Source organism: Streptomyces sp. NBC_00440, from assembly GCF_036014215.1.
Taxonomy (GTDB): Bacteria; Actinomycetota; Actinomycetes; order Streptomycetales; family Streptomycetaceae; genus Streptomyces.
Genome location: NZ_CP107921.1, coordinates 1,552,324 through 1,608,653, shown reverse-complemented (window position 1 = coordinate 1,608,653; position 56,330 = coordinate 1,552,324). Strand labels below are relative to the sequence as shown.

Sequence of the window (56,330 nt, the reverse complement as noted above, 5' to 3'; positions counted from 1 at the left end):
ATGAGCAGCGCCCCCGATGCGGCCTGCGCGAGCAGTGCGCGCGGCCTCCGTCGGCTCGGGCTTCGCATGGATCGCTCCTCGGGTGGGTTTTTGCGTGGACCGGCCGGGCTCAGACTCGGATGACCTGCGGTCCCAGCAGGGAGTAGCGGTGTGCCTCGGGCGCGGGCAGCAGGGTGCTGGTGACGATGGTTTCGAAGTCGGTGACATGGGCGAACCGGCAGAAGCTCGACGCACCGAACTTGGTGTGGTTCCCGGCGAACACCCGGCGCCTGGCGGCCCTGACCGCCTGCGCCTTGACCTCGCCGACCGCCGGGTCGGGGGTGGTCAGACCGTGTTCGCGGGAGATCCCGTTGGCACCGATGAAAGCCAGGTCGATGACGAACCCGGACAGCATCCGGGTCGTCCAGTGGTCGACCGTGGCCAGGGTGCCCGAGCGCAGCCGGCCGCCGAGCAGCAGGACCGTCGTGCGCTCGGCCAGCGCCAGTGCCCCCGCCGTCACCAGGGAGGCGGTGACCACGGTCAGCGGGCGGTCGTGCGGCAGGCATTCGGCGATCAGCTGCGGGGTGAACCCCTCGTCGATGAAGACCGTTTCGGCGTCGCCGAGCAGCTGGGCCGCCGCCTCGGCGATCCGCCGCTTCTCCGGTACGTGCATCGTCGTCCGGAAGTCCAGGGTGGTCTCGAAGCCCGCGCTCTCCACCGGGTAGGCGCCGCCGTGCGTCCGCCGCACCAGCCCGTGGTCCTCCAGCGCGCGCAGATCGCGGCGCACGGTCTCCTTGGCCACGCCCAGCCGTGCGGACAGCTCGGTGACATCGACCGAGCCCGCTTTCCGGGCGGACCGGACGATCTCCCTCCGGCGCTGCTCCGCGCTCACTGACACTGGACCTCCTCGGATTCGGCCGGCCGAGTGGGGCGCCGGCCGTGTGGAGATTTGTACAGCCGCCCCGCTGGTGTGAACAGGGCAGGAACGGGCCTGATCACGCCCGTTTCTGCCCGTTTCTATGAAGGGTGGCACTGCACCCACCTGGGGTGGCGTGCCCGTCCGGGCATGACAAAGGCCCGTCCGGCGTACGGACGGGCCCGTTCACTGCCCGGATACGGGCGTCCGCTGTGCGGTTGACCGGCGCGGGCCGGTCAGCGCGGCCAGATCGGCGGGTCGGTGAGGAACGGTCCGCCGAGGTGGGAGTGGGCCGGGTTCGCCGGGTCGAGCTCGCCCTGTTCGGCGATGAGCTCAGCCGCGTACGGCTCGGAGTCGTCCTGCGGCTCGTACCCCAGCGCCCGCGCCGACGAGAGGTCCCACCAGATACGGGTGTTGGCCGAAGAGCCGTAGACCACCGAGTGGCCGACGCCGTCGGCGGTCAGGGCCGCGTGGAAGAGCCGCGCGCCGTCCTGCGGGCTCATCCAGACGGAGAGCATCCGGACGGACGTCGGCTCGGCGAAGCAGGAGCCGATCCGGACGGACACCGTCTCCTGGCCGAACTTGTCCCAGTACAGCTGCGCCAGATCCTCCCCGAAGCACTTGGAGAGCCCGTAGTACGTGTCCGGCCTGCGCGGGGTGTCGACCGGGATCAACGTGCCCGGGGCGGCCGGCACCCGGCTCCCCGGGCTCGGGGTGTAGCCCACCGCGTGGTTGGACGAGGCGAAGACGATCCGTCCGGTGCCCGCCTCGCGGGCCGCCTCGTAGAGGTTGTACGTGCCCTCGATGTTGGCCCGGAGGATCTTGTCGAAGGACGATTCGAGGGAGATACCGGCGAGATGGATGACGGCGTCGACTCCCCGCACCGCCTCGCGCAGCGCCTCCTTGTCGGCCAGGTCCGCGGTGATCGCCGCGGGTTCGCCCTCGACCGGTACGGCATCGAAGAGGCGCAGCTCATAGCCGTACGCGGGCAACAGGCCCCGCATCAGGGTGCCGAGGCCTCCGGCGGCTCCGGTGAGCAGGATGGTGCGGGGAGCGGGCATGGGCGGGTCTCTCCTCGGTGAATCGGAACCGGCCGGCCGTGCGGGCGGGATGGACCGGCCGACCGCGACGACGGATGGGTCGCACAGCCATCGCATGTCTATGGGTGGATGACATTCACATGTATGGACAAGTGCAGGGACAAGCTATGAAGGCCCGGGAGCCCCGTCAAGTGCCGCGCGGGGGTGCGGATTCTGCTTCTGTGGTGGCGTTTCTCGTCTTGACCGCCCCGGCGCTGCTGGCTTAGCGTGGCAATGTTCAGAAATATAGACACTGATCAGAATTGTGCACGCGGAACTGTGCACGACTGGATGCCCCAGGGAGCGCCCGTGTCCTCAGCCCCGCTCGCCGGCCGACTTGATGGTCTGCTGTTCTTCCCCGTGACTCCGTACGGGCCGGACGGCGCCGTCGACCTCGATGCCTTCCGGGCGCATGTGCGCAGCGGCATCGACTCCGGCGCGGCCGCGGTCTTCGCCTGCTGCGGCACGGGTGAGTTCCACGCCCTCGGCCCGGAGGAGTTCGGCGCGGTCGTCGCCGCCGCGGTCGAGGTGAGCGCGGGCCGGGTGCCGGTCGTCGCCGGCGCCGGATACGGCACGGCGCTCGCCGTCCAGTTCGCGAGGACCGCGCAGGAGGCGGGCGCCGACGGGCTCCTCGCCATGCCGCCGTACCTCGTCACGGCGGGCCAGGACGGTCTGGTCCGCCACTACACGGCGCTCGCGGCGGCCACCACGCTCGACATCATCGTCTACCAGCGCGACAACGCGGTGTTCACGCCCGAGACGGTCGTGGCCCTCGCCCGGGTCGACGGGATCATCGGGCTCAAGGACGGGCACGGCGACCTCGACCTGATGCAGCGCATCATCAGCGCGGTCCGCACCGAGCTGCCCGGCCGGGACTTCCTCTACTTCAACGGGCTGCCCACCGCCGAACTCACCGCGCTCTCCTACCGCGCCATCGGCGTGACGCTCTACTCGTCAGCGGTCTTCTGCTTCGCCCCGGACATCGCGCTCGCCTTCTACCGCGCGCTGCGCTCCGGTGACGACGCGACGGTGAACCGGCTGCTCGACGCCTTCTACCGGCCGCTCGTCGAGCTGCGCAACCAGCGGCGCGGGTACGCGGTGTCGCTGATCAAGGCCGGGGTACGGCTCGGCGGGCTGGATGTCGGCGAGGTCCGCCCGCCGCTCGGTGAGCCCACCCCCGAGCACATCGCACAGCTCGCCGCCATCATCGAGCGGGGCCGCGCGGCACTGGCCGTCCCGGCGGGCGCGGGGGAGCGGGCGTGAAGACCTCGGCCTTCCTCTATCCCTGGGACGTCGTCGGCGACCCGCAAGCCCCGGCCCGCATCGCGGACCTCGGCGTCCAGCAGGTCACCCTCGCCTCCGCCTACCACTCGACCCGCGCCCTGACACCGCGTCACCCCCGGCACCGGATCGTCACCGCAGGACACGCGTCCGTCCTCTACCCGCTGTCCCCGGAGCGGTGGGCCGGGCGGGAGCTGCGCCCGTACGCGGCAGGGTCCTGGGCATCCACCCCCGACCCGTACGGAGAGGCCGCGGCAGCGCTGGCCGCCGCCGGCCTGGAAGTCCACACCTGGGTGGTCCTGGCGCACAACTCCCGCCTGGGCACCGAGCACCCCGGCACTTCGGTGGTCAACGCCTACGGGGACCGCTACCCCTGGGCGCCCTGTATCGCCCAGCCCGCCACCCGTGCCTACCTCACCGAGCTGGCCGCCGAGGCCGCGGTGCGTCCCGGGGCGCAGGGCACCGAACTGGAGTCGCTCGGCTGGTACGGCCTCGCCCATCTGCACGCCCACGACAAGATCGCCGGAGTGGGGCTCGGCGACGCGGGCCAGTACCTGATGTCGCTCTGCTTCTGCCCGGTCTGCGCGGAGGGGTACGGCGGACTCGGCCTGGACGCCGACCAGTTGAGCGCGGCCGTACGCCGGGCGCTGGAGCCGGGGTGGTCCACCGGATCCTCCGATGCGGGCAGCTCCGCGATCGAGAAGCTGCTCGGGGCCGGTACCGCCGCCGCCGTGCTCCAGTGGCGCACCCGGACCGCCCGGACGCTCCAGGAGCAGGCCGTCGCCGCAGTACGGGCCGCGGCGCCCTCCGGCTTCCAGGTGCTGCTGCACGCCGACCCGGCCGCCCACCACTGCGGGGCGAACGCGGGCGTCGACCCCGAGCACATCCTCGGCGTCGCCGACGGGGTGGTCGTGCCCTGCACCGGCGGTCCCAGCCTGCTGGCCCCCTTCGCCGTGCACCGCACGGACCGCACGGTGCTCGCGGCCAACCTCACCGTCGTCTCCGGCATGGGCGGCAGCCCGGCCACCCTGGCGCAGGACGCGGCCCGCGCCGCCGGGCTCGGAGCGACCGAACTGCGGCTGTACCACGCCGGACTGGCGTCCGACGCCGATCTCACGCTCGTACGGACCGCGCTGTCCTGACCTCCGGGCGCACCGGTCGCCCGGCCGGCAGAACGGGCTGGACAGGCGGGGGTCGGCGGCCGGTGCGGGGCGGGCGGGCACCGGCGGCCCCGGTAGCCCAGAGGGGTCGGCCGGGCACCGCGGGCGAGCAACCTCACAGGCCCCACCAGTCACCTGCGCAACATCTCCACAGGGGTGAACCTCGTTACCGGGCTATGACATAGCCGGCTTGACAGTCGCTGACATCACGCAAGTAGGTTCGATATGCACTGATGTTTTTCCTACATACCGGCGTCCCCACGCCGGAAGAAGGGACGCCCATGGGTTCCCACGCCCGCCCCAACCGGATCCACCGCACCGGAGTCCGGATCGCGATGGTCGCACTGGTCGGAGCCGCCCTGCCGCTCGCCGCCGGCGGCCTCGCCGAGGCGGCCACCCCCGGTGCCACGCACTCCGCCGACGACAACGGCGCGCAGGGCAGCGAGGCCACCACCCCGGCCGGCCAGAACCAGCACGTGCAGCAGCAGTCGCAGCCGGCGCAGCACGCCGTCAGGGCCGCCGACGCTCAGAACGCCCAGGACACGAAGGATCAGGCCGGTCCGCAGATCAGCGCCGATCACGCCTTCCTGCTGGATGCCCGCGACGGCAGCCAGGAGCGGGAGATGTGGGCCGGGGCCAAGGCCGACGAGAGCGTCCCGATGGCCAGCACCACCAAGATCATGACCGCCCTGGTGGTGCTCAAGCACCCCGAGTGGCTGAACCACCAGATCACGGTGAAGCAGGAATACCGGGACTACGTCCAGCAGGTCGGCGGCAGCACCGCCGACCTCCAGACCGGTGACACGCTGACCGTCGAGCAGCTGATGCACGCCATGCTGCTCCCGTCCGGTGACGACGCCGCGATGGCCCTGGCCGACAACCTCGGCTCCGGGGCCACCCAGGATGCCCGGATCGCGGACTTCGTGAGCCAGATGAACGCCGAGGCGCAGCAACTCGGCCTCACCGGCACACATTTCGACACCTTCGACGGCGTCTCGCACGGCAACAACCACAGCACCGCCCGCGATCTGGCCAAGCTCGGCCAGCGCGCGATGCTGCAGCCGGTGTTCGCCGACATCGTGAAGGAAAAGCAGTTCAAGACCGAGGCCCCGGCGGCCAACGGCCACACCCGGTACTACACCTGGAACACCACCAACGAGCTGCTGGGCACGTACGACGGTGCCCTGGGCGTCAAGACCGGAAGTGGCCCCGAGGACGGCTACTGCTTCGTCTTCGCCGCCAAGCGGGACAACCGCACCCTGGTCGGCGCGATCCTCAAGGACAAGGACGACGCCTCCCGCTTCGGCGACGCCACCAAGATGCTCGACTGGGGCTTCGCCCACTGAACTGAGCAGGCAGCGCCTCCGCCCCTACCGGCGGCGGCGCAGCCTCGCGTCCTCGATCGCGGGCGGTGCGGCCGCGTAGTTGTCCGCCGGGTCGAGGTCGGTTCCCGGCGGGACGATCTCGTCGATCCGGTCGAGGATCTCGTCCGACAGCTCGATGTCCGACAGTTCGGTACGGGGCAGCCGTGTGTGAGACAGCCCGGTGTGAGGCAGCCCGGTCCCGGCACCATGGAGAAGCCCGTCCAGCTGTTCCTGTGTACGGGGACCGATCAGGACCGTGGAGACCGCCGGATGCGCGCGTACGAAGGCGATCGCGAGCTGCGGCAGCGTCATCCCCGCCTCCTCCGCGAGCACCGTGAGCCGGGCGAGCGCCGCGGCCTTCAGCGCACCGGCCGGAGTGGACGTGTCGTAGTGCGACGGGAAGACGGACGACATCAGCCTGGCCCGGTGGGTGGCCGGGAGGTCCGCCCGCCCGGAGAGCCAGCCGCTGTTCAGCGGACTGAAGGTCAGCACACCCAGTCCGTGGCGGAGCGCGGTCGGGAGCACGGCGGCCTCCGGCCTGCGGGTGAAGATGGAGTACATGGGCTGCTCGGTCAGGAACCGGTGGGATCCGCGCCGCTCCGCCGTCCACTGCGCCTCGACCATCATCTCCGCAGGGAACATGGACGATCCGAACGCCCTGATCTTGCCTGCCTGTACGAGGTCGGACAGCGCGGCGAGCGTCTCGCCGGTCTCGGTCCGGTGGTCGGGCCGGTGGATCTGGTAGAGGTCGATGTAGTCGGTGCCGAGCCGGCGGAGGCTGTCCTCGACCGCGCGTACGATCCACCGCCGTGAGCCGCCCCGCTGGTTCGGGTCGTCGCCCATCGGCCGTCCGAACTTCGTCGCGATGACCAGGCCGTCCCTGCGGCCCTTGACGGCCTTGCCGACGATCTCCTCGGACTCGCCCCTGGAGTAGACGTCGGCCGTGTCGATGACATTGATCCCGGCGTCGAGCGCGCTGTGGATGATACGGATCGCGTCCCCGTGGTCCGCGTTGCCCAGACTCCCGAACATCATCGCGCCGAGCGCGATCTCGCTGACGGATATTCCGGTCGACCCGAGGGTCCTGCGCTTCATTACGTCATGCCTCCGGCGCTTCGCTTGCAGATTCCCCACCAGCCAACACGCCGCCCCCGCCCGTCCGGTAGACGAATCCTGCCGCCCGCTTGCACGATCCTGCCGACATTGCTCTAATCCCGCCATGACAGTCGCGCCAGTACCAGAGGGGGCAGCACCGGACGCGCCGGCACCGGATGCGGCAGCACCACCCGGATCCGCGGCGCGGACCGCGGAACTTCTCGGTGAGCTACGGACGCTGATCGTGCGCCACGCAGGCCGCGGCCCGCAGCTGAAGACGGAGATCCTGGACGGCGTGGCCATCACCTGCGCGTACCGTCCCACCCTCCCGGTGAGCGCGATGGCGGAACCGTCGCTCGCGGTCGTCGGCCAGGGCGTCAAGCGCACGATCCTGAACGGCGTGCCCCACGACTACCGGGCGGGGCAGTACCTCGTCGTGTCGGTCGACCTGCCGGTGACCGGTCAGGCGCTCGAAGCCGATGAGGACGAACCCTTCGTCGTCTTCAGCATGACGCTGGACCCGGCGGCGATCGCACCGCTGCTCCTGGAGACCGGCAACACCACGAAACCGCCCGCCTTCACGGGCCTCGCGGTCAGCGACGCGACGCCCGAACTGCTCGATCCGGTCGTCCGGCTGCTGCGCCTGCTGTGTCGCCCGGACGACCTCCGGGTGCTCGCACCCGGCATCGAACGGGAGATCCTGTGGCGTCTCATCACCGGTGACCAGGGCGCGCTGGTCCGCCAGATCGGCCTCGCCAACAGCAGCATCGCGCACATCTCCCGCACGATCCGCTGGATCCGCCGGCACTACGACGAACCGCTGCGCATCGCGGACCTCGCCGACCTGGCCGGTATGAGTCCGTCGGCCTTCCACCGGCACTTCCGCTCCGCGACCTCGATGACCCCGATCCAGTTCCAGAAGCAGATCCGGCTGCGGGAGGCGCGCGCCCTGCTCCTGACAGGACCGGTGGACGTCGCGGACATCGGCCACCGGGTGGGCTACGGGAGCCCGTCCCAGTTCAGCCGCGAGTACCGCAAGGCGTTCGGCGCCCCGCCAGGCCGGGACGCGGCCCGGCACGCGGAGCACGGCTGACGGACGCACGGCCGCCGGAACAGCGCACTCCCGACGAACTAGCCGCGCACCCCGTACACATGGGGGGTCGTGGTGGTGAGCGCGGCGAAGCCCAGCCGCTGGAGGATCGGGCGGCTGTCGTCGGACGCGTCGACCTGGAGGAGGCGGACGCCGCGTGCGGCGGCGATTCCCGCGCGGTGGGCGACCAGGGCGCGGTAGATGCCGCGACCACGCCAGGCCGGGGCCGTGCCGCCGCCCCAGAGACTGGCGAAGCCGGTGCCCGGACAGAACTCCATCCGCGCCGCGCAGACCGGTTCGTCACCGGCCATCGCCACCACCGCGGCCAGCGAATCCGGGTCATCGGTCAGCCGGTTCAGCACCTGCTGGTGGATCCGTGAACCGTCCTCGCCGAACGCCGCCTCGTGCGCGCGTGTCATGAGAGCCACCCCGGCCGCATCGGTCACGGGACGCAGCTCCACCCCTGCGGGCAGCCGCACCTCGGTCGGCAGCGACCGGACCTCGGCGACCATCAGGGTCTCCGGCGGCTCGGGTGTGAACCCGGCCGCCACGAGCCGGTCCGCCAGGTCGGCCGGGCGGTCGTGGGCGTACAGCTTCCACTCGAACTCGCGGTTCAGCGCGGTGAAATGCCGGACCTCCCCGGCGATCGCCGCATCGGCGGTGGCCGAGTCGAGCCCGGACCAGACGACACCGTTCCAGCTGTCGGCGTCCGGACCGGTCTGCCGCACGACGTCGCCGACACGTTCGACCACGCTGCCGGGGCCGTCCGGGGGAGCGTCCCGCCGCATCCGAAGGTCGAACTCCGCCCGTACCGCTTCGAGATCCATCCGGTCACTCAACAACGGGGCCCCACGGGCCGCAACCGGGTTTCTCCGCAACAGATCCGCAAAGTGCCTTGTGCAGTCCATGTGATGCGCGTAGACATCCAGTGACCTGCAGTTCACCAACAGAACCGGAGCAGACGCGTATGCCCTCCAGACTCGCCAGGATCTCCGCGTGTACGGTCGCCCTCGCCGCGGCCGGCAGCGCCCTCTACGGCATCGGCGTCGCCACCGCCGACAATTCAGTACCGCGGACGGACCGGGAGATCCCCAACGTCACCAAGGTCGAAGACAGCATCAACGCCTACTACGGCGGTACGGCGGACGCCTCGGGCGCCTACCAGGCCTCGCCGAAGAGCAACTACGCCAAGCAGGTCGAAGGCATCGAGGCGCGGGCGAAGCGGCAGATCGCCGGGGCCGCCCACCGCACCGGCCACGGCCGCAAGCCCGCCATCGTGCTGGACGTGGACGACACGACGCTGCTCACCTACGACTACGAGAAGAAGAACGGCTTCGCCTACAACGCAACCGCCTTCAACGACTACGTCCAGAGCGCGCGGTCGATCGCGGTCTTCGGGATGTCCGACGTCGTCAACTACGCCGCGAAGAAGGGCGTTACGGTCTTCTTCCTGACCGGACGTGACGAGACGCAGCGCACCGCTTCGGCCACCAACCTGACCCGGGCCGGATACCAGGTGCCCGTGGACAGGTCCCACTTCTACCTCAAGGACCCGAACGCGGCCCCGCCCTATCTGAGCTGCGGTACGCCGAAGTGGACCTGCACCACGGTCCAGTTCAAGGCCGGGACGAGGAAGCACATCGAGTCGCTCGGTTACGACATCGTCGCCAACTTCGGGGACCAGTACTCCGACCTCAGCGGCGGTTACGCCGACAAGACGTACAAGATCCCGAACCCGATGTACTTCCTGCCGTGACCGGACCGGTCCCGCGCTGACAGCCGCCGGGGGAGGGGCCGCTCCGTGCCCGCTCCTCCGGCGACGGGGAACGGACTCGCCTGCGCCGTCAGGGCGTCAGCTCGTCAGGTCGTTGGGGCTGGAGCCGCGCGCCGCGCCCTGACCGTCTCGTACCGCAGCGCCACGCCCGTCACGACCGCGCCGGTTCCCTCCCACAGCCCCACACCCAGGAACCCGGAGGGCGCGCGGCCGGACACGACGGCCGTGGTGAAGACCGCGAAGGTCAGCAGCCGGAACGGCACTGTCCAGCGGAAGAAGCCCTTCCAGTCGGCGGCGGCAGCCAGTACGTAGTACACGCCCATGTTCACCGCGGCCATCGAGGAGGCCGTGATGAAGGTCCGGGTGTAGTCGGACGCCGGGCGGCCGGCGGCGGGGGCGGCGAAGCCCATGGTCTTCAGCAGCGCGTCGGGGGAGATCAGACCCACGGCTCCCAGGACGGCGGCGAGCACGCCGAAGACGGCCATGGTCCAGCCGGACGGGGAACGGGGCAGTCGTATGACCATGGCGGCACCCTACGGCCCGGCGCGCCTGCCGGGGGCCGTAATGGATCAACGTAAAGGATCACCGGACTGGACGACCGGACTGGATGACCGGACTGGATGACCGAACGGGATCTCCGATCGGGACCACCGATCGGCTGTCACCGGCCGGCTACTTCAGCGCCGCCGCCATCATCTTCTGGGCGACAGGCCCCGCCAGGCCGTTGCCGCTCACCTCCGCACGGGCCGCGTCCGAGTCCTCGACGAGCACCGCGACAGCCACCTCCTTACCGGTCGACTTGTCCTTCGCGTACGACGTGAACCAGGCGTACGGCGCCTTGTCGTTGTTCACACCGTGCTGGGCCGTGCCGGTCTTGCCGCCCACCACGGCGCCGGGGACCTTCGCGCTCGAACCCGTGCCCTGCTCGACGACCGTCTGCATCGCACTCTGGAGCTGGGCCGCCGTGGACGACGAGACGATCCGCTTGCCCTGGTCCTTCCCGTAGGACTGGAGGGTGTTGCCGTCGCCGTCCGTCACCTTGGAGACCATGTGGGGGTCGGCCATCACCCCGTCGTTCGCCAGGGCGGACGTCACCATCGCCATCTGGAGCGGGGTGGCCGTCACATCGAACTGGCCGATGCCGCTCAGCGCCGTCTGTGCCTTGTCCATGTGCGAGGGGTAGTTGCTCGGCCAGGCGCGCACCGGCACGTCCTGCTTGGAGTCGTTGAAGCCGAACTTCTCCGCCATCGCCTTCACCTTGTCCTGGCCCAGGTCGTCGGCCACCTTGGCGAAGACGGTGTTGCAGGAGTATTCGAGGGCGGTGCGGAGCGTCGCGTTCTTGCAGGGGTCCGATGCGCTCTCGTTCGTGAGGTCCGTGGTCGTGCCCGGGAGCCGGTAAGGGTCGGGGCTGTCGGTCTTCTCGTCGATCGACGAGAAGAGCCCGTCCTCCAGCGCGGCCGACGCGACCACCAGCTTGAAGGTCGACCCCGGGGGCAGCGGCTGGCGCAGCGCCCGGTTGAGCATCGGCTGGTTCTTGTCGGTGGTCAGCTGCTTCCAGGCGTCGCCGTCCGTCGTACCGCTGATCTTCGACGGGTCGTAGGACGGCGTGGACACCATCCCCAGGATCTGGCCGGTCTTCGGATCGATGGCGACGGCGGCGCCCTTCTTGCTGCCGAGCGCTTCGTACCCCGCCTTCTGCACGGAGGGGTCGATGGTCGTCAGGACGTCACCGGGGGCGGTCTGCTTGCCGGTGAGCGCGTCGATCGGGTTCTTCAGCCGGCTGTCCGTCCCGTCGAGGACGTCGCTGTAGATCCCTTCGAGCTGCGTCGACCCGTACGCCTGCGAGCTGTACCCGGTCACGGCCGAGTACAGGTCTCCGTCGGCGTATGTCCGCTTGTAGGCGAGGTCGCCGCCGTCCGTCCGCTTCGACCCGGTGACCGACCTCCCTCCCACGATGATGTCGCCCAGCGGCTTCGCGTACTGCGCGATGGCGGTCCGCCGGTTGTTCTTGTTGTCTGCGAGGGCCTTGCTCTCGTACGTCTGCACCCAGGTCGCCCGCACGAGCAGAGCGAGGACCAGCAGCAGGCAGAAGACCGAGGCGCGCCTGATTGTCTTGTTCATCCCGTGTGAGGACGAGTGGGGCGGGCGGAACCGTTCCTTTCCGGCGGATTTCTCAGCGATCTCTCATCTGCCGGGCCGCCGGGCCGCCGGGTTGCCGGGCTGCCGTACTTCCGGCCGTCGTGGCTCAGAGCCGCCGGGTGGCGAGGGTCAGCCGGTCGCGGGCGTCGAAGAGCGCGTCCTTGACCATCTGCTCGTGGGCCGGGGTGAGCCTGGCCACCGGTACCGAGCAGCTGATCGCGTCGCGGGCCGGGGTCCGGTACGGGATCGCCACGCCGAAGCAGCGCAGCCCCAGCGTGTTCTCCTCGCGGTCCACGGCGTACCCCTGCTCGCGGACGAGGTGCAGCTCCTCGATGAGCTTCTCGCGGTCGGTGATGGTGTGCTCGGTCAGCTGCGGCATGGTCTCCGGCAGCATCTTGCGGACCTGCTCGTCACTGTGGGTGGCGAGCAGCGCCTTGCCCAGTGAGGTCGAGTGCGCGGGCAGCCTGCGGCCGACCCGGGTGAAGGGGCGCAGGTAGTGCTGCGACTGCCGGGTGGCCAGATAGACCACGTTGGTTCCGTCGAGGCGGGCGAGGTGGATGGTCTCCGTCGTGTCGTCGGAGAGCCGGTCCAGGGTGGTCCGGGCCGCCGCGACCACCTCGTCGCCGTCGATGTACGACGTACCGACGAGCAGGGCGCGTACGCCGATGCCGTACCGGGTGCCGGTCGCGTCGGTCTCCACCCAGCCCAGCTCCACCAGTGTGCGCAGCAGCATGTAGAGACTGGACTTGGGGTAGCCGACCGCCTCCTGCACGGCCGCGAGCGAGTGCATACCGGGGCGCCCGGCGAAGTACTCCAGCAACTCGACCGTCCGCACCGCGGACTTGACCTGCGCCCCACCTGCTGCCTCGGCAGTCGACATTCGACCCTGCCCCTCTTGTCAATGCTGAACGCGCGTTATTAGAGTTCCAGGAGAAATTCATCATCAGGAACAGTGTTCAGAATACCGAACAACTTTACCGAACAACTCGTTGTGCGGCAGTGGTTTGCGGCAGTGGATCTGGAAGGACGTTCGCGGTGGCAGCAACACCAGTCTGGAGTGTCGACCCCCGAACCGGGAAGCAGCGCGAGCAGGTCGCGCTGGAGGCCACGACGGCCGAGGTGGACCAAGTGGTCCGCGCCGCCCACGCCGTGTGTGCGTCGCTCGCCGACCGCAGGATACGGGCGGCCCTGCTGCGCACCGCCGCCGACCTGCTCGACGAGGCCGGGCCCCATGTCATCGAGGCCGCCGACGCCGAGACCGCGCTCGGTCCCGGCCGGCTCACCGGTGAACTGGCCCGCACGACCGCGCAGTTCCGGGCCTTCGCCGACGTGATCGACGAGGGTTCGTTCCTCGACATCCGCATCGACCACCCGGACGCCGCCGCGACCCCGCCCCGGCCCGACCTGCGCCGGTACAAGCTGCCGCTGGGCGTCGTCGCGGTGTACGCGGCGAGCAACTTCCCGCTGGCCTTCTCGGTACCGGGCGGCGACACCGCGAGCGCACTGGCGGCCGGCTGCCCGGTCGTGGTCAAGGCGCACCCCGACCACCCCGCGACGTCCGAACTGTGCGCCTCCGTGCTGCACCGGGCCGCCGAGCAGGTCGGTCTCGACCCCGCGGTGGTCTCCGTGGTGCACGGCTTCGACGCCGGAGTGGCGCTCGTCAAGCACCCGCTGGTCTCCGCCGCCGGTTTCACCGGCTCGCTGCGTGGCGGCCGCGCCCTCTTCGACGCGGCTGCCGCCAGGCCGGTCCCGATCCCCTTCCACGGCGAGCTGGGCTCGCTCAACCCGGTCGTGGTGACGGAGGCCGCGGCCGCCGAGCGCGCCGAGGAGATCGGGGCAGGGCTCGCGGGCTCCGTCACACTCGGCACCGGCCAGTTCTGTGTGAAGCCCGGCTTCGTGCTCGCGCCCACCGGGCCCGGCGGCGACGCCCTGGTCAAGGCCCTGACCGCCGCGGTCAGCGACAGCGAGGCCGGTGTCCTCCTCGACCACCGGATGCGCGACAGCTTCCTGACGGGCGTACGCGAACGGGCCGCCCTGACCGGGGTCGACGCCCCGGTCACGCCCGGGGCGGGCGGCGAGCACACCGTCAGCGCGGGCTTCCTGACACTGCCCGCCGCGCTGCTCGCGGCGGACGGCGAGCACGATCTGCTCCTGGAGGAGTGCTTCGGACCGGTCACGGTCGTCGCACGCTACGGATCCACCGACGAGATCACCGCGGTGCTCTCCCGGCTGCCGGGCAATCTGACGGCGACCCTCCAGGTCTCCGCCGCCGAGGCCGCGGGCGAGGGCACCGCCGCCGCCCTGCTCGACGAGCTCACCCCGCTCGCCGGGCGGGTCCTGGTCAACGGCTGGCCCACCGGGGTCGCGGTCGCCCCCGCCCAGCACCACGGTGGCCCCTACCCGGCCACCACCTCCACCTCCACCTCGGTCGGCGGCACCGCCATCGAGCGCTGGCTGCGCCCGGTCGCGTACCAGAGCACGCCCGACGCGCTGCTCCCGCCCGAACTGCGCGAGGCCAACCCGCTGGGCCTGCCCCGCCGCATCAACGGGCTGCCCGAGTGACCCGGCTGCCCGAGCTGCCCTTCCCGCTGTTCCCGGAGGGCCCGCAGACCCCCTGGTCGTACGCGGAGGGGGCGCTCTCGGTGCGCGCCGGAGCGCGCGAGGACCTGTTCGTGCCCCCGGCGGGCGACTCGCTCGACCCGGCGTCGGACGCGCCCAGGCTGGTCGGCACGCCACCGCCCGGCGACTTCCAGCTGATCGCCAGGGTGGCGGTCGGCTTCGCCGGCGCGGGGGACGCCGGCGCGCTGTACCTGGAGACCGGCAAACGGGAGTGGGCCAAGCTCTGCTTCGAACTCTCCCCGGACACCCCCACCATCTGCTCGGTCGTCACCAGGGGGCACTCCGACGACGTCAACTCCTCGGTGGTGGAGGGCGACAGCGTCTGGCTCCGGATCAGCCGGACCGGGAAGGCCTTCGCGTTCCACGCGTCGGCCGACGGTGAACGCTGGACCTTCGTACGGGTCTTCGCACTCGGCGACGGACCGGCGGAGACCGGCGCCCGGATCGGCTTCCTGGCCCAGTGCCCCGAGGCGGACGGCTGCGCGGTGACGTTCGACTCCCTCGTCTACCGGGACCGTGCGCCCAAGGGGCTGCGCGACGGGAGCTGACGCCGGGGCCGGGCGGGACCGCGTTCGGCCCCGCCCGGCGGACCGGCCTCACCGCCAGCGCCTGTCGGGCCTCTTTCAACCGCACTGCAACCGCGCGGTGATCAGCCGGCGTCCTTCCCGCCATGACATCCGTTGCTCTGATCCGCCCGGCCCGCCCGGAGGACATCGACACCATCGCCGCACTCCACGCCGCGGCCCGTGCCACGTACTACGAAGGCCGGATACCGGTCGAGGAGTACGCCGGCCCCGAGGTGCACGCGCAGGTGCGGGAGGGGTGGGTCGGCGCGATCGGCCGGCAGGACGGCGGGGTGCTCTGCGCCGAGGTCGCGGGCATCGTCGCCGGGGTCACGTCGTTCCGGGTCTTCAACGGGGCCATGACCCTCATGCAGTTCCACGTCGACCCGGCCCGCTGGAGCCGGGGGATCGGCGGCGCCCTGCACGACGCGGTCGTCGCCGCCTGGCAGCGGGACGCGGTGCCCGAGGCGCGGCTCGAAGTGTACGAACACAATCTGCGCGCCCAGCGGTTCTACGCCCGCCACGGGTGGCTGCCGGCCGAGCCGGCGGTCAGCGACCCCGACAGCGCGCACATCTCGCTGCGGCTGGAGATCCCGGCCGTCCTGGCCCGGAGCTGAGAGCGGGGCACCCCTCCCGGTGGTGGGGGCGGCGTGACGTCATCCCCGGTCGCCCGGGGCTGACGCCTGCTGCGGCGGCCGGTGGATGTCGAGGTGCGGAGGGGTGCCGGTCAGCGGCAGTTTGTGCACGAACGCGCGTCGCAGGGCGTGGTACGGCGCCTCCGGATCGCCGAAGGTGCGGGCCATCCGCGCCAGTTCGTCCTCCCGGTGGGCCGCCAGCGGCATGACCTCCTCCTCGCGCTCCAGCTCCGCCTTCTTGGCCGCGGCCCGCGACTGCGCACCGGAGGACGACGCGAGGAGCGCCGCGAGCCGGATGACCGTGCCCGGGAAGTCCTGCGGGCCGCACTCGACGATCCGGTCCACCAGGCCGATGCGCTGCCCGGCGGCCGCGCTGACCGGCAGCGCCCGCCGCATCAGCTCCCCGGCGACCTCCGCACCCGCCCGGTGCGGCAGCGTGCGGGTCCAGTACTCGGACCCGTACAGGCCCATCAGCCGGTAGTGCGGGTTCAGCACCGCGCCCGCCCTGCACCAGACCTCGTCCGCCGCCAGGGCCAGCATCGCCCCTCCGGCGGCGGCGTTGCCGCCCACGGCGGAGACCACCAGACGGTCGGTGGTCGTCAGAACGGCCTCCACCAGGTCGTCCATGGCGCTGATGTTGGCCCAGGACTCCGCCGCCGGATCGGTGGCCGCCTCGATCACGTTGAGATGGATGCCGTTGCTGAAGAAGTCCCGGCCGCCGCCCAGCACCAGGACCGAGGTGGGCCGGGCCAGAGCGGTCCGGTACGCGGCGAGCAGCCGCTCGCAGTGCGCTGTGCTCATCGCGCCGCCGGGGAAGGAGAACGTCAGGAACCCCGCCTGCCCCTCCTCCCGGTACCGGATGTCGCTCCAGGTGCGGAAGTTCTCGTCCGGCCGCAGAGGCGCGGGGAGTTCGGGCAGTTCCGGGAGCCGGTCGCCGAGCGCGCTGACGGCGGGCAGTTTGTACGTGGGCGGCTGCCCGGAACCGCGCCGGGGCCGCAGCTCCGGGATCCACACCGCCCCGTCGGCCGTCGCCCGGCAGACGGCGCCCGCCCGGGTGGCCAGCAACTCCCCCGGCCGGCCGCGCAGTTGGTCCTCGGGATGACCCCCGTACAGGAACCACTCGGCGCCGAGCAGTTCGTCCCGTACTCCGGGGTTCGAGTCGGCGGCACGCAGCTTGCGTACGACCGCCGCGGTGGAATCCGCCCGCCAGTCGATCCGCCGCTGCTCCTGCCGGAGAAAGGGCCGGGTGCCGATGCTGCGCTGCCGCGCCTGGTGCGTGGGCTCCTGCTGCTGTGGTTCGGGGGAGTACGTGCCTGACGCGAAGCGCTCCACGGCCAGCAGCACGGCCCGCAGCGCCGCGTCGGAGATCTCGTTGCGGTAGAGATCGCTCTTGCCGACCGGGGGTACCGGGCACTCGGCGGTGGCCCAGACGTCACCGGCGTCCATGACCGCGCCGGCCTGCAGAACGGTGACCCCCCACCGGGCCACGCCCTCGTGGATCGCCCAGTCCAGGGAGGAGGGCCCCCGGTCCCCGACGGGTCCCGGATGCACGATGAGGCAGGTGTGCGCCGACCAGATGTCCTGCGGGACAGCGGTCTTCAGCAGCGGGGCGACGATCAGCTCGGGCCGGTGCCGGCTGATGGCCTCCCGCAGCGCCGTGTCGTGCAGGGCGGGGTCCGGCAGCGCGATGGCGACGGCCACCGTGTGGCCGTGGTCCCGCAGCTCGGCGTGCACACGCTGTGTCAGGCTGTTGAAGGCACTCGCGACGAGCAGGATGTGCACGGCGGTCTCCCGGTGATCGGACGCTCCACGGCCGGGGCGGGGCCGGCCGCCTGCGATCGTCGGGCACCCGGACGGCGAGGGGCGGACGCCGGGCTGAGGTGTAGCCCGAAAGCGGAGCACCCTGGGCCATCTGCGGCGTCCGGCCGAGCCGGGTCCGCCCCGGCGCTGATGCGGTCCGCTGTCAGGAACCCGGCCGGCCCCCGCCGTCCCACCAGGGCTGCCTACTCGACGACGCGCACGGCGCCCGACGGGCAGAGCATGCCGGCCTCACGCGCCGCGGCGCGGTCCTCGTCGCCGGGATCGGCGGCCAGCACCTTCACGACACCGTCGTCGTCCTGGTCGAAGACCTCCGGCGCCGTCAGCGCGCACAGGCCCGCGCCCACACAGACCTCCCGGTCGGCCGTCACCCGCATTGCTGCTCCTTCCGCCGCGGTCACCAGGTGACCGGGAGTTCGTTGACGCCCTGGATCGTCGTACCCGGACGCAGGGTCAACCGGTCCACCGGCACCGCCAGCCGCAGGTTCGGCAGCCGGTCGAACAACGCCGTGAGGATGACCTCCAGTTCGAGGCGGGCCAGGTTCTGGCCGAGGCACTGGTGGACCCCGTAGCCGAATGCCAGATGGTGGCGGGCCTCGCGCCGCACGTCGAAGGTGTCCGGCTCCGCGAAGACCGAACTGTCGCGGTTGGCGATGGAGTTGGTGACGATGACACCCTCGCCGGCCCGGATGCACTGGCCGTCGACATCGATGTCAGCCGTCGCGATGCGTGCCCCGGCGATGTCCGCGATCGCCAGATAGCGCAGCAGCTCCTCCACCGCCCCCGGTACCAGCGATGGGTCGGCCCGCAACGCGGCGTACTGCTCGGGGTGTTCGAGCAGGGTGATGACGCTGAGAGAAGTCATCGACGCCGTCGTCTCGTGGCCGGCCACCAGCAGCAGGATGGCGGTCGACACCAGCTCCTCGCGGTCGATCGCGCCCTTCTCCAGCTGCTCCGTGACCAGGGTGCTCAGCAGGCCCGGCCGGCGCTCGCCGCGCAAGGAGTCCACCAGGCCGCCCAGATAGTCCTCCAGCTCGTCCCGGGCGGCACGCGTCCCCGCCACGTCCGTGGACTGGATCAGCCGCCTGCTGGCGTCCTGGAAGAAGTCGTGCTCGGCGTAGGGCACGCCGAGCAGCCGGCAGATCACCATGGACGGCACGGGCAGCGCGAACTGGCTGACGAGGTCGGCGGGCGGCCCGGAGGCGATCATCTCGTCCAGGAAGCCGTGCACGATCTGCTCCACGTCCTCCCGCATCCCCTTGATGCGCCGGACGGTGAACTCGCTGATGGTCATACGGCGCTTCGGCCCGTGCTCGGGCGGGTCGAGGCCGATGAAGGCCGGCCGGCGGTCCCGGAAGCTCACCACGCGCTCGGAGGTCGCCGGGAAGGCGTCGTCCGTCCGGTCGGACGACAGCCGGGGATCGGCGAGCAGCTTTCGCGCGGTGTCGTACCCGGTCACCAGCCATGCCTGCCGGCCGTCGTAGAGGGTGACCCGCTGCAGCGATCCCTCCCGCTCCCGGAGGTCGTTGTACTGGTCGGGAAGTTGGTAGGGGCAGGTGCGGTCGCTGGGAAAGGCGGGGGCGCCTGATGGGGGCGTCGTAACGGTCTCGGTCATCGTTCCCCTCGATGTACTCGACGCTTAAAGAACGGTCCGTTCTCTAATAAGGAGGCTAGGCTGACGCGCTCGGGGTCCACAACGGGTGTTTCGACAAATGGCTGGGAGTCATGCATCCAATCAACGGGGACGCGGCGGACCGTTCGGCCGGCGACCACCGCAGAAACCCTCGCCGCCGGGGCGAGGAGCTGGAGAACGCCATCCTGGCGGCGGTCCTCGACGAACTCGCCGAGGTCGGTTACGCCGGACTGACGATGGAGCGCGTGGCCGTAAGAGCCCGCACCGGCAAGGCCACCCTGTACCGGCGGTGGCCCAGCCGCGCCGAACTCGTCATCGACGCCTGCGCGGCCCGACGCCTGACCGAGGCGGATCTGCCCGACACCGGCGCCCTGCGCACCGACGTGATCGCCGTGCTGCGGCAGCTCTCCGCCAGGCTGGCCACCTCGCACGGCGACATCCTCCGCGGCCTGATCACGGAGGCCATGCACGATCCCGAGTTCGCCCGGCTGGTCCGCGAACGGGTCGGCCCCGCAGGCCCCGGACCGATCAAGAGTGTCCTGTTGCGTGCTGTCGCACGTGGCGAGATCGCGCCGTGGGTGCCCGCCTCACGGCGCGCCACCGTGGCGGTCGACCTGCTCCGCAACCACTATCTGCTCTACGGTGCCCCGGTCCCGGAGGACGTCATCGCCGAGATCGTCGACCACGTCTACCTCCCCCTCCTCCTCGCTCCACGGAGCGCCGTGCCGGACATCCCCGCGGCCCCGCCGTCGACCGGTGCGGCCGGGGAGGCGTAGCCCGCGGAGGGTGCAGCCGTCCGCTGTCAGCGGCGCGTACTTCGCTCGCGCAACCCGGCGAGGGTCCGAAGCCGGGAATGGGCGGGTCCGTGCGCATGTTCACCAGGGTGCGCGGGGGCCTCCTGCGCCGTACGACCCTGGAGAGATGAAGAACATGCGCGTCGAGATCTGGAGCGACATCGCCTGCCCCTGGTGCTACGTGGGCAAGGCCCGGTTCGAGAAGGCCCTCGCCGGCTTCCCGCACCGTGACCAGGTCGAGGTGGTGCACCGCTCCTTCGAGCTCGACCCGGGGCGGGCGAAGGGCGATGCCGCGCCCGTCCTGGAGATGCTCAGCAAGAAGTACGGACTGAGCACGGAGCAGGCACAGGAGGCCGAGAACAACATCGCGGCCAACGCCGGTGCCGAGGGGCTCGGCTACCGCACGGAGGGCCGTGACCACGGGAACACCTTCGACATGCACCGGCTGCTGCACCTCGCCAAGGAGCACGGGCGCCAGGACGAGCTGATCGGGCTGCTCTACCGGGCGAACTTCGCCGACGAGCGGTCCGTCTTCGACGGCGACGCGTATCTGGTGGAGCTGGCCGTGGAGGCCGGGCTCGACGCCGACGCGGTCCGTGCGGTGCTCGCCGACCCTGGCGCCTACGCCGACGACGTACGCGCCGATGAGCGCGAGGCGGCTGAACTCGGTGCGAACGGCGTGCCGTTCTTCGTCCTCGACCGGGCGTTCGGAGTGTCCGGCGCCCAGCCCGCCGAGGTCTTCACCCAGGCGCTCGGCCAGGCCTGGGACGCCAAGCCCCGGCTCGCCGCGGTCGGCGGGGACGGCGAGGTCTGCGGCCCCGACGGCTGCGAGGTCCCGGCGACGGGCGACCCGGCCTGACCCTCCGGCTGCTCCGCCCCTGGTCACCGCCCGCCGAGAAGGTGCGCCGCGTCGTGGAAGGCGCGGCGCACCGCTGCGATGCCGTCCCCGTCCCGGCTGGGATGCACCCGGTTGGTGAGCAGCACCGCGTACCGTCCGGTCGCCGGGTCGACCCACAGGCTCGTGCCCGTGAACCCGGTGTGCCCGTACGAGTCCGGCCCGAAGGAGTCGCCGACGGGGGAGCCGGCCGGGTCCTGGCCCTGCCAGGCGAGCCCCCTGCGCAGCGCGAGACCGTCCGTGTGGCCCGCTGTCATCAGGGCGAACGTCGCGGGGCGCAGCAGCTCCCGCCCGCCGCCCGCCAGTGACCGGCCCAGCCGCTCCATGTCGCCCAGGGTGGCGAACAGACCGGCGTGGGCGGCCACCCCGCCGAGTACAGCGGCGTTCTCGTCGTGCACCTCGCCGCTCACCACCCGGCCGCGCCACGGGCAGTCCTCGGTGGCCACCGCGCGGGCCCGGCCCGCCGCGTCCGGGGTGAATCCGGTGTCCGTCAACCCCAGGGGTGCGCAGACCAGTTCCGCCACCAGCCGGTCCAGCGGGCGCCCGGTGGCGGCCTCCGCGATCAGCCCGAGCAGGATGAAGCCCTGCGAGGAGTACTCGACGCGGGTGCCCGGGGGAGCGGTCGGCGGCAGCTCCCGTACCGCGTCCAGCAGCGCCGCACGCGTCGGGCTCTCCCGGTAGAGCGGTACCCGGCCGGGCAACCCCGAGGTGTGCGTGAGCAGTTGATAGAGCGTCAGGTGTGATTTGTCGCCGCCCCGGTACTCCGGCAGATGCGCGCCGACCGTGTCGGTGAGCGCCAGGGCGCCCGCATCGATCAGGGCCATCACCGCGAGGCCCGCGACCGGTTTGGTCACCGATGCGAGATCCCACAGCTCGCTGCCGTCGAGCTCAGGACCGGCCCAGCTCCTGGTGCCGGTCCAGCCCCGGTCCAGCGGGCCGTCGGCGGTGCCGACCGACCAGGCGGCAGCCGAGTACACCCGGCGCTCCCGTCCGGCGGCGAGCAGGTCGGCCGGCCGGCCGGTGTCCGCCGCACCTCCCGCCGGCTCCGTACCCCCCGCTGGTTCCCTGCCCACCGCTGAGTCGGTGCCTGCCGCCGAGTCCATGCCTGCCGCGCTCATGTCCGGTCACCGTCCCATGCGGTCGTGCCTCCGACGACGCCCAGTGCGGGGCCGCTGCTGCCGAGGCCGGCCGAGACCGTACGGGCCGCCGCGCGCACCATCGGGCCGAACAGTCCGGCGCTCTCCGGATCCAGGGTGAACGTCAGCCCGGAGATGCCGATCGCGCCCACCACCCGCCCGTCCCCGTCCGTCACCGGTGCGGCCACCGCGCGGACGTCCAGCTCGTGGTACTCGTCGTCGACCGCGTAACCCCGCTCCGCCGTACGGCGCAACTCGGCCCGGATCGCGCGGGGTTCGGTGAGCGTACGGGAGGTGTGTGCGGTGAGCGGGGTCTCTTCGAGTACCGCTGCCACCTCCGGCTCCGGCAGCGCGGAGAGCATCGCCAGACCCGCCGCGGTGCAGTACAGCGGGGTCTCGCCGCCGGGCCGGGTGCTCAGCAGGTAGCCGCGCACCGGTTCGGACTGCTCCAGGTGTACGGCGGTGGTCCGGTGCCGTACCGCGTAGTACGCGAGCTGGCCGGTGCGGGTGCGCAGATCGGCCAGTGCCGGGCGGACCAGCCGGAGGTCGTCCCCGGTGTCCAGCGCGGCGGCGGCCAGGCCGAGCAGCCGGGGCCCCGCGCGGTAACTGCCGCCCTCCGCCGGCTGGGCGAAGCCGTACTCGGCCATCGTCCGCAGATGGCGGTGGACCGTCGGTTTGGTGAGTCCGGTGCGCCGCGCGATCTCGCCCAGCCGGTGCGGGCCGCCCGTCTGTACCAGTGCCTCCAGTACCTCCATCGCTTTGTCGACCGGGCCCTTCCCGGGCTCCTGCTCGCTCGATCGGGTGTTGACCGTGTTCGGCATGACGCCTAGCTTAACCCCATCGCATTCCATCTTCCGGAACGGAAGTGTTGTTCAATGGAACGAATACGTCAGGGGTGGGCCGTGGACCGCAATCACCCGTCCCGCCGCGACGTGGTGCGGCTCGGCGGTCTGCTCGTCCCGGCCGTCGCCGCCCCGGCTCTCCTGACGGGGTGTGGTGCCGACCCCGCGAGCAGCGCCGGCAATGTCCTGCGGGTCTCGCAGCCCGGCGACGCCACGACCATGGACCCGCAGAAACAGGGCGACATGGTGTCGATGAACGCCCTGATCAACATGTTCGACACGCTCACCACCCGGGGCCGCGACAACAAGCTGCACCCGCGCCTGGCGCTCTCCTGGACGGCCCGCTCCGAGCGGACCTGGAGGTTCCGGCTGCGCCCCGGCGTGAAGTTCCACAACGGCGAACCCTGCGACGCGGCCGCCGTGAAGTTCAGCATCGAGCGGCTGCTCGACCCGGCGACCAAGTCGCCCATCGTCGAGCTGCGTTACGTGAAGAGCGTGAGCGTCGTCGACCGGCTCACCGTGGACGTGCACACCACGCTGCACGACCCGATCCTGCCCGACAAGCTCTCCCTGTTCGGCGGAGTCGTCGTCCCGCCGCGCTATATCGCCGGTGCCGGGGACGAGGGATTCGCCAACCACCCCGTCGGCACAGGCCCGTTCACCTTCGTCAGCTGGCAGCGCGACCACCAGCTGCGGATGCGGGCCAACCCCGGGCACTGGCAGGGCAGGCCGAGCGTGGACGAACTGGTCTTCAGCCCGGCGCCCAACCCGTCCTCCTCGCTCGCGGCCCTCCAGAGCGGCGGCGTCGACCTCGTCACCGGGCTGACCCCCGACGCCGCCCAGCAGCTGGACGGGTACACCGGGGTGACGCTGGACAGCTACCCCGGCATCCGCACCTCGTACCTCTCGCTGAACACCCTGGACGGCGGCCCGCTGGGCGACCACCGGGTGCGGCAGGCGCTCAACCACGCGATCGATGTCCCGCTGCTGATCAAGGCGGTGCTGGGCGGCAAGGCCCGTGAGGTCCCCGCGATGATCCCGCGCGGCGCCTTCGGCTTCGACCCGTCCGTCAAGCCCTTCACCCGCTCGGCGGCGAAGGCCCGCGCACTGCTTGCCGAAGCCGGATACCCGCACGGCTTCTCCACCACGCTCACCGCGTCCAACGTCGACTCCAACGTCGCCGAAGCGCTCTCCGGACTCCTCGCCCGCGCCGGGGTGCACGCCCGCGTCGCCCTCCTCGACCCCGGTACGTACGCGGCCCGGCTCACCTCCGACGACCACGGCGCGCTCGGCCCGATGTATCTGGCGGCGAGCACCGTCTGGACCCTCGACGGCGAGAGCATGCTCCAGTCCGTCGTACGCAGCGACCGCAGGCAGAGCCGCTGGCACTCCAAGGAGGCCGACCGGCTCATCGACACCGAGGAGCTGTCGGTCGACCCCGCGGAACGCGCCCGCGCCTTCTCCGACCTCCAGCGGCTGATGCGCGAGCAGGCGCCCTTCGTCTTCCTCTACCAGCTCGACAACATCCTCGCCCGCAACGCGCGGCCCCGGTGGAAACCGGGCGTCGTGGGCTCGCTGGCCATGCAGAACGCGGAGGTCACGGTATGAGCGACCTGTCCCTCCGGGAACCGGACACGACGACGCCCGGCCCGGCCCGCCGTACCGCCCGCGACCGGACCCGGCTGCTGCGCGGCGTCCTGGTGCGGCTGGGCACCGCACTGCTCGTCCTGCTGTGCACGGCGACCGTCTCGTTCTTCCTGGTCCGGCTCTCCGGCGACCCCGTCAAACAGCTGCTCCCGCCGGACGCCACCGCACACCAGGAGACCGTGCTGCGGGCGAGCCTCGGACTGAACCGGCCGCTGCTCACCCAGTACCTGGACTTCCTGTGGGGGCTGCCCCGCCTCGACTTCGGGAACTCCCTCTTCTACAACGAACCGGTCAGGACCGTCCTGGCCGACCGGCTGCCCGCCACCCTCCAACTCGCGGGCGCCGCACTGGTGGTGACCCTGGTCATCGCGGTCCCGGCCGGGATCTTCGCGGCCATGCGCCGCGGCCGGGCCTCCGACCGCGGAGTGATGACCGGAGTGCTGCTCGGACAGTCCACCCCGCCCTTCTGGGTCGGCATCCTGCTGATCCTGGTCTTCGCGGTGGGACTGCATGTCCTTCCGGCGTCCGGATACGGCACCTTCGCCAACCTCGTACTCCCCGCGGTCACCCTCGCCGTCTACTCCATCGCGGTCGTCGCCCGGCTGCTGCGGTCCTCGCTGATCGACGTGCTCTCCTCCGACCACATCCGTACCGCGAGGGCCAAGGGGTTCGGCCCGGTCAAGGTGGTGCTCAGGCACGGGCTGCGCAACGCGTCGCTGCCCGTGATCACGGTGGTCGGCCTCGAAGTGGGCAGCCTGCTCGGCGGCGCGATCCTCACCGAACAGGTCTTCTCCTGGCCCGGCGTCGGACAGCTGACGATCGAGGCCATCTCCAAACGCGACTTCCCGCTGGTCCAGGCAACGGTGCTCTTCTTCGCCGCCACCTTCGTCGTGGTGAACCTGCTGGTGGACCTCTCCTACAGCTTCCTCGACCCGAGGGTGAGGTCAACCAAGTGAGTCCGCTGCGCCCGGTGAGTCCCAAGAACACGACGAACACGCCGGACACGATGCCTGTTGCACCGCCGGCACCTCCCGCCCCGGCCGCGCCGCCGGCCCGCGGTCCCGGATCCGCCGCACTGCGGGCCCTGCTGCGCAACCGGCTCGCGGTCATCGCCCTGGCCGTACTCGCGGTCATGCTGATCGCCGCCGTGTTCGCCCCGCTCATCGCCCCCTGTGACCCGAACGCCCAGAACCTGCTGCTGCGGCTCCGGCCGCCCGCCTGGCAGCACGGCGGCAGCAGCGCCCATCTCCTCGGCACCGACCAGCTCGGCCGGGACATGCTGTCCCGCGTCATCTACGGCACCCGGGTGTCGCTCCTTGTGGGCGCGGGCGCCGCGCTCCTCGCCGGAGTCATCGGCACCGCCGTCGGGCTGGCCTCCGGCTACTTCGGCGGCTGGACCGACCGCGTACTGATGCGGCTGGCCGACGTCCAGCTGGCCTTCCCGGCGATTCTGCTGGCGCTGGCCATCGTCGGATTCCTCGGCTCCGGCCTCTGGTACGTGATCCTCGTGCTCGGCTTCACCGGCTGGGTCTCCTACGCCCGCGTCGTCCGCTCCGAGGTCATGTCGCTGCGCTCCCGCGACTTCATCACCGAGGCACGGGCCATCGGCGTCACGGACGCCACCATCATGCGCCGCCATCTGCTGCCCAACGTGATGGCGCCTCTCGCCACCATCGGCACCCTGCACATCGCCGCCGCCATCGTCGCCGAGGCGTCCCTGAGCTACCTCGGCCTCGGTGTCCCCAAGGAGACCGTCACCTGGGGCTCGATGCTCTCCGACGGACAGCTCTACCTGGGCACCTCCTGGTGGCTCGCCGTCTTCCCCGGAGCCGCCCTGATGATCACCTCGCTCGCTGTCAACATCACCGGCGACGCCCTGCGCGACGTCGCGGACCCGAAGGCGTACCGCCGATGAAGCCCACCCCCGCGCCCACCCCCGAACCCGCAGATCCGCTGCTCCGCATCAACGACCTCAGCGTCGACTTCCGGCTCGAAAGCTCCACCGTGCACGCCGTCCGGGGTGTCTCCCTGGAGGTCGACGCCGGGGAGACGCTCGCCGTCGTCGGCGAGTCCGGCAGCGGGAAGACGGCCACCGCACTCTCCGTACTGCGCCTCAACCCGGCGCCGCCCTGCGTCTACAGCGGCGGCGAGATCCTCTTCGACGGCCACGACCTGCTCGCGCTCTCCGAGAAGGAGCTCGGCCGGATCAGGGGCCATGACATCGCCATGGTCTTCCAGGATCCGATGACCAGCCTCGACCCGCTCCAACGGGTCGGCAGCCAGGTCGCCGAAGTGCTCAGGCACCACCGGGGGCTGTCCAGGTCCGAAGCCCGGGAGGCCGCCGTCGCGGCCCTGGACGAGGTCGGCATCCCCGACCCGGAACGCCGCTACCGGCAGTACCCGCACGAGCTCTCCGGCGGGCTGCGCCAGCGCGTGATGATCGCGACCGCGCTGGTCGCCAGGCCGCGGGTGCTCATCGCCGACGAGCCGACCACCGCCCTCGACGTCACCGTGCAGCGGCAGATCCTCGATCTCCTGGTCGAGCTGCGGCAACGGCACGGCATGGCCGTCGTCCTCATCACCCACGACCTCGGCGTGGTGGCCGAGACCGCCGACCGGGTCGCCGTCATGAACCGCGGCCGGGTCGTGGAGACCGGCGACGTCCTGGACGTCTTCGCGCACCCGGCGGACGACTACACCCGCCGGCTCCTGGACGCCACCCCCCGATTGGAGCCGGCATGACATCAGGACAAGGCAGTCCACTGCTCGAACTGGACGGACTGCGCAAGGAGTTCGGCAGCAGGCCGGTGAGCGTGGCGGTGGACGACGTGTCGCTGACGGTGTACGAGGGCGAGACCCTGGCCCTGGTCGGCGAATCGGGGTGCGGCAAGACCACGCTGACCAGGCTGCTGCTGCGGCTCATCGAACCCACCGCGGGCCGTGTGCGCTTCGCCGGGCAGGACCTCGGCGCCCTTACCCCGGCCCAGCTGCGCTCCGTACGGCGGGAGATGCAGGTCGTCCTCCAGGACCCGTACTCCAGCATGAACCCGCGGATGCGGATCGCCGACATCGTGGCGGAACCCCTGGTCACCCACGATCCGGCGGCACGCGGGCGACGCGGCAGGGCCCGCACCAGGGAGCGGGTCGGTGAACTCCTGGAGGCGGTCGGTCTGGACGCGGGTATCCAGGACCGCTATCCGCACGAGTTCTCCGGCGGTCAGCGCCAGCGCGTCTCGATCGCCCGCGCGCTCGCCATCGAACCCCGGCTCGTGGTGCTCGACGAACCCACCAGCGCTCTCGACGTCTCCGTGCAGGCCAGGATCCTCGATCTGCTCGCTGAGCTCCAGCAGCGGCTGGGCCTGACCTATGTCTTCGTCTCGCACAACCTGGCCGTGGTGCGCCAGGTCGCTGACCGGGTCGCCGTGATGCGCAGGGGCGCCCTGGTGGAGGTCGGCGACGCGGCCGACGTCTTCCGGCGCCCCCGGCACGAGTACACCCGCCGGCTCCTCGACGCGGTCCCCGACCCGGACCCGCGCACCGCACGCCGGACGGCGGGGCCCCGCAGGGAGAGCGCCGGGGCGGAGGCGGATCAGCGATGACCGGACCTGCCCCGGCGCTCGCCGACCTACAGCTGCGACAGGACGAGACCGGCCCCGCCGAGCAGCGCCACATCGTCCACGGCCGCCGGGCTGACCTGCACCCTCGGCAGTTCGGCGGCGCCCGACGCCCCGTCGGCGCTGTCGGCGCGCAGCCGCTCCTCGATCAGCGTACGGAACCGCTCGCCGCCCTCACGGGCCTCGCCGTGCAGCACGAAGAGGCCGGGGGCGAAGAGCTGCTGCACGTTCACCAGGCCCAGGGCCACGTTCCGCGCGTACTCCTCGACGACCCGGCGGGCCTGCTCGTCCGGCCGCTCCACCAGACCGGCCAGCGAAACGCGGTCGCCGAGCCCGGCCGCCCGCGAGCGCTCCCGCAGCCAGCGGGTGGTGGCCACCGTCTTCCAGCAGCCGCGGCGGCCGCAGGTGCATGGGTCGCCGCTGGCCGACACCGTCATATGGGCGCCGCTGCGGCCCCCGGGCGGTGCCAGCACCTCACCGCCGTAGAGGATGCCCACCCCCAGCACCTCACCGGTCGAGACCGAGGCGAAGGTACGCCGCCCGCGCCCCGCACCGAACCAGCGGTCGCCGAGCACCTGGAGCCTGGCCCGGTGCTCGACCCGCACCCGCAGCCCGGTCAGAGCGCCCAGCCGTTCGGCCACCGGGTAGCCGTGCAGCGCCGGAACGTCGTTGACCTCGGTGATCAGGCCCGCCTCCGGGTCGACGAGGCCGGCGGCGGCCACCCCGACCCCGTCCGGATCATGACCGGCGAAGACCCGGGCCGCCCCGGCGAGTGCGGCGTCGATGTCGCGGGTCGTCGCCGCGCCCGCGTCGTACCTGGCCTCCTCCCGCTCCAGCACGGCGCCCGACATCGTCAGGACGGCCGCCGTGACCCGGCCGGGCACCAGCTCGACCGCGCCGAGCGTCCGCCGGGCGCCCGGCACGAGGGGGGCCGGAGCGGGCTCGGGCACCAACCGCAACGGAGAACGTCTCTGCACCATGCGCCGACTCTGCCACGGCGGAGTTTCGAGGAGGTAGCGCTGTGAGCCAACTGCAACCGAGCCAACCGCGGCCGACCGGCCAGGCCCGGCTGACCGAACTGACCTGGGGCGAGGTGCGCGCGGCCGGTGAGCACGGCATCGCCCTGCTGCCCATCGGGTCCCAGGAGCAGCACGCCGGACATCTGCCGATGGGCACCGACACCCTGCTCGCCGAGGCGGTGATCGACCGGGCGGGCGCCCTGCTCGCCGGGGAGCCGGACGCACCGGAACTCGTACGGCTGCCGGCCCTGCCCTTCGGGCACAGCCCGCACCATCTGTTCGCCGCCGCCGTCTCGCTCTCCGCCGCCACCCTGGGCGCGGTGCTGGACGACATCCTGGACTCGCTCGTGACCAGCGGATACCGCCGGATCATGGTGGTGAACGGACACGGCGGCAACGACGAGATCATGCGCCTCGCCGTGAAGCGGTTCGCGCTGCGCTCCGATGTGACCGTCGCCGCCTGCTCGTACTGGACCGTCACATCGGGCGCGGACGACGGGGGCAGGCCCGAGGTCACCCCCGGCCACGCCGGATGGTTCGAGACCTCGCTGATGCTGGCGGCCCACCCGGACCTCGTCCGTACGCCGGTACCGGCCCGCGCGCCCGTCGAGCCCCCACCGCTCTTCGACAACCCGCCGTACCCGGGGCTGACCGTGGAGCGCCACGGCGAGTGGGAGCGAGTGGGCGGTGCGACCGACGACGCGTCCGGCGCCGACGCGGAGCGGGGCACCCGGCTGCTCGACGACCGGGCCACCGGGCTGGCCCGCGCGATCCGCGCGTTCGACGCGGCGACCCGCTGAGCCGCCGGATCCCTGCACCGAGGCATCCCCGAAGAGCCCGATGCGAACCCGATGCGAGCCCTATGAGGGCCCGATGAGAACCCGATGAGGGCCCGATGCGAGAAAGAGAGAGCTGTGAAGATCACTGATGTCGACGTGTGGGTCGTGAACCTTCCGCTGGTGAATCCGTTCACCAGCTCGTTCGAGACCAAGACGGGCGAGACCCGCACGGTGGTGCGGATCCGTACCGACACGGGTGTCGACGGCTGGGGCGAGACGATGTGGGGCCGGCCGGTCGCGGCGATCGTCAAAGCGCTCGCGGCGGACCTGATCGGTACCAGCCCGTTCGCCCTGGAGAGCTTCCACCGCAAACAGCACATGGTGCCGTTCTTCCACGGCTACCTGGGATACGCGGCAATCGCCGCCCTGGACGTGGCCTGCTGGGACGCGATGGGCAAGGCCACCGGGCAGTCCGTCACCGACCTGCTGGGCGGCCCGGTACGCGACGAGGTCCCCATCACCGCACTGGTGACCCGCGCCGACGCGCCCGGAGTGGGCGCGGACGGGCTGCCGAAGGCGCTCGCCGAGCACACCGCACGGGTGGTGGCCGAAGGCGGCTTCGACGCGGTCAAGCTCAAAGGCACCAGGGACGTCGCCGGTGACGTCGCCATCCTGCGGGCCGTCCGCGAGGCCCTGCCCCGGGTGAATCTGCGGGTCGACCCGAACGCGGCCTGGTCGGTCCCCGACTCGGTGCGCGCCGGGATCGCCCTGGAGGAACTGGACCTGGAGTACCTGGAGGACCCCTGCGTCGGCATCGAGGGCATGAGCCAGGTGCACGCCAAGGTCCGGATCCCGCTCTGCACCAATATGTGCGTCGTCCGTTTCGAGGAGTTCGCCCCGGCGATACGCCTGAACGCCGTCGACGTGATCCACGGCGACGTCTACAAGTGGGGCGGCATCGCCGCGACCAAGGCGCTCGCGGCCCACTGCGAGACGTTCGGGCTCGGGATGAACCTGCACAGCGGCGGCGAGCTGGGCATCGCGACCGCGGCCCATCTGGCCGTCGTGTCCAGCACCCCGGTCCTGTCACGGGCGATCGACAGCATGTACTACCTGCACGCCGACGACATCATCGAGCCGCTGCACCTCGAAGGCGGCCGGCTGCGGGTGCCCACCGGACCCGGCCTGGGCGTCAGCGTGGACGAGGAGAAGCTGCGCCACTTCGCAGGGGTCAACGAGCGCGAAGGAGACCTGACCGGATGAGCCCGGCACCGGAAAACCACACAGACCAGCAGCCCGGACAGCGCAGCGGCGGCAAGCAGGCGGTGCACAGCGCGCACGCGCCACGCCCCGCCGGGGCCTACAGCCAGGGCGTGGTGGCCGGAGGATTCCTGTACACGGCGGGGTTCGGCCCGCAGGACCCGGCGACCGGGGAGGTACCCGGCACGGTCGGGGAGCAGACCGCCCAGGTGCTGCGCAACGTCCGGTCGGTCCTCGCCGAGTGCGGGCTGACCCTGGACGACGTCGTCAAGGTGACCGTCCATCTGGCCCGGCTCCACCGGGACTTCGCCGCATTCGACGCGGCGTACGGAGAGTTCTTCACGGCGCCGTACCCGGTGCGCACCACGGTGGGATCCGAGCTGATGGACATCCTGGTCGAGATCGATGTGGTGGCCTGTGCCGGTGAGTGAACACGGCCCGCACCGGGGGGAGAACCTGCGGGTCAGCGCCGTTCCATAAGGACCACTTGGAGGGCCCCGGCGCTGTCGCGCCATGGACGGTGCGCGGCCGGGGCCGCAGAGTGGAGCCCATGGAGACCTTGGCAGGCGCCGAGTTCGCGCCCGAGACGACATATCTGAACACCGCGAGCAGCGGTCTGCTCCCGGCCCGCACCGTTGCCGCGATCCACACCGCCGTGACGAGCGCGGCCGTGGGCAGGCAGGCCGACATGTTCGCCGATGTGGAGGCGTCCCGCGCCTCCTTCGCCCGGCTCGCCGGAGTCCCCGCCGCCCGTGTCGCGGCCGGGACTTCGGTCGCCGTCTACTGCGGGTTGATCGCCACCGCCCTCCCCGACGGGGCCGAAGTCCTGCTGGCCGAGGGCGACTTCAGCTCGCTGGTGAACCCCTTCGTCGTACGCGCCGGCCTCAAGGTGCGCTTCGCGCCGCTGGAGTCGATGGCCGAAGCGGTGCGCCCGGGCACCGCGCTCGTCGCGGTGAGCGCGGTGCAGTCGGCCGACGGCCGGATGGCCGACCTGGCGGCGATCCGGGCCGCGGCCCGTGCGCACGGCGCCCGCACACTGGTGGACGCGTCGCAGTCGGCGGGGTGGCTCCCGCTCGACGCCGCCGAGGACGACTACACCGTGGCCGTCGCCTACAAATGGCTGGCCTGCCCGCGCGGTATCGCGTTCCTGGTGGTCCCCGATGACCTGGGCGGGCTGGCGCCGGTGTTCGGCGGCTGGGTCGCGGGGGAGGAGCCCTGGAGCAGCTGCTACGGACCGGTGGCCGAACTCGCCCACTCCGCACGGCGGTTCGACGAGTCCCCGGGCCTCTTCTCGTACGCCGGAGCCCGGCACTCCCTGGCCCTGATCGAGGAGACCGGGCCGGCGGCGATCGGGCGCCACGACGTCGCGCTCGCCGACCGCTTCCGGGCCGGACTCGACCGGATCGGACAGCGCGCCGTCGCCGCTCCCGGCTCGGCGATCGTCGCGGCCCCGGGGCTCGGCCACCGCCGTGACGAGTTCGGCCGGGCGGGCATCGAACTCTCCGACCGCGCGGGCAACCTGCGCGCAGCCTTCCACCTCTACAACTCGGCCGCCGACGTCGACCGGCTCCTCGACGTGCTCTCCGGCTGAGCCCGGGAAGCACCGGCATACGCGGGAGGGGGACGGCACCCTGTGCCGTCCCCCTCCCGCGTACCTCAGATCACTTCACCGGAGTGAAGTCCCGCGCCCCGATGAAATCGGGCCGCCGGATCGGAGCCGAGAAGGGCTCCACCGCCGCGTTCTCCACGCTGTTGAACACGATGAAGACATTGCTGCGGGCGTACGGGGTGATGTTGTCACCCGAACCGTGCATGCAGTTGCAGTCGAACCAGGTGGCCGAGCCGGCCCGGCCCGTGAAGAGCCTGATGCCGTGGGCGTCCGCCATCCGCGTCAGCGCCTTGTCCGACGGGATGCCCGCGTCCTGCATCTGGAGCGACCGCTTGTAGTTGTCCTTCGGCGTCTCACCCGCGCACCCCAGGAAGTGCTGGTGCGAACCCGGCATGATCATCAAGCCGCCGTTGGTGTCGAAGTTCTCGGTCAGTGCGATCGAGACGGACACGGTCCGCATGTTCGCCAGACCGTCCTCGGCGTGCCACGTCTCGAAGTCCGAGTGCCAGTAGAAACCACTGGCTCCGAACCCCGGCTTGACGTTGATCCGGGACTGGTGGACATAGACGTCCGACCCCAGGATCTGCCGGGCCCGGTCCAACAGCCGCTCGTCCCGCACCAGTTGCGCGAAGACCTCGCTGAGCCTGTGTACCTCGAAGACCGACCGTACGTCCTGGGACTTCGGCTCGATGATGGAGCGCTCATCGGCGCGGACGTCCGGATCGGCGATCAGCCGGTCCAGTTCCGCGCGGTAGAGGGCCACCTCGTCGTCCGTGAGCAGATCGCCGACGGTGAGGAACCCGTCCCGCTCGAAGCCCTGGAGCTCCGGCTGCGCGATCGGGCCCGCCGCGCCGGGCTGCGACCAGACCACCGGGTCCTGGCGGGGGGTGGTCACTTCACTCGCGCCACGGGTGGGATAGAGGTCCGCCCGGATGTTGGACAGTACTTCGGTCATGGCTGTCAGGCCTCCTCGGTCAGCAGCGGGTAAACGCCGTTCTCATCGTGGTCCTCCCGTCCGGTGACCGGAGGGTTGAAGACGCAGACGCAGTGGAAGTCGGTCTTCGGGCGCAGAGTGTGCTTCTCGTGCCCGTTGAGCAGGTACATGGTGCCGGGCTCGATCCAGTGGACCTCGCCGGTGTCGTCGTTGGTGAGCTCGGCCTCGCCCTTGGTGCAGAGCACGGCCTCGATGTGGTTGGCGTACCACATCGATGTCTCGGTTCCCGCGTACAGGATGGTCTCGTGCAGGGAGAAGCCGACCTTCTCCTTGGCGAGGACGATGCGCTTGCTCTCCCAGGTCCCCGACTTCGACTTGATGTGGCGGTCGGTTCCCTCGACGTCCTTGAACGATCGGACAATCACTGTGACGTGAGCCTTTCTGTGTAGCCGGTGCGATGGTGCGTGGTGCGTCAGGCGGTCTCGCGGACGGAACGGGCCAGGATGCTCAGGCCCTCGTCCAGTTCTTCGGTGGAGACGGTCAGCGGCGGCAGCAGTTTGACGACCTCGCTCTCCGGGCCGGAGGTCTCGATCAGCAGCCCGAGGTCGAAGGCGCGGCGGGCGACGGCTGTGGCACGCGGCTTGTCCTCGAACTCGATGCCCCAGACGAGGCCACGGCCGCGGAAGCTCACGCCCGCTCCGTCATTCTCCTCGACGAGGGCCAGCAGCGCGCGCTCGACCTGCTCGCCGCGGGCCAGCGTCTGCTTCTCCATCTGGCCGTCGGACCAGTACGTCTCAAGGGTGGCGGTGGCGGTGACGAACGCCGGGTTGTTGCCGCGGAAGGTGCCGTTGTGCTCGCCCGGCTCCCACACGTCGAGCTCGCCCTTGAAGAGGCAGAGCGACATGGGCAGCCCGTAGCCGCTGATGGACTTCGACAGCGTGACGATGTCGGGGGTGATGCCCGCTTCCTCGAAGGAGAAGAAGCCGCCGGTGCGGCCGCAGCCCATCTGGATGTCGTCGACGATCAGCAGCATGTCCTGGCGGTGGCAGAGGTCCTGGAGCGCGCGGAGCCACTCGGCGCGCGCCACGTTGATGCCGCCCTCGCCCTGGACCGTCTCGACGATCACGGCGGCCGGCTTGTTGAGACCGGAGCCCTGGTCCTCCAGCAGACGCTCGAACCAGAGGAAGTCCGGGATCTGGCCGTCGAAGTAGTTGTCGAACGGCATCGGTGTGCCGTGCACCAGCGGGATACCGGCGCCGGCCCGCTTGAAGGCGTTGCCGGTCACGGCCAGCGAGCCGAGCGACATGCCGTGGAAGGCGTTGGTGAACGAGACGACGGACTCGCGGCCCTTGACCTTGCGGGCCAGCTTCAGCGCCGACTCGACGGCGTTGGTGCCTGTCGGGCCCGGGAACATCACCTTGTACGGCAGGTCGCGCGGGCGCAGGATCACGTTCTGGAAGGACTCCAGGAAGGCGCGTTTCGCCGTAGTGGCCATGTCCAGGCCGTGGGTGATGCCGTCGCGCTCGATGTAGTCGATCAGCGCGCGTTTGAGCACCGGGTTGTTGTGGCCGTAGTTGAGTGATCCGGCTCCGGCGAAGAAGTCGAGGTAGGTGTGGCCGTCCTCGTCGTGGAGGTAACTGCCCTGGGCCCGGTCGAACACGGCCGGCCAGCTGCGGCAGTAACTGCGCACCTCCGACTCAAGGGTCTCGAAGACACTCAGGGCGGGCGGGGTGATGGTCACAGCAATCTCCTGGGGGTGAGGGATGTCAGTCAGGCCGAGACGGGGCTGATGCGGTACAGCACTTCCGGCTGGTGCGTCCCTTCGGGGAACAGTCCGCCGTCGAAGAGCACTTCACGTTCCACTGCCGCCCCGTGACGCTCTGCGAACGAGCGGAACAGGCGGTCGGACGCGGTGTTGTCCGGAGAAATGGTGGTTTCCAGCTCCCGGACCACTCCCCTGGCGGTCACCTTGGCGACCAGCCCGTCCAGCAGTACGCCGGCGAGGCCCTGGCCGCGGTATGTCTGGTCGACGGCGACCTGCCAGACGACGAGGGCTTCGGGACGGTCGGGGCGGACATATCCGGTGACGAAGCCGATGGGGGCACCGGCCGTGTCGCGCGCCACCACGGAGGTCGCTGCGAAGTCGCGACACCACAGCAGGTAGCTGTACGAGGAGTTGAGGTCCAGCACCTCGGAGTCGCGGGCGATACGCCAGATCGCGGCCCCGTCCTCCACTCGTGGGGTGTCTATCTCCTGGAATTCGCTACGGGCACGTACAAGGTCTTCTTGCGCGGCGGTCATGTAAAGGAAATTTACCCAGCAAATTCGAAAAATGCATTCTGGCGCAGGGTTGGCCAAAAGTTCAGTCCATGCTATCGCGCGGGCGCGGGTCGGCGCCTCTCCGGTCGCGAATATGGCTGATTTGTCCCGGAATTATCGGGCAAAGTGACCGTACTATGGGGTCGGTCACAGATGCGTAACCTTCGTGATGTGTGTCCGAAACCCGCTGATGGAACCTGTGGAAAATACTGCGTTTAGGGTCCGGGAAAGCGGGCAGAAGAAAAAAGTCGGCTGTACTGGTAAAAGCCGGAATTCTGCATTCTGCAATTCTTTGATTACGCGGGCCTGTGTGTGCGGGGGGCTGTGTACGGCCCGGCGCCGGGCCGTACACAGCCCCCCGCCGTACGGGGCCGGTGACTCAGCCCCGCTGCCAGGCCTCCGACACGGCGCCGCGTGCGGCCTCCAGATCGACAGCGGCCCCCGGACCACCCGAAGCGGGACCACCCGGTACGGCGTCGCTCAGCGCGGCACCCAGTGCCGCGAGCGAGGACTGCACCACGCCCTGGGCGGCGTCCGGGCCGTAGTGGTTGATCCGCACCATCTCCCCGGCCAGCGCCCCGCCGCCCGCGATCAGCGGCAGCGTGGGGTCGGCCGCCAGGGCCTTCGCGACCAGCTCCGACGCGTCGACCCCGGCCGGGGTCCGGAGCGTGGTGGCCACCGGGGCCGCGTCCCGTGCCTCGTGCACGAACGGCGCCAGTCCGCCACCCAGGGCGAGCGCCCCGGCCCGGGTTGCCGCGGCGGCCCGTGTGTGCCGGTCCATCACCGCTTCGGGGCCCTCCGACTCGATCCGCTCCAGACAGGCCCCCAGCGCCAGCATCTCCAGCTGGGCGGGCGCGTGCGGCAGCGCGGTGCGCCCCGCGTCGATCCAGCGCTCCTTCCAGTCCAGGAGCGACAGGTACGAGCGGCGCGGAGCCCGCGGGTTCTCCGCGAACCGCTGCCAGGCGCGCTCGCTCACGGAGACGGCCGACACCCCGGCGGGGCCGCCCATCGCCTTCTGCGCGCCGATCACGCAGAGATCCACCCCCCAGGCGTCCGGCAGCAGCGGCTCGGCGCCCACCGACGCGACCGCGTCCAGCATGAAGAGCGCGCCGTGCGCCCGTACCGCCTCACCGATCTCCGCGACCGGGTTGGTGTTGCCGGTCGCCGCCTCCGCGTGGACCAGGGACACGAAGTCGATCTCCGGGCGGGCGGCGAGCGCCTCGCGCACCTGGTCCGCTGTGACCGCGGTGTGGAACGGCACGGCCAGGTCGACCACGGTGACCCCGCAGTCGCGCAGCCAGTTGCCGAAGGTCTGGCCGTACGGCCCGGTGATCACATTGAGCGCGGTGGAGCCCGGCCTGGCGCCGGAGCGGATGCAGCCCTCCAGCGGCAGCAGCGCCTCCCCCTGCATGATCACGATGTCCTGCCGGGTGCCGAGCAGCGAGGCCGTCTGCCGCTCGATCGCGGCGAAGTGCGCGGGGGTGAGCGGGGCGAGGTCAAGGAAGGGGTGCGTCACTGTGGTGCTCTCTTCGCGAGTTCGTTCGGGCTGCCGGTCCGATGGTACTGAGCGGGATTCCGGGCCCCTGCCGCCCGGCGTGGCCCCGTCGTTAGGCTCGCCGCATGAGCGATCACACGGTGCTGCATGTGAAGGGGCGGGTGCTGGTCGGGCCCGACGACGTCAGGGACGAACTGTGGGTGGTCGGCGGGCGGATCACCTATGTACGCCCGGCCGCGGAGGCCGTCACCGTGCGGGGATGGGTACTGCCAGGGCTGGTCGACGCGCACTGCCACGTCGGGCTCGACGCGCACGGCGCGGTCGACGACGCGACCAGCGAGAAGCAGGCGGTCGGCGAGCGGGAGGCCGGGGCGCTGCTGCTGCGCGACGCGGGATCGCCCTCCGACACCCGCTGGATCGACGGCCGCGCCGACCTCCCGAAGATCATCCGGGCGGGCCGCCACATCGCGCGCACCCGCCGCTACATCCGGAACTACGCCCATGAGATCGAACCGGGGGACCTCGTCGAGTACGTCGCGAGGGAGGCCCGCAACGGCGACGGCTGGGTCAAACTCGTCGGCGACTGGATCGACCGGGACACCGGGGACCTCTCCGCCTGCTGGCCGCGCGGGGAGGTGGAGGCGGCGATCGCCGAGGCGCACCGGCTCGGGGCCAGGGTCACCGCGCACTGCTTCGCCGAGGACTCGCTGCGCGACCTCGTGGAGGCGGGGATCGACTGCATCGAGCACGCCACCGGGCTGACCGACGAGACCGTCCCGCTCTTCGCCGAGCGGGGGGTCGCGATCGTACCGACGCTGGTGAACATCGCGACCTTCCCGCAGCTCGCCGCGGGCGGCGACGCCAAGTACCCGCGCTGGTCCGCCCATATGAGGCGGCTGCACGAGCGCCGTTACGACACCGTCCGCTCCGCCTACGACGCGGGTGTGCCGGTCTACGTCGGCACGGACGCGGGCGGCTCGCTGCCGCACGGCCTGGTCGCCGAGGAGGCGGCGGAGCTGGTGAAGGCGGGCATCCCGGTGTCCGACGTGCTGTCGGCGGCATCCTGGGGCGCCCGGGAGTGGCTGCGCAGGCCGGGGCTCACCGAGGGCGCTCCGGCCGACCTCGTGGTGTACACGGAGGACCCGCGCGAGAACGTACGGGTGCTGGGTGCCCCGCACCGGGTGGTCCTCGAAGGCCGGGTGGTGGGGTGAGAGAACCACCCGGACCGCCAGGACCACTCGGTGCCGGGGTGGGTCGGCGTTCCGGAGGGTGCCTGGTTGACCGGGCGTGACGTGAGGGCGCCCGCACTCGTTGAGGCACCTGGTGTGCGCCCCACGGGGCCACCGGCGCACCACCTCGGGGTGGTGAAGCGAGGGGTTCAGGGGAACGCCCGTGCCTCAGGATTCGAATGCAGACGCGGAAACGCCACTTTGGAGTGAACTCACGTCAGGTTGCTGACCGTTCACCCACAGTGCGTAAAGATTCCGGTGTCTCGGTCGCCGGCGCACCCACGAAGTCCCCGTGAGCTGCGCCCCGGCGACGTCATGTCTCTTGTGGGGGTACCACCGCTTTGAACAGCAACACCTTCCGTATGCCCGCACGCCGTACGGCCGCCGTCTGTGTGGCCGCCGCGCTGACCGCGGGCCCCGCGGCGCTCCTCGCCGCGGCGCCCGCCCAGGCGGCCACCGGCAGTGACGGAAAGGCGAGCGCAGTCGTGCTCCGTACCGGGCTCGATGTCTCGCTGCTCAACAAGACCGTCGATGTGCCGCTGACGGTCGCGCTCAACGAGGTGCACGCCCCGGCCAGCGCGGACAGGACCGCGCTGACCGCGAAGCTGGACGGTGTCGACAAGGGCCGCCCGTTCAGCCTGCTGCGCGCCGATGTCGCCACCGCCCGGGCGACGGCCGACCGGCACAGGGCGCAGGGGTACGCCAACGTCGCCCGCGCGTCGGTCCATGTCCCCGGGCTGCCGCTGCTGTCGCTGATCGAGGTCGAGAAGGTCACGTCGAAGGCGGTCTGCGAGGCCGGTGAGCGGCCGCACGCCGAGTCGAACGTGCTCGGCCATGTGACCGTGCTCGGCAAGCGGATCACGCTCTCCGCCGGTGGCTCGACCCGGATCCATGTGCCCGCCGTCGGTGATGTCACGCTCGACCTCTCGAAGACCAGCACGACATCCCGTACGGCCGCCGCCACCGCGCTGCAGCTCAAGGTGTCGGTCAACCCGCTGAAGCTGAACGTCGCCGATGTCCAGGGCGAGGTCACCCTCGCGCAGGCGACCTGCGAGTCGCCGAAGGCCGCCCCGGCGGGCCACCAGGGCGGCGGCCGGCCGGCGGAGCCCACCCCCGCCACCGGGGTCGAGGAACAGACCGTGGCCCACCCGAAGCCGGCGGCCGCGCCGGAGAAGGAGCACCTCGCGGAGACCGGCGGCAGCTCCATGACGCCGTACATCGCGGGAGGCGCGGCGGCCCTGGTCCTGGCCGGCGGCGGCGCGCTCGCGGTGGCCCGTGGACGGAGCCGCAACAAGGCCTGACCGGTACGGGAGCCGGGCCGTACGACGGGGCTTACGAGAGCCGGCCGTACGAGCACGGGCCGTACGAGTGCCGGTCGTACGGGAGCCGGGGCCGCACCGGAGGGGGGTGCGGCCCCGGCCCGTCCGGACGTCAGCCGGAGATTCCGCTCAGCGCCTGGTCGAGCGCCTGCAGGAACCGGTTGGTCGTCGCACGGTCGCGCACCGCGAGCCGCAGCCACTCGGGCCCGAGCCCCGGAAAGGTGTCACCGCGGCGGGCCGCGAAGCCCAGCTGCCGCAGCCGCTCCCGCACCTCGTCGGCACGCTCCATCCGGACGAGCACGAACGGGCCCTCGGCCGCCTCGACCGCGCGTACCTCGTCGAACTCCGCGAGACCGGCCAGCAGATGGGCGCGGTCCGCGGCGATCGCGTGCGCGGCGAGCTCTGCCTCGGCCAGTGCGGGAGCCGCCGAGCACGCCTCGGCCGCGGCCAGCGCCGGGGTGGACACCGGCCACAACGGCTGTGCGCGCGCCAGCAGGTCCACCGTCTCCGGGTCGGCCAGCACATAGCCGATCCGCAGCCCCGCGAGACCCCAGGTCTTGGTGAGGCTGCGCAGGACGATCAGGCCCGGCACATCCGTACGGCCGGCGAGCGACTCGCGCTCGCCGGGCACCGCGTCCATGAACGCCTCGTCGACCACCAGCAGCCGCCCCGGCGCAGCCAGCGAGGTGAGCGTTCCGGCCGGGTGCAGTACGGACGTCGGGTTGGTCGGATTGCCCGCCACCACCAGGTCCGCCGCTTCGGGCACGGCCGCCGGATCCAGCCGGAAACCGTCCTCCGCACGCAGCAGCACGCGTCGTACCGTGTGCCCGGCGTCGCGCAGCGCCGCCTCCGGCTCGGTGAACTGCGGATGCACGACCACGGGTCTGCGCAGCGGAAGGGCGCGGGCGATCAGGACGAACGCCTCGGCGGCGCCGGCTGTCAGCAGGACCCGTTCGACCGGCAGCCCGTGCCGGGCGGCCACCGCGGCTCTGGCGGCCCGTCCGTCGGGGTACGCGGCCAGGCCGCCGAGCGACCCCGCTATGTGGTCCCTGAGCCAGGGCGGGGGAGTGCCCGCCCTGACATTGACCGCGAGGTCGGTGAGGCCGCCGGGACCGCAGTCCCGTACCTCCGCGTCGCCGTGGTGCCGCAGATCGTGGACGTCAGTGTGTGAGCGCATGACTGCCATGGTGGTGAAGGTGGTGCCCCTCGTCATCAGGGTGGAGGTGGGGCTGTTGTGGAAGTCCCGGATCCGCGACGGCGCCGCGCGGCGCCATCCGGTGCCCCGGGCCCGGTGGTGCCGGCGGTTCACGGCGTACGACGGCGCAGGTCGCCATCGCCGGGCGGCCGTGCGGCGCCGACTTCCGCTTCGGGACGAGCAGTTCGCCGCCGCCGGCGAGTGCGGCCGCCTCCGCGACCGACGGGGTGCCGACCGCGGCCCGTGACGTGTCCGACGGGTGGGGCACCTCGATCCGGGCGAGCGCGGCGGCGCCGTACGGACGCAGCGGCACCCCCAGCCGCACGGCGGCGGCGAGCAGCCCCGGCTCGCCGGCCCTGCTGTCCACGGTCGTCAGCTCGGCCACATCGAGCGGCGAAAGACCGGCGTCCCGCAGGGCGGCCACGACCAGCCCGATGACCTCGTCGGCACGGACCCCGCGGGAGGCCCCGACACCCACGACGAGGTCCGGCGCACGCTCCGGTGCTCCCACCGGGCCGGGTTCGACAGCGGTCATGGGCGCGGGTTCCTCTCCGGCGGATTCAGACGTTGACATGCGGGACCGGGGTGTCATGGGCTAGGCAGGGCCCATGGCGGTCTTCGTCGCGCTCGGCGCGTTCCTGATGACGCTGGTCGGTGGCTGGACGGCTCAGCGGGTCACCGACAAGCGCCATCTCGTGCTGGGTCTGGCCGGCGGACTGATGCTCGGCGTGGTCGGGCTCGACCTGCTGCCCGAGGCGCTGCGCGCGGCGGGCGGCGAGATCTTCGGTGTGCCCGCCGCGCTGCTGCTGTTCGTCGGCGGGTTCCTCGTCGCCCACCTGGTGGAGCGGCTGCTCGCGGTACGCCAGGCGGCGCACGGGGCGGCGGAGGAGCGGGTGCCCCAGGTCGGGCTGACGGCGGCGGCAGCGATGGTCGGCCACAGCCTGATGGACGGTGTCGCGATCGGCGCCGCCTTCCAGGTGGGCGACGGGATGGGCGCCGCCGTGGCCATCGCGGTGGTCACCCACGACTTCGCGGACGGCTTCAACACGTACACCCTGACCAGCCTGTACGGGAACGCACGCCGCAAGGCGATCGCCATGCTGGTCGCCGACGCGCTGGCGCCCGTGGTGGGTGCGGCGTCGACCCTGCTGTTCACCCTTCCGGAGCAGCCGCTCGGCTGCTATCTCGGCTTCTTCGGCGGTGTTCTGCTCTATCTCGCCGCCGCCGAGATCCTTCCCGAGGCCCACCACGAACACCCGGCCCGCTCCACGCTGCTGTGCACCGTGGCGGGGGTGGCGTTCATCTGGCTCGTGGTGGGCATCGCGGGCTGAGAGCCCCGCAACCCCGCGCACCGGCTCCCGAACCGGCCACCGCGGATTCTGGACCGGCCCCGGCCCCGCGACAGGCCTGTTCATCCCGCGCACCGGTCCACGAATCTGCGGGCGACCGCGGGCTGCGCGGCCCAGTGCGTGTGCAGATAGCTCGCGTGCACGCCCTGCTGGACGAAGCCCTCGACCCGGCGCTCCGGCTGGTGCACACCCCACGCGGGGGTGGCGCCCGCACCGGGCTCAAGGACCGTGCGGTGGAACTCGTGGGCGCGCAGCCGGGTCCCGGCCTGCGCCAGCGAGCTGTCCGACACGGCCACCGCGTCCCGGTAGCCGAGCGTCAGCCGCTCCGACATCCGGGCCTCCGCGTCCAGCACCCCGCACATCGGATGCCCGTCGAGCGAGCGCGACAGATACAGCAGTCCGGCGCACTCGGCGGCGACCGGTGCGCCGGACGCCGCCAGCTCCGCCACGGCCCCGCGCAGCGGCGCGTTGGCGGACAGCTCGGGCCCGTACACCTCGGGGAAGCCGCCGCCTATGACGAGCGCCCCGGTGCCCTCGGGGAGCCGCTCGTCGTGGAGCGGGTCGAAGCCGACGACATCGGCGCCCGCCGCGGTGAGCAGCTCGGTGTGCTCGGTGTACGAGAAGGAGAACGCGGCACCGCCCGCGACGGCGACGACCGGGCGCCCACGGCGGGCAGCCCCGCCGCCGGCTGCCGTGCCAGGACGCGCCGCCCCGCCGCCGGAGGCCCTAGCAGGATCGGCCGCCCCGCTGCCGGAGCCAGACGCAAGGGCCTCGTGCGGGTCCCATGCCCCTGCGTCCAGCGGCGGCGCGCTCCGCGCCAGTGCCAGCACCGCCTCCAGATCGCACCCGGCCCGCACCTGTTCCGCCATCGCCGCGACGGCGCCCACCGCGTCGGGCCGCCGCTCCGCCACCGGCACAAGCCCCAGATGCCGGGACGGGGTCTGCGCCTGCCCGGTACGCCGGAGCACTCCGAGCACCGGCACCCCCGACTCGTCCAGCGCCTCCCGGAGCAGCGCCTCGTGCCGGTCGGAGCCCACCTTGTTGAGGATCACCCCGCCGATCCGCACCCGGGGGTCCCAGGACGCGAACCCGTGCACCAGCGCGGCCACCGACCGGGACTGCGACGACGCGTCGACCACCAGCACCACCGGAGCCCGCAGCACCTTCGCGATCTGCGCGGTGGACGCCAGCTCGCCCTGCCCGGCCGCCCCGTCGTACAGACCCATCACGCCCTCGACGACCGCCAGATCCGCGCCGGCCGCACCGTGCGCGAAGAGCGGCCCGATCAGCTCCGTACCGCAGAGGTACGCGTCGAGATTGCGCCCGGGGCGGCCGGTCGCCAGCGCGTGGTACCCGGGGTCGATGTAGTCGGGTCCCACCTTGTGCGGCGACACGGCGAGGCCGCGCCCGGCGAACGCGGCCATCAGCCCGGTGGCGACCGTGGTCTTGCCGCTGCCCGAGGACGGCGCGGCGATGACGAGTCTGGCTACCACTCGATGCCCCTCTGCCCCTTCTGCCCCGCGTCCATCGGATGCTTGACCTTGGACATGTCGGTCACCAGGTCGGCGAAGTCGAGCAGCGGCTGCGGCGCGTTCCGCCCGGTGATCACCACATGCTGGGTGCCGGGCCGGTCCCGCAGCACCGAGACCACCTCATCGGTGTCCACCCACCCCCAGTGCATCGGGTACGCGAACTCGTCCAGCACGACCAGCCGGTAGCTCTCCGCCGCCAGATCGCGCTTGACCTGCTCCCAGCCCTCCCGGGCGGCTTCCTCGCTCGACTCGATGTCCCGCTGGACCCAGGACCAGCCCTCGCCCATCTTGTGCCAGGCGACCGTCCCGCCCTCACCGCTCTCCCCGAGCACCTTCAGGGCCCGCTCCTCGCCGACCTTCCACTTGGCGGACTTCACGAACTGGAACACCCCGATGGGCCAGCCCTGATTCCAGCCGCGCAGCGCGAGCCCGAAGGCCGCGGTCGACTTCCCCTTCCCGATGCCGGTGTGCACCATCGTCAGCGGCCGGTTGCGGCGCTGGCGAGTGGTGAGCCCGTCCTCGGGCACGGTGGTCGGCTGTCCCTGCGGCATTACGCTGCCTTCCTGGATGAAGTGCTCTGTACGTCCTTGACCAGCCCCGCGATGCTCTCGGCCCGCAGTTCGTCCAGCGTCACCGCGGTGCCGCCGAGCCGCTGCGCCAGCTCTCCGGCGAGCCCCAGCCTGACCGGACCCGTCTCGCAGTCCACGACGACCGACGCGACGCCCTCCGCCTCGTGCAGCCGGGCCGCGCGCGCGGCCAGCGCGACCGGATCGGGGCCGCCGGTGGCCCGGCCGTCGGTGACGACCACCAGCAGCGGCCGGCGCGACGGGTCCCGCATCCGCTCGACCCGCAGCACCTCATGGGCTTTCAGCAGCCCGGCGGCGACCGGGGTACGCCCGCCGGTCGGCAGTGTGTCGAGCCGGGCCGCGGCGGCGTCCACCGACGAGGTCGGCGGCAGCGCGATCTCCGCGTCCTTCCCGCGGAAGGTCACCAGACCCACCTTGTCCCGCCGCTGGTACGCGTCGAGCAGCAGCGAGAGCACGGCGCCCTTCACCGCGCTCATCCGCCGCCTGGCCGCCATCGACCCGGAGGCGTCCACCACGAAGAGCACCAGATTGCCCTCGCGCCCCTCCCGGGTGGCCTGCCGCAGATCGTCCCTGCGGACCACGAGACCGCGGCCGGAGCGCCCGCGCGCCCGCTGGTGCGGCGCCGCGGCCTGGACCGTCGCCGCCAGATGCAGCTTGGTGAGCGCACCCTGCGGCCGGCGCGAACCGGTGGTGCGGCCGTGCTCGGTCCTGGCCCGGGAGCGGCGCCCCGCGGCGCCGTCGCCGAGCCCCGGCACGCTCAGCATCCGGGTACGGAACGGTTCGGCCGCCTTCGCCGCCGCCTGCTCCCCGCCCCCGCCCGGCGCGGCGGGTGCGCTCTCGCCGGGCTGCTGCTGTGCGGGCGTGTCGGACCCGTCGGCCGCGGGCTCCTGCTGCCGCGGCGTGTCGCCCGGTCCGCCGTCCCCGTCGCGCTGCGGCGGCAGCCCGCCACCGCCACCGCCGTCGGGCCCGTCCGGTCCGGGATCGTCATCGCCGCCGTCGTGTCCGTCGCCGTCCCCGGCGGACTCCCTCAGCGTGTCGTCGAGCTTGTCCTCGTCGAGCCCCGGCGCGTCGAACGGGTTGCGCCTGCGGCGGTGCGGCAGCGCGAGCAGCGCGGCCTGCCGTACGTCGTCGGCCGTCACATCCGGACGTCCCGCCCAGGCGGCCAGCGCGGTCGCGGTGCGCGCCATCACGATGTCCGCGCGCATCCCGTCCACCTCGAACGCGGCGCAGGTCGCGGCGATCTGCCGCAGCGCCGGATCGCCGAGACGCACGGAGGGCAGCAGCGCCCGCGCGGCCACGATGCGCGCCCGCAGCTCGCTCTCCTCGTCCGCCCAGCGGGCGGCGAACCCGGCAGGGTCGTCGTCGTACGCGAGCCTCCTGCGCACCACCTCGACCCGCTGGTCCGGGTCGCGCGACGCGGCGACCTCGACGGTCAGCCCGAAACGGTCCAGCAACTGCGGCCGCAGTTCGCCCTCTTCGGGGTTCATCGTCCCGACGAGCAGGAACCGCGCGGCGTGCCGTACGGAGACGCCCTCGCGCTCCACGTACGAGGCGCCCATGGCGGCGGCGTCGAGCAGCAGGTCCACCAAGTGGTCGTGCAGCAGGTTGACTTCGTCGACGTACAGGATCCCGCGGTGCGCGTCGGCGAGCAGCCCCGGCTCGAACGCCTTCACGCCGTCGGCCAGCGCGCGCTCGATGTCCAGCGCGCCGACCAGCCGGTCCTCCGAGGCGCCGACGGGCAGTTCGACCATGCGCGCGTCGCGCGACACGCCGTCGGTGGCCTCGTGCGGACCGTCAGGACACGCCGGGTCGGGTGCGCCGGGGTCGCACGAGAAGCGGCATCCGGAGACCACCGGGACCCCGGGCAGCAGCGCGGACAGGGCCCGCACCGCCGTGCTCTTCGCGGTCCCCTTCTCGCCGCGCACGAGTACGCCGCCGACAGCCGGGCTGACCGCGTTGAGCAGCAGCCCGAGGCGCAGGTCATCCATGCCCACGACAGCGGTGAACGGATAGGGCGTGCTCACTTCGGGATCACTCCTTCAGATGCTCGGGTGACAGGTTCGATGAGGGGCCGACGGGCGAATGGGGCGACGGGCCGCCGGGCCCACGGCTGACGGGGCGTCCGCGGGCGCGCCCCGGCCGCTCTCATGGCGCTCCGGGTGGGACGAAGGGGAGTCCGGCCGGCGCGCCCGACTCGATGAGCCCGAGCAGCCCCTCGGTGTCCGCGTGCTCCTCGATGAGGTCGCCGAGCCGGTCGAGCTGCTCCTCGCGGAGCACGCCGAAGCTGGTGTCGGGCGCCGGTACGAAGCGCCGGCCCGCGACGGCGGCAACCTCGCGCAGAAAGGCCCGGCGGAAACCGTCGCTCTCCAGCGAGCCGTGCCAGTGGGTGCCCCACACGGAGCCGGTGCGGCAGCCGTCGAGGAACGGGGAGCCGCCCAGCACCTCGGCGACCCCGTGGTGGATCTCGTACCCCTCGACCGGCTCCCCGAGGGCCTCGCCGACGGGCCGCGCCAGGGTCTTCTCCACCTCGAACCGCACCCGGACGGGCAGCAGTCCGAGCCCGTCGACGGCCCCGGCGCGCGATTCGACCGTGTCGTCGATGTGCTCGCCGAGCAGCTGGAAACCACCGCAGATGCCCAGCACCGGACGGCCTTCGGCGGCCCGCCGGGCCAGCGCGTCCGCGAGCCCGCGCTCCCGCAGCCACTCCAGCGCGCGCACCGTGCCGCGCGTCCCCGGCACGATCACCAGGTCCGCGTCGGCCAGCTCCTCCGCGCGGTCCACGAACCGCACCACGACGCCGGGTTCGGCGGCCAGCGCGTCCACATCAGTGAAGTTCGACATCAGCGGCACGGCGCACACGGCGACCCGCAGCACGTCCTGCCCGTAGGGCGCGGACACGGCGGACTCGCGCACCGTGCCGCGCATCGACACCCGCAGCCCGTCCTCCTCGTCGATGCCCAGACCGTGCGCGTACGGCAGGACACCGTAGGTCCGCCGCCCGGTCAGCCCGTACAGCATGTCGAGCCCCGGTTCGAGCAGGGACACATCACCGCGGAACTTGTTGACGAGGTACCCGGCGACGAGCGACTGGTCCTCGGCGCTCAGCAGCGCCGTCGTACCGAAGAACGACGCGAAGACACCGCCCCGGTCGATGTCGCCGACGACGACCACCGGGAAGCGCGCGGCGCGCGCGATGCCCATGTTCACGATGTCGGTCCGCCGCAGATTGATCTCGGCCGGACTGCCCGCCCCCTCGCAGATCACCGCGTCATACGTGCCCCGGAGTTGGGTCAGGCAGTCCGTCACGGTGCCGAGCAGCGCCTCCTGCCGGCCGCCGTGGTAGCCGCGGGCGCTCATCTCGCCCACCGGCTTCCCCATCAGCACGACCTGGCTCGACCGGTCGCTCCCCGGCTTGAGCAGCACCGGGTTCATCAGCGCTGTGGGCTCGACCCGCGCAGCCTGTGCCTGCATCGCCTGGGCCCGCCCGATCTCCGCCCCCTCGCGGGTGACGAACGAATTGAGCGACATGTTCTGCGCCTTGAAGGGCGCGACCTTCACACCCCGGCGCACCAGCCACCGGCAGATACCGGCCGTGACCACGCTCTTCCCGGCGTCCGACGTGGTTCCGGCCACCAGCAGCCCGCCACTCATCCGCGTACCTTCCTCACCACGAGAGCTGTCGCGAGCGCCAGCAGGGACACCCGGCGCGACAGCCGCACCGCGCGTTCGATGTCGCCGACGGCCACCGGCCGGCCGCCGCCGTTGAGCACCGCCCGGTGCTCGACCCGGCCGGCGTACGCGAGGGTGCCGCCGAGCCGTACGCCCAGCGCGCCCGCGAACGACGCCTCCACCGGGCCCGCGTTGGGGCTCGGGTGGCGGCCCGCGTCCGACCGCCAGGCCCGTACCGCGCCGCGCGGGTCCCCGCCCGCGAGCACCGCCAGTACGGCGGTGAGCCGGGCGCCCGGCCGGCCCGCCAGATCGTCGAGCCGGGCGGAGGCCCAGCCGTACCGCAGATACCGGGGCGACCGGTGGCCCACCATCGCGTCCAGGGTGTTCACCGCCCGGAACCCGACGAGCCCCGGCACCCCGGCCAGGGCGCCCCAGACCAGCGCGCCCACCACCGCGTCGGAGGTGTTCTCGGCCACGGACTCCACGACGGCCCGCGCGATCTGCTGCGCGTCGAGCGCCTGCGGATCGCGTCCGCACAGATGCGGCAGCCGCTCCCTGGCCGCCTCGACATCACCTGCCGCCAGCGCGTCGCCCACCGCGCGGGCCTCACGCCCCAGCGAGGTGCCGCCGACGACGGCCCAGGTGGCGGCGGCGGTCAGTGCGACGCCCGCGGCGGGACGGCCGCGTACGGCACGCCCGGCCAGCACGGCGGCGCCCACCGCGCCCCCGGCGCAGACCATGGTGTGCAGCGCGCCCCACCCGCGGTGGTCACGCCAGAGCCGGCGCTCCACGGCGGCGGCGGCCCGCCCGAAGGCGGCGACGGGGTGCCCGCGCCGGGGGTCGGCGAAGATGAGGTCTGCCAGGAGGCCCGTGGTGGCGCCGTACACGAAGACACGCTCTCCACGCATGGGGTCAGCAGGCCAGTTCGCCCGGGACCCTCACTGCGGTCGTACTCGGAGCATCGGGCGGTTCGGGCAGCAGGCGGCCGCGCATGGCGTAGTCCTCACTCAGGGTGTCCGCGCCCTGGTTCGACGTGACCGGCGGTGAGAGTTCCTGGCTCCCGGGGGCGACCCCGGTGACAGTGGCGGGACCGCGCCGGATTCGCACCGGACTTCCTCTCCTGCCGCCGTATTGGCCCCGGAAGTCCACCACGGTCGGCGAACACCCGTCAACTCACCCTTGACCTGCGACGGGGCAGTGTGCCGAGCCCCACACGGGCCACCCGGACGGCCGTACGGGCCACTCGCCCGGCAGGCCGCGCACACGGGCAGCCCGCCCGGTGGCCGGTGGCGGCGGCCGGGCGGGCGGAGTGACGCTGTCGCGGGGAGTGGTGGGGGAGGAGCGGGCCGTCAGGCGACGATCAGATAGATCCCGTACGCCACGGCCGCCGCGCAGAGCGCGAAGCAGGCGTACGAGCCGGCCCGCGCGGCCGGGCCCCTGCCCGTACCGGCAGGAGTCGCGGCGGCGGGTGCGGTGGCGGTGCCCGGCTCCGGCACGGGCTTCCGCGCCAGGCCCACCACGCCGAGGGTGAACAGGCCGACCAGTCCGACGGTGGCCACGAGGCTGACGCCGAAGACGGTGCCGAGAGCTGCCCAGTCGATGTCCATGGTGCGGTGTCCTTCTCCTTCAGACCGTGTTCGGACGGACCGTGTTCTCAGGGTTCTCAGGGTTCTCAGGGTTCTGAGGGTGCTCAGGCCGTGTTCAGACCGTGGCGGGCCGGGTGGGCTCCGGTGCGGCGCCGCCCGGTGCGGGGATGGTGGTCCGGAGACCGTCGGAGACCGCTCCGGCCGGCGGCGGGGCGACAGCCGCGATGGCGGTGGTCACCACCCCGGCGGGCTCGTCGGACGCGGCGGGTTCGTCGGGGGTGACGCTGTGCTGGCCGACCGGTTGGCGGCGGGAGAGCGACCAGATGACACCGGAGCCCGCGACCAGCAGGACGGCGACGGCGCCGATGCCCCAGGGGCCGCGGCCGGTCAGATACTCGGCGCCCGCGCCGACGACCGCGGCGGCGGGCAGGGTCAGACACCAGGCGACGGCCATCCGGGTCGCGGTGGACCAGCGGACCACCCCGCCCTTGCGGCCGACGCCCGCGCCCATCACGGCCCCCGAGCAGACCTGCGTGGTGGAGAGCGAGAAGCCGAGGTGCGAGGAGGCCAGGATCACGGTCGCGGCACCGGTCTGGGCGGCGAAGCCCTGCTGCGGCCTGAGCTCGGTGAGCCCCTTGCCCATGGTCTTGATGATGCGCCAGCCGCCCAGGTACGTACCGAGTGCGATGGCGGTGCCCGCGGAGACGATGACCCACAGGGGCGGGTTCGAACCGGGGGCGATGACGTTGCCGGTGACCAGGGCGAGGGTGATGACACCCATGGTCTTCTGCGCGTCGTTGGTGCCGTGAGCGAGCGAGACCAGGCCGGCGGAGGCGATCTGGCCGGCCCGGTAGCCCTTGGCGGTGGACTTCTCGTCCGTACGGCGCCCGATCCGGTACGTCAGCCTGGTGGCCAGCAGCGCGGCGACACCGGCGACGACCGGCGCGGCGACCGCGGGGAGCAGGACCTTGGTGATGACGACATCGCCGTTGACACCCGACGAGCCGACCGACATCAGCGTGGCTCCGATGAGCCCGCCGAAGAGTGCGTGGGAGGAACTGGACGGCAGGCCGAGCAGCCAGGTCAGCAGATTCCAGAGGATGGCACCGACGAGTGCCGCGAAGATCACTTCTGTGGTGATGCCCTGTTCATTGATGATCCCGCCGGAGATCGTCTTGGCGACCTCGACGGACAGGAATGCCCCGACAAGGTTGAGCACGGCGGACATGGCCACCGCGGTCTTCGGTTTGAGAGCGCCGGTCGAGATGGTCGTCGCCATCGCGTTGGCCGTGTCGTGGAAACCGTTCGTGAAGTCGAACACGAGAGCGGTAATGATCACGATCCCAAGGAGCAGGGTCAAGTGTTCCATTTACCTGGGCAATCGTTCGAGGTCATTGACGAGATGAACGTAGGCAACCCGGGTGAACGGAAGATGAACTGAGCCGGGCGCTGTGGTGACCCTGCCCGGAGGCGCCTGTTCCGCTCACTGCCGGCGCTGCCTCTGCCCGCTGCCGCGGTGGCGTACCGGGGCGCACGGACGGCTGGCATCATCGCGTGGACGGGCCGCCCGTGCGCCCGAAGCGCAGATGTGGCAGAGGGGCAGAAGGGGCAGATGTGGCAGGGGCAGATGTGACGGGGGAGACAGCAGTGGCACCGGAGGAGACCGATCCGCTTGCGAGGGCCTGGCACGAACTCGTCGCCACCGCCCGCAGGACCGCGTCCGAGGGGCTGGTCGTCGGCACATCGGGCAATGTCTCCGTACGCTGCGGCGACCTCGTCCTGGTCACCCCCAGCGGAGTGCCGTACGAGAAGCTCGGCCCCGGCGACACCGTCGCCGTCGACCTGGACGGCCACCAGGTGCTCGGCGAGCTGAAACCGACCAGCGAACTGCCCCTGCACCTGGCCGTCCACCGCGCCACCACCGCCACCGCCGTGGTCCACACCCACGCGGTGTACGCGACGGCGGTCTCCACCCTGGTCCCGGAGCTGCCCGCGGTCCACTACATGGCCGCCGCGCTGGGCGGCCCGGTGCGCGTCGCCCCGTACGCGCTCTACGGAAGCGACGAGCTGGCCGCGAACATGCTCACCGCTCTCACGGACCGCTCCGGCTGCCTCCTGCAGAACCACGGCACAGTCACCTACGGCAGCTCGCTCGACCAGGCCTACGACCGCACCGCCCAGCTGGAGTGGATGTGCCGCCTCTGGCTCACCGCGTCCGCGCTGCCCGGCCGCACCCCCTCCCTGCTGTCGCCCGGACAACTGGCCGAGGCCACCGAGAAGCTGCGGGGGTACGGCCAGCCCGGCTGAGTCCTCGCAGGTCCGGCCCCCGTTTGCCCCGGCCGGCTGGCAGCCGGGCCCGCCCCCGCCGACACTGGAGGGGTGCGCCCGGCAACCGCGACGGCAACGGCCGTCACCACTCTGATCGGCGTCGGCGCGGCCGCGGCAGCGGCCGGCCGGCTCGCCGCCGACGCCGCGCTCAAGGCGCCGCACGGCCGGGCCCTGCCCGCCGAACCCCGGCTCTCCGTACACGCCACGGCCCCCGGCCGGGTCACCCTCACCCGGTGCCTGGCCTCGCTGCGCCCCGGTGTGTACGGGCTGGAGGGCCCGGGTGTCCACGCGGTCGTCGGGCCGGTGATCGACGGCGGTTCCGCGACCGCCGACACCGTCGTGCGCCGTCTCGACCGGGTCACCTACGGCACGCTCGCCCCCGGCACCAAGGCCCGGCTCACCCCCCAGGTGTACGTGGGCGACCCGCGCTCCGCGCTCGGCATCGACCACGCCGACGTGGACATCCCCGCTGAACTCGGCGCCTGCCCGGCCTGGTTCGTGCCCGGCCCCCGTCCCACCTGGGTGATCACGGTGCACGGCCTGGGGACCGGCAGGGAGCAGCCCATGAACGTCCTGGGCTTCCTGCACCGCCAGCAGTTCGCGGTCCTCGACATCTCCTACCGGGGGGACACCGGCGCCCCCGCGAACCCGGACGGTCTGGGACATCTCGGCGCGTCCGAGTGGCGCGACCTGGACGCGGCCATCCGCTACGCCGTCCGCTACGGCGCGGAGCGCGTCGTCCTGCACGGCTGGTCCACCGGCGCCGCCATGGCCCTGCACGCCGCGGTGGGCTCGGGGATGCGCGACCGCATCAGCGGCCTGATCCTCGACTCCCCGGTCCTCGACTGGGAGGCCACCCTCGGCGCGCTGGCCGCCGCCCGGCGCACCCCCGCCTTCCTGCTGCCGCTCGCGGTACGGGCGGCCCAGGGGCGTACCGGCACCAACGGCGACCGGCTGCGCGCCGCCGCCGACCCCCGGCTGCTGACCGTGCCCACGCTGGTCTTCCACGGCCCCGACGACCGGGTGGCCTCCTGGCGGCGCTCCGTCGAATTCGCCGCGGGCAAGCCGTCGTTGGTGGACCTGCGGACCGTGACCGGCGCCCCGCACGGCGCCATGTGGAACGCGGATCCCGACGGCTACGAAGAGGCCATGCGGCGCTTCCTGACCCCGCTGATGTAGCGGTCCGGGCCCGCCGGCCCGCTTCCGTACCCCCTGCGTCAACCTGTAGCGAGGGGTTCCGTTTGGGCTTTCGGCCTGTCAGAGGCAAGACTGCTCCCCGTGACGTCCCGTAACCCGCGCGACTCCAGACTCCGCCTCGTCCGCCCCCGACCTCTGGTCACGGCCCGCCGTGTCGTGAGCAACCGGCCCATCCGCCCCGCCCCGCGCCCGCCCGCCGGTACCCCGGCCCCGGCGGAGCTGGCCCGCCAGGCCAGGACGGTGCTCGCCGACGCCGTCCGGATCGCCCGCTGGACCGGGGACGCCCGGCCGGTGCGGGGCGGGGCACTCACCGCCCCCGTCGCCGAACACGCCGCGCACACCCTCTCGTTGACCCCGGAAGCGGTCCGCGCGGGCTGGGACCGCGCCCGGCTCGCCGGACTCGTCGAACTGCACGGGGACATCGCCCGCCCCGGGTGGCGGCTGCGCGCCTGGGACGGTGACGACAGCGCGGTGCTGCGCGGCTGGGTCGCCCTCTTCGACGCCTGGTCGATCGTCCATCCGGCCGCCGCCGATGTCCCGGTCACCGCGGTGGCCGAGGTCGTCGAGGCCGTACCGCAGGTGCTCTCGCTGCTTCAGCTCTCCGCGGGGCCGGTGACCGTGCCGGCCCTGCTCGACCTGCTCCAGCAGCGCGTCGCCGAACTGCACGAGGAACGCTGCGAGGTCCCCTACGGCCCGCAGCCGCAGCCCGAGCCCCCGATGGCGGCGGGCACGCTCGCCGCGCTGCTCGACTGGGCGCTGCGGGGCCTGGCGGCGGTCGGCGCCCTGACGCTGGCGCCCGGCCAGGCGACGCTGACGCCGCTCGGCAACTGGGCGGTCTGGGTCAAGCTGGAGCAGATCTGTGTCGCGGCGCAGAGCCCGGCCGGCAACATCGAGCAGCGCGCCGACGCCATGCTGCGCGGCTGTGCGGGACTGACACCCGGCCCGGCGCGGGCCGAGTACCGCGCCTGGCTGGCCGCCCGCACCGTGGGCAGCGCCGTCAGCGAGCTGCTCGGGGTGGCCCGGGGCGAGGACGCGCTGCTGCGCGGTCTCGCCTTCGAGGCACTGCGGGTGGTCGGCGCTCCCGCGGAAGCGGCGGTACGGGGCGCGGCCGCCGAGACCTCGCTCCGTCCGTACGCGGTGCTCTGGCTGGCCGAGTACGAGGGTGCCGACCCCGAGGACGCCCACGACGCGCTCACCCGTGAAGAGGCGACCTGGCTCTGGGTGGACACCGCCGCGGCCGTCGCCGACCACGGAGAGAGCACCCTGCTGGTCCGCCACCTGGAATCGGCGGTGCAGGGCACCGTGCCCGCCCTGCTCGAAGAGGTCCGGGCGGTGGGGCACCCGCGCACCGTGCAGGTGCTGGTGGCGCTGGCCGCCGCGCACCCCGATCCGGCCCTGGCCAAGGCGGTCCGCCGGGCCGCGTTCCAGGTGCACACCGGGGGAGTCTGAGCGTCCGGGCGGCCGGCGCCTTCCGTTCGGATCGGGCCCGAGATGTGCCGGGAGGGCTCAGAGCGCGCCTTCCGGCGCATAGGTGCCGAAGCTCCAGATGTTCCCCTCGGGGTCGCGCGCCAGGTAGTCGCGGGAGCCGTAGTCCTGGTCGGTCGGCGGCATCAGGATCTCCACCCCGTGCTCCACGGCCCGCCGGTGGTGGGCGTCGGTGTCCTCGATGACGACGTAGACGCCCACCGGACCGCCCTTCGCCATCGCCTGGGCGAAGACCCCTTTCCGGCCCCGGGTGCCGAGCATCACCATGCCGTCGCCGTAGGCCAGCTCGGCGTGCGCGACCGCGCCGCTCTCGTCCTCGTAGACAGCGACCTCGGTGAAGCCGAAGGCGTCCTTGAGCAGCCGGATGGCCGCCTTGGCGTCGTCGTACAGCAGCGTCGGACTGATGGTGGCAACCATCCCGGACACCCTTCCCGCTGAGTTCGATCTTCCGATTTGTCCCTCTTGCGTGTGGCGCGGTCCCAGTCTGGCACCGGGCCCCGGCAGAGTGCCCGCGCGGCACCGTTAGACTGAGCCGCATGGCATTTCTCCTTGTGCATTAGCCGGCGTCGAAGCAACCCTCCGCCTGCCCTTCCGCCGTCCATACCGCCCTGGAGTTTTTCCGTGATCACCGCTTCCGGCATCGAGCTGCGCGCCGGCGCCCGCATCCTCATCGAGTCCGCCTCCTTCCGTATCGCCAAGGGCGACCGCATCGGCCTCGTCGGCCGCAACGGCGCGGGCAAGACCACACTCACCAAGTGCCTCGCGGGCGAGGGCGCCCCCGCCGGGGGCACCATCACCCGCTCCGGCGAGGTCGGCTACCTCCCGCAGGACCCGCGCACCGGCGACCTCGACGTCCTCGCCAGCGACCGCATCCTCTCCGCCCGTGACCTCGACTCCGTGCTGCGCAAGATGCGGGAGAACGAGGAGCGCATGGCGCACGGCCAGGGTGCGACCCGCGAGAAGGCGATGAAGAAGTACGAGCGCCTGGAGACGGAGTTCCTCACCAAGGGCGGCTACGCGGCCGAGGCCGAGGCGGCTACGATCGCCGCCGCCCTCGGGCTGCCCGACCGGGTGCTCGGCCAGCCGCTCCATACGCTCTCCGGCGGTCAGCGCCGCCGGGTCGAGCTGGCCAGGATCCTCTTCTCGGACGCCGACACCCTGCTCCTCGACGAGCCCACCAACCACCTCGACGCCGACTCCATCGTCTGGCTGCGCGAGTACCTGAAGAACTACCGCGGCGGCTTCATCGTGATCTCCCACGATGAAGAGCTGGTCAAGACGGTGGTCAACAAGGTCTTCTATCTGGACGCCAACCGCACCCAGATCGATGTCTACAACATGGGGTGGAAGCTCTACCAGCAGCAGC

General features: G+C 72.1%; 53 protein-coding genes, 2 pseudogenes and 1 riboswitch (2 of these 56 only partly in view). Of the genes and pseudogenes, 26 read left to right on the top strand and 29 right to left on the bottom strand.

The window, feature by feature from the left end; genetic code table 11:
* The 3 genes from OHB13_RS07265 to OHB13_RS07255 form a co-directional block, all read right to left on the bottom strand.
* Positions 1-68, bottom strand: the 5' portion of a protein-coding gene (locus OHB13_RS07265) for an ABC transporter substrate-binding protein (RefSeq protein ID WP_266858209.1). The gene continues 1,300 nt to the left of window position 1, outside the view; only the first 68 of its 1,368 coding nucleotides appear in the window; the start codon lies at positions 66-68; its stop codon lies beyond the left edge, outside the window.
* A 41-nt stretch (positions 69-109) separates the two neighbouring features.
* Positions 110-871 (bottom strand): DeoR/GlpR family DNA-binding transcription regulator, encoded by a 762-nt coding sequence (locus OHB13_RS07260; protein ID WP_266861172.1) that lies wholly within the window; start codon positions 869-871, stop codon positions 110-112.
* A gap of 260 nt (positions 872-1,131) precedes the next feature.
* Positions 1,132-1,956 carry an NAD-dependent epimerase/dehydratase family protein gene (locus tag OHB13_RS07255; protein WP_266858211.1) on the bottom strand — a complete coding sequence of 275 codons (825 nt, stop codon included), beginning with the start codon at positions 1,954-1,956 and terminating at the stop codon, positions 1,132-1,134.
* Between the two features lie 327 nt (positions 1,957-2,283).
* On the opposite strand from OHB13_RS07255, the gene OHB13_RS07250 reads away from it, so the two are divergent.
* The 3 genes from OHB13_RS07250 to OHB13_RS07240 all read left to right on the top strand — a co-directional run bounded on the left by OHB13_RS07250 (position 2,284) and on the right by OHB13_RS07240 (position 5,761).
* Positions 2,284-3,237 carry a 5-dehydro-4-deoxyglucarate dehydratase gene (locus tag OHB13_RS07250; RefSeq protein ID WP_328376366.1) on the top strand — a complete coding sequence of 318 codons (954 nt, stop codon included), beginning with the start codon at positions 2,284-2,286 and terminating at the stop codon, positions 3,235-3,237.
* A complete protein-coding gene (locus OHB13_RS07245) occupies positions 3,234-4,397 on the top strand; it encodes a hypothetical protein (protein WP_328376364.1) in 1,164 nt (387 codons plus the stop codon). Before OHB13_RS07250 ends, OHB13_RS07245 begins: the two co-directional genes overlap by 4 nt.
* A 299-nt stretch (positions 4,398-4,696) precedes the next feature.
* The gene (locus OHB13_RS07240) at positions 4,697-5,761 is read left to right on the top strand and encodes a D-alanyl-D-alanine carboxypeptidase family protein (RefSeq protein WP_328376362.1); all 1,065 of its coding nucleotides are present in this window, start codon (positions 4,697-4,699) and stop codon (positions 5,759-5,761) included.
* 24 nt (positions 5,762-5,785) lie between these two features.
* On the opposite strand, the gene OHB13_RS07235 is transcribed toward OHB13_RS07240, so the two are convergent.
* Positions 5,786-6,874, bottom strand: a complete 1,089-nt coding sequence (locus tag OHB13_RS07235; RefSeq protein ID WP_328376360.1) for an aldo/keto reductase — start codon at positions 6,872-6,874, stop codon at positions 5,786-5,788.
* Positions 6,875-7,118: 244 nt separating this feature from the next.
* Here OHB13_RS07235 and OHB13_RS07230 point away from each other — a divergent pair, with 244 nt between their 5' ends.
* Positions 7,119-7,967 carry an AraC family transcriptional regulator gene (locus OHB13_RS07230; protein ID WP_328376358.1) on the top strand — a complete coding sequence of 283 codons (849 nt, stop codon included), beginning with the start codon at positions 7,119-7,121 and terminating at the stop codon, positions 7,965-7,967.
* A gap of 38 nt (positions 7,968-8,005) precedes the next feature.
* On the opposite strand, the gene OHB13_RS07225 is transcribed toward OHB13_RS07230, so the two are convergent.
* Complete coding sequence (locus tag OHB13_RS07225; RefSeq protein WP_266858222.1) at positions 8,006-8,791, bottom strand: GNAT family N-acetyltransferase; 786 nt, start codon at positions 8,789-8,791, stop codon at positions 8,006-8,008.
* A gap of 140 nt (positions 8,792-8,931) precedes the next feature.
* Here OHB13_RS07225 and OHB13_RS07220 point away from each other — a divergent pair, with 140 nt between their 5' ends.
* The gene (locus tag OHB13_RS07220) at positions 8,932-9,720 is read left to right on the top strand and encodes an HAD family acid phosphatase (protein ID WP_328376356.1); all 789 of its coding nucleotides are present in this window, start codon (positions 8,932-8,934) and stop codon (positions 9,718-9,720) included.
* 104 nt (positions 9,721-9,824) lie between these two features.
* On the opposite strand, the gene OHB13_RS07215 is transcribed toward OHB13_RS07220, so the two are convergent.
* The 3 genes from OHB13_RS07215 to OHB13_RS07205 all read right to left on the bottom strand — a co-directional run bounded on the left by OHB13_RS07215 (position 9,825) and on the right by OHB13_RS07205 (position 12,757).
* A complete protein-coding gene (locus tag OHB13_RS07215; protein ID WP_328376354.1) occupies positions 9,825-10,262 on the bottom strand; it encodes a hypothetical protein in 438 nt (145 codons plus the stop codon).
* A 148-nt stretch (positions 10,263-10,410) separates the two neighbouring features.
* Complete coding sequence (locus OHB13_RS07210) at positions 10,411-11,859, bottom strand: peptidoglycan D,D-transpeptidase FtsI family protein (RefSeq protein WP_266858226.1); 1,449 nt, start codon at positions 11,857-11,859, stop codon at positions 10,411-10,413.
* A gap of 124 nt (positions 11,860-11,983) precedes the next feature.
* The gene (locus tag OHB13_RS07205; RefSeq protein ID WP_266858228.1) at positions 11,984-12,757 is read right to left on the bottom strand and encodes an IclR family transcriptional regulator; all 774 of its coding nucleotides are present in this window, start codon (positions 12,755-12,757) and stop codon (positions 11,984-11,986) included.
* A 155-nt stretch (positions 12,758-12,912) separates the two neighbouring features.
* On the opposite strand from OHB13_RS07205, the gene OHB13_RS07200 reads away from it, so the two are divergent.
* From OHB13_RS07200 to OHB13_RS07190, 3 genes are all read left to right on the top strand, one after another.
* Positions 12,913-14,439 (top strand): aldehyde dehydrogenase (NADP(+)), encoded by a 1,527-nt coding sequence (locus OHB13_RS07200; protein ID WP_266858230.1) that lies wholly within the window; start codon positions 12,913-12,915, stop codon positions 14,437-14,439.
* On the top strand, positions 14,436-15,044 hold the full coding sequence (locus OHB13_RS07195; RefSeq protein WP_266858231.1) for a DUF1349 domain-containing protein: 609 nt from the start codon (positions 14,436-14,438) through the stop codon (positions 15,042-15,044). The genes OHB13_RS07200 and OHB13_RS07195 overlap by 4 nt, the downstream gene beginning before the upstream one ends.
* 122 nt (positions 15,045-15,166) lie before the next feature.
* Entirely contained in the window at positions 15,167-15,676 is a 510-nt protein-coding gene (locus OHB13_RS07190; protein ID WP_266858232.1) for a GNAT family N-acetyltransferase, read from the top strand.
* Between the two features lie 39 nt (positions 15,677-15,715).
* On the opposite strand, the gene OHB13_RS07185 is transcribed toward OHB13_RS07190, so the two are convergent.
* The 3 genes from OHB13_RS07185 to OHB13_RS07175 form a co-directional block, all read right to left on the bottom strand.
* A complete protein-coding gene (locus tag OHB13_RS07185) occupies positions 15,716-17,476 on the bottom strand; it encodes a hydrogenase maturation protein (RefSeq protein ID WP_328376349.1) in 1,761 nt (586 codons plus the stop codon).
* Between the two features lie 221 nt (positions 17,477-17,697).
* Positions 17,698-17,889 carry a ferredoxin gene (locus tag OHB13_RS07180; protein ID WP_266858235.1) on the bottom strand — a complete coding sequence of 64 codons (192 nt, stop codon included), beginning with the start codon at positions 17,887-17,889 and terminating at the stop codon, positions 17,698-17,700.
* 20 nt (positions 17,890-17,909) lie between these two features.
* Positions 17,910-19,127, bottom strand: coding sequence for a cytochrome P450 (locus tag OHB13_RS07175; protein WP_266858237.1), 1,218 nt, complete (start codon positions 19,125-19,127; stop codon positions 17,910-17,912).
* A gap of 110 nt (positions 19,128-19,237) precedes the next feature.
* Between OHB13_RS07175 and OHB13_RS07170 the strand changes: the two genes are divergently transcribed.
* Positions 19,238-19,921, top strand: a complete 684-nt coding sequence (locus tag OHB13_RS07170) for a TetR/AcrR family transcriptional regulator (protein ID WP_266858238.1) — start codon at positions 19,238-19,240, stop codon at positions 19,919-19,921.
* A gap of 154 nt (positions 19,922-20,075) precedes the next feature.
* Complete coding sequence (locus tag OHB13_RS07165; RefSeq protein ID WP_328380233.1) at positions 20,076-20,798, top strand: DsbA family oxidoreductase; 723 nt, start codon at positions 20,076-20,078, stop codon at positions 20,796-20,798.
* 23 nt (positions 20,799-20,821) lie between these two features.
* Here the strand turns inward: OHB13_RS07165 and OHB13_RS07160 are convergent, their stop codons facing one another.
* Together OHB13_RS07160 and OHB13_RS07155 are read right to left on the bottom strand one after the other, a co-directional pair.
* Positions 20,822-21,952 (bottom strand): serine hydrolase domain-containing protein, encoded by a 1,131-nt coding sequence (locus OHB13_RS07160; protein WP_328376346.1) that lies wholly within the window; start codon positions 21,950-21,952, stop codon positions 20,822-20,824.
* Entirely contained in the window at positions 21,949-22,791 is an 843-nt protein-coding gene (locus OHB13_RS07155) for an IclR family transcriptional regulator (protein WP_266858242.1), read from the bottom strand. Before OHB13_RS07155 ends, OHB13_RS07160 begins: the two co-directional genes overlap by 4 nt.
* Positions 22,792-22,845: 54 nt before the next feature.
* On the opposite strand from OHB13_RS07155, the gene OHB13_RS07150 reads away from it, so the two are divergent.
* The 5 genes from OHB13_RS07150 to OHB13_RS07130 are packed head-to-tail and all read left to right on the top strand — an operon-like array spanning position 22,846 to position 28,058.
* Entirely contained in the window at positions 22,846-24,420 is a 1,575-nt protein-coding gene (locus OHB13_RS07150) for an ABC transporter substrate-binding protein (RefSeq protein WP_328376345.1), read from the top strand.
* Positions 24,417-25,415 (top strand): ABC transporter permease, encoded by a 999-nt coding sequence (locus tag OHB13_RS07145; protein ID WP_266858246.1) that lies wholly within the window; start codon positions 24,417-24,419, stop codon positions 25,413-25,415. Before OHB13_RS07150 ends, OHB13_RS07145 begins: the two co-directional genes overlap by 4 nt.
* 50 nt (positions 25,416-25,465) lie before the next feature.
* Positions 25,466-26,374: an ABC transporter permease gene (locus OHB13_RS07140; protein WP_266858247.1), complete on the top strand. Its 909-nt coding sequence runs from the start codon at positions 25,466-25,468 to the stop codon at positions 26,372-26,374.
* Positions 26,371-27,201: an ABC transporter ATP-binding protein gene (locus OHB13_RS07135; protein WP_328376342.1), complete on the top strand. Its 831-nt coding sequence runs from the start codon at positions 26,371-26,373 to the stop codon at positions 27,199-27,201. Before OHB13_RS07140 ends, OHB13_RS07135 begins: the two co-directional genes overlap by 4 nt.
* Entirely contained in the window at positions 27,198-28,058 is an 861-nt protein-coding gene (locus OHB13_RS07130; protein WP_328376340.1) for an ATP-binding cassette domain-containing protein, read from the top strand. The genes OHB13_RS07135 and OHB13_RS07130 overlap by 4 nt, the downstream gene beginning before the upstream one ends.
* Before the next feature lie 26 nt (positions 28,059-28,084).
* On the opposite strand, the gene OHB13_RS07125 is transcribed toward OHB13_RS07130, so the two are convergent.
* A complete protein-coding gene (locus tag OHB13_RS07125) occupies positions 28,085-29,053 on the bottom strand; it encodes an ROK family protein (protein ID WP_328376338.1) in 969 nt (322 codons plus the stop codon).
* A gap of 50 nt (positions 29,054-29,103) precedes the next feature.
* Between OHB13_RS07125 and OHB13_RS07120 the strand changes: the two genes are divergently transcribed.
* The 4 genes from OHB13_RS07120 to OHB13_RS07105 all read left to right on the top strand — a co-directional run bounded on the left by OHB13_RS07120 (position 29,104) and on the right by OHB13_RS07105 (position 32,722).
* The gene (locus OHB13_RS07120) at positions 29,104-29,892 is read left to right on the top strand and encodes a creatininase family protein (RefSeq protein WP_328380232.1); all 789 of its coding nucleotides are present in this window, start codon (positions 29,104-29,106) and stop codon (positions 29,890-29,892) included.
* Positions 29,893-30,006: 114 nt separating this feature from the next.
* The gene (locus OHB13_RS07115) at positions 30,007-31,134 is read left to right on the top strand and encodes a mandelate racemase/muconate lactonizing enzyme family protein (RefSeq protein ID WP_266858253.1); all 1,128 of its coding nucleotides are present in this window, start codon (positions 30,007-30,009) and stop codon (positions 31,132-31,134) included.
* The gene (locus tag OHB13_RS07110) at positions 31,131-31,562 is read left to right on the top strand and encodes a RidA family protein (protein WP_328376335.1); all 432 of its coding nucleotides are present in this window, start codon (positions 31,131-31,133) and stop codon (positions 31,560-31,562) included. Before OHB13_RS07115 ends, OHB13_RS07110 begins: the two co-directional genes overlap by 4 nt.
* Before the next feature lie 119 nt (positions 31,563-31,681).
* Positions 31,682-32,722 (top strand): aminotransferase class V-fold PLP-dependent enzyme, encoded by a 1,041-nt coding sequence (locus tag OHB13_RS07105; protein ID WP_328376333.1) that lies wholly within the window; start codon positions 31,682-31,684, stop codon positions 32,720-32,722.
* A gap of 70 nt (positions 32,723-32,792) precedes the next feature.
* On the opposite strand, the gene thpD is transcribed toward OHB13_RS07105, so the two are convergent.
* The 5 genes from thpD to OHB13_RS07080 form a co-directional block, all read right to left on the bottom strand.
* A complete protein-coding gene (gene thpD, locus OHB13_RS07100; protein WP_266858259.1) occupies positions 32,793-33,695 on the bottom strand; it encodes an ectoine hydroxylase in 903 nt (300 codons plus the stop codon).
* A gap of 5 nt (positions 33,696-33,700) precedes the next feature.
* Positions 33,701-34,099 (bottom strand): ectoine synthase, encoded by a 399-nt coding sequence (locus OHB13_RS07095; protein WP_266858261.1) that lies wholly within the window; start codon positions 34,097-34,099, stop codon positions 33,701-33,703.
* 47 nt (positions 34,100-34,146) lie between these two features.
* Positions 34,147-35,415: a diaminobutyrate--2-oxoglutarate transaminase gene (ectB, locus tag OHB13_RS07090; protein ID WP_266858263.1), complete on the bottom strand. Its 1,269-nt coding sequence runs from the start codon at positions 35,413-35,415 to the stop codon at positions 34,147-34,149.
* Positions 35,416-35,444: 29 nt separating this feature from the next.
* Positions 35,445-35,975 (bottom strand): diaminobutyrate acetyltransferase, encoded by a 531-nt coding sequence (ectA, locus tag OHB13_RS07085; RefSeq protein WP_328376331.1) that lies wholly within the window; start codon positions 35,973-35,975, stop codon positions 35,445-35,447.
* 397 nt (positions 35,976-36,372) lie between these two features.
* The gene (locus tag OHB13_RS07080; protein ID WP_328376329.1) at positions 36,373-37,509 is read right to left on the bottom strand and encodes a pyridoxal-phosphate-dependent aminotransferase family protein; all 1,137 of its coding nucleotides are present in this window, start codon (positions 37,507-37,509) and stop codon (positions 36,373-36,375) included.
* 104 nt (positions 37,510-37,613) lie between these two features.
* Between OHB13_RS07080 and OHB13_RS07075 the strand changes: the two genes are divergently transcribed.
* Positions 37,614-38,699, top strand: coding sequence for an amidohydrolase family protein (locus OHB13_RS07075; RefSeq protein WP_328376328.1), 1,086 nt, complete (start codon positions 37,614-37,616; stop codon positions 38,697-38,699).
* A gap of 359 nt (positions 38,700-39,058) precedes the next feature.
* The gene (locus OHB13_RS07070) at positions 39,059-40,018 is read left to right on the top strand and encodes an SCO1860 family LAETG-anchored protein (RefSeq protein WP_328376326.1); all 960 of its coding nucleotides are present in this window, start codon (positions 39,059-39,061) and stop codon (positions 40,016-40,018) included.
* A gap of 130 nt (positions 40,019-40,148) precedes the next feature.
* Here OHB13_RS07070 and cobC read toward each other — a convergent pair whose 3' ends face one another.
* A complete protein-coding gene (cobC, locus tag OHB13_RS07065; protein ID WP_328376324.1) occupies positions 40,149-41,213 on the bottom strand; it encodes an Rv2231c family pyridoxal phosphate-dependent protein CobC in 1,065 nt (354 codons plus the stop codon).
* 103 nt (positions 41,214-41,316) lie between these two features.
* A pseudogene (locus OHB13_RS07060) lies at positions 41,317-41,766 on the bottom strand (cobalamin biosynthesis protein); the annotation flags it as partial.
* Between the two features lie 73 nt (positions 41,767-41,839).
* Here OHB13_RS07060 and OHB13_RS07055 point away from each other — a divergent pair.
* The gene (locus OHB13_RS07055; RefSeq protein ID WP_164266110.1) at positions 41,840-42,562 is read left to right on the top strand and encodes a ZIP family metal transporter; all 723 of its coding nucleotides are present in this window, start codon (positions 41,840-41,842) and stop codon (positions 42,560-42,562) included.
* An 80-nt stretch (positions 42,563-42,642) separates the two neighbouring features.
* Here OHB13_RS07055 and OHB13_RS07050 read toward each other — a convergent pair whose 3' ends face one another.
* The 7 genes and pseudogenes from OHB13_RS07050 to OHB13_RS07020 all read right to left on the bottom strand — a co-directional run bounded on the left by OHB13_RS07050 (position 42,643) and on the right by OHB13_RS07020 (position 51,323).
* On the bottom strand, positions 42,643-44,073 hold the full coding sequence (locus OHB13_RS07050; RefSeq protein WP_328376321.1) for a cobyrinate a,c-diamide synthase: 1,431 nt from the start codon (positions 44,071-44,073) through the stop codon (positions 42,643-42,645).
* Positions 44,067-44,663 (bottom strand): cob(I)yrinic acid a,c-diamide adenosyltransferase, encoded by a 597-nt coding sequence (gene cobO, locus OHB13_RS07045; RefSeq protein ID WP_328376320.1) that lies wholly within the window; start codon positions 44,661-44,663, stop codon positions 44,067-44,069. The genes OHB13_RS07050 and cobO overlap by 7 nt, the downstream gene beginning before the upstream one ends.
* On the bottom strand, positions 44,663-46,723 hold the full coding sequence (locus OHB13_RS07040; protein WP_328376318.1) for a putative cobaltochelatase: 2,061 nt from the start codon (positions 46,721-46,723) through the stop codon (positions 44,663-44,665). The genes cobO and OHB13_RS07040 overlap by 1 nt, the downstream gene beginning before the upstream one ends.
* 15 nt (positions 46,724-46,738) lie before the next feature.
* Positions 46,739-48,350, bottom strand: a pseudogene (locus OHB13_RS07035) (cobyric acid synthase).
* Positions 48,347-49,276, bottom strand: coding sequence for a cobalamin biosynthesis protein (locus tag OHB13_RS07030; protein ID WP_328376314.1), 930 nt, complete (start codon positions 49,274-49,276; stop codon positions 48,347-48,349). The pseudogene OHB13_RS07035 and the gene OHB13_RS07030 overlap by 4 nt, the downstream one beginning before the upstream one ends.
* A 137-nt stretch (positions 49,277-49,413) precedes the next feature.
* Positions 49,414-49,488, bottom strand: a riboswitch (adenosylcobalamin (AdoCbl) riboswitch).
* 229 nt (positions 49,489-49,717) lie between these two features.
* On the bottom strand, positions 49,718-49,975 hold the full coding sequence (locus OHB13_RS07025) for a hypothetical protein (RefSeq protein ID WP_266858283.1): 258 nt from the start codon (positions 49,973-49,975) through the stop codon (positions 49,718-49,720).
* Positions 49,976-50,069: 94 nt separating this feature from the next.
* Positions 50,070-51,323 carry an inorganic phosphate transporter gene (locus tag OHB13_RS07020; RefSeq protein WP_328376311.1) on the bottom strand — a complete coding sequence of 418 codons (1,254 nt, stop codon included), beginning with the start codon at positions 51,321-51,323 and terminating at the stop codon, positions 50,070-50,072.
* 245 nt (positions 51,324-51,568) lie between these two features.
* On the opposite strand from OHB13_RS07020, the gene OHB13_RS07015 reads away from it, so the two are divergent.
* The 3 genes from OHB13_RS07015 to OHB13_RS07005 all read left to right on the top strand — a co-directional run bounded on the left by OHB13_RS07015 (position 51,569) and on the right by OHB13_RS07005 (position 54,928).
* On the top strand, positions 51,569-52,261 hold the full coding sequence (locus OHB13_RS07015; RefSeq protein ID WP_443062930.1) for a class II aldolase/adducin family protein: 693 nt from the start codon (positions 51,569-51,571) through the stop codon (positions 52,259-52,261).
* A 72-nt stretch (positions 52,262-52,333) separates the two neighbouring features.
* Entirely contained in the window at positions 52,334-53,461 is a 1,128-nt protein-coding gene (locus OHB13_RS07010; RefSeq protein ID WP_328376310.1) for an alpha/beta hydrolase family protein, read from the top strand.
* Between the two features lie 99 nt (positions 53,462-53,560).
* A complete protein-coding gene (locus tag OHB13_RS07005) occupies positions 53,561-54,928 on the top strand; it encodes a hypothetical protein (protein ID WP_328376309.1) in 1,368 nt (455 codons plus the stop codon).
* Positions 54,929-54,985: 57 nt separating this feature from the next.
* Here the strand turns inward: OHB13_RS07005 and OHB13_RS07000 are convergent, their stop codons facing one another.
* Complete coding sequence (locus OHB13_RS07000) at positions 54,986-55,381, bottom strand: VOC family protein (protein ID WP_328376307.1); 396 nt, start codon at positions 55,379-55,381, stop codon at positions 54,986-54,988.
* Between the two features lie 204 nt (positions 55,382-55,585).
* Between OHB13_RS07000 and OHB13_RS06995 the strand changes: the two genes are divergently transcribed.
* A protein-coding gene (locus OHB13_RS06995) for an ABC-F family ATP-binding cassette domain-containing protein (RefSeq protein ID WP_266858292.1) crosses the window boundary here: on the top strand, positions 55,586-56,330 show its 5' end (the start). It continues 854 nt past the right edge of the window; the window shows 745 of its 1,599 coding nt (coding positions 1-745); its start codon is at positions 55,586-55,588; its stop codon lies off the right edge, out of view.

Coding starts and splice junctions, on each gene's coding strand:
- OHB13_RS07255 (WP_266858211.1), bottom strand. CDS start 1,956: ATGCCCGCTCCCCGCACCATCCTGCTCACCGGAGCCGCCGGAGGCCTC.
- OHB13_RS07240 (WP_328376362.1), top strand. CDS start 4,697: ATGGGTTCCCACGCCCGCCCCAACCGGATCCACCGCACCGGAGTCCGG.
- OHB13_RS07235 (WP_328376360.1), bottom strand. CDS start 6,874: ATGAAGCGCAGGACCCTCGGGTCGACCGGAATATCCGTCAGCGAGATC.
- OHB13_RS07225 (WP_266858222.1), bottom strand. CDS start 8,791: ATGGATCTCGAAGCGGTACGGGCGGAGTTCGACCTTCGGATGCGGCGG.
- OHB13_RS07220 (WP_328376356.1), top strand. CDS start 8,932: ATGCCCTCCAGACTCGCCAGGATCTCCGCGTGTACGGTCGCCCTCGCC.
- OHB13_RS07215 (WP_328376354.1), bottom strand. CDS start 10,262: ATGGTCATACGACTGCCCCGTTCCCCGTCCGGCTGGACCATGGCCGTC.
- OHB13_RS07210 (WP_266858226.1), bottom strand. CDS start 11,859: ATGAACAAGACAATCAGGCGCGCCTCGGTCTTCTGCCTGCTGCTGGTC.
- OHB13_RS07205 (WP_266858228.1), bottom strand. CDS start 12,757: ATGTCGACTGCCGAGGCAGCAGGTGGGGCGCAGGTCAAGTCCGCGGTG.
- OHB13_RS07190 (WP_266858232.1), top strand. CDS start 15,167: ATGACATCCGTTGCTCTGATCCGCCCGGCCCGCCCGGAGGACATCGAC.
- OHB13_RS07180 (WP_266858235.1), bottom strand. CDS start 17,889: ATGCGGGTGACGGCCGACCGGGAGGTCTGTGTGGGCGCGGGCCTGTGC.
- OHB13_RS07175 (WP_266858237.1), bottom strand. CDS start 19,127: ATGACCGAGACCGTTACGACGCCCCCATCAGGCGCCCCCGCCTTTCCC.
- OHB13_RS07170 (WP_266858238.1), top strand. CDS start 19,238: ATGCATCCAATCAACGGGGACGCGGCGGACCGTTCGGCCGGCGACCAC.
- OHB13_RS07165 (WP_328380233.1), top strand. CDS start 20,076: ATGCGCGTCGAGATCTGGAGCGACATCGCCTGCCCCTGGTGCTACGTG.
- OHB13_RS07160 (WP_328376346.1), bottom strand. CDS start 21,952: ATGAGCGCGGCAGGCATGGACTCGGCGGCAGGCACCGACTCAGCGGTG.
- OHB13_RS07155 (WP_266858242.1), bottom strand. CDS start 22,791: ATGCCGAACACGGTCAACACCCGATCGAGCGAGCAGGAGCCCGGGAAG.
- OHB13_RS07150 (WP_328376345.1), top strand. CDS start 22,846: ATGGAACGAATACGTCAGGGGTGGGCCGTGGACCGCAATCACCCGTCC.
- OHB13_RS07145 (WP_266858246.1), top strand. CDS start 24,417: ATGAGCGACCTGTCCCTCCGGGAACCGGACACGACGACGCCCGGCCCG.
- OHB13_RS07140 (WP_266858247.1), top strand. CDS start 25,466: ATGCCTGTTGCACCGCCGGCACCTCCCGCCCCGGCCGCGCCGCCGGCC.
- OHB13_RS07135 (WP_328376342.1), top strand. CDS start 26,371: ATGAAGCCCACCCCCGCGCCCACCCCCGAACCCGCAGATCCGCTGCTC.
- OHB13_RS07130 (WP_328376340.1), top strand. CDS start 27,198: ATGACATCAGGACAAGGCAGTCCACTGCTCGAACTGGACGGACTGCGC.
- OHB13_RS07125 (WP_328376338.1), bottom strand. CDS start 29,053: ATGGTGCAGAGACGTTCTCCGTTGCGGTTGGTGCCCGAGCCCGCTCCG.
- OHB13_RS07110 (WP_328376335.1), top strand. CDS start 31,131: ATGAGCCCGGCACCGGAAAACCACACAGACCAGCAGCCCGGACAGCGC.
- OHB13_RS07105 (WP_328376333.1), top strand. CDS start 31,682: ATGGAGACCTTGGCAGGCGCCGAGTTCGCGCCCGAGACGACATATCTG.
- thpD (WP_266858259.1), bottom strand. CDS start 33,695: ATGACCGAAGTACTGTCCAACATCCGGGCGGACCTCTATCCCACCCGT.
- ectA (WP_328376331.1), bottom strand. CDS start 35,975: ATGACCGCCGCGCAAGAAGACCTTGTACGTGCCCGTAGCGAATTCCAG.
- OHB13_RS07075 (WP_328376328.1), top strand. CDS start 37,614: ATGAGCGATCACACGGTGCTGCATGTGAAGGGGCGGGTGCTGGTCGGG.
- cobC (WP_328376324.1), bottom strand. CDS start 41,213: ATGCGCTCACACACTGACGTCCACGATCTGCGGCACCACGGCGACGCG.
- OHB13_RS07055 (WP_164266110.1), top strand. CDS start 41,840: ATGGCGGTCTTCGTCGCGCTCGGCGCGTTCCTGATGACGCTGGTCGGT.
- cobO (WP_328376320.1), bottom strand. CDS start 44,663: ATGCCGCAGGGACAGCCGACCACCGTGCCCGAGGACGGGCTCACCACT.
- OHB13_RS07030 (WP_328376314.1), bottom strand. CDS start 49,276: ATGCGTGGAGAGCGTGTCTTCGTGTACGGCGCCACCACGGGCCTCCTG.
- OHB13_RS07025 (WP_266858283.1), bottom strand. CDS start 49,975: ATGGACATCGACTGGGCAGCTCTCGGCACCGTCTTCGGCGTCAGCCTC.
- OHB13_RS07020 (WP_328376311.1), bottom strand. CDS start 51,323: ATGGAACACTTGACCCTGCTCCTTGGGATCGTGATCATTACCGCTCTC.
- OHB13_RS07000 (WP_328376307.1), bottom strand. CDS start 55,381: ATGGTTGCCACCATCAGTCCGACGCTGCTGTACGACGACGCCAAGGCG.